Annotated in this window: 28 protein-coding genes; 13 read left to right on the top strand and 15 right to left on the bottom strand. The window is 71.0% G+C overall.

Features of this window, described 5'->3' with window-relative positions; genetic code table 11:
- The first annotated feature begins 82 nt into the window (after positions 1–82).
- The 4 genes from Ade02nite_RS40930 to Ade02nite_RS40945 all read left to right on the top strand — a co-directional run bounded on the left by Ade02nite_RS40930 (position 83) and on the right by Ade02nite_RS40945 (position 9,314).
- Positions 83–1,735, top strand: coding sequence for a cation-translocating P-type ATPase (locus Ade02nite_RS40930; protein WP_239169416.1), 1,653 nt, complete (start codon positions 83–85; stop codon positions 1,733–1,735).
- A 30-nt stretch (positions 1,736–1,765) separates the two neighbouring features.
- Positions 1,766–2,719, top strand: a complete 954-nt coding sequence (locus Ade02nite_RS40935) for an Acg family FMN-binding oxidoreductase (RefSeq protein WP_203775815.1) — start codon at positions 1,766–1,768, stop codon at positions 2,717–2,719.
- Positions 2,720–2,745: 26 nt separating this feature from the next.
- Positions 2,746–3,696, top strand: a complete 951-nt coding sequence (locus Ade02nite_RS40940; protein ID WP_203775817.1) for an Acg family FMN-binding oxidoreductase — start codon at positions 2,746–2,748, stop codon at positions 3,694–3,696.
- A 224-nt stretch (positions 3,697–3,920) separates the two neighbouring features.
- Positions 3,921–9,314: an ATP-binding protein gene (locus Ade02nite_RS40945; protein WP_239169417.1), complete on the top strand. Its 5,394-nt coding sequence runs from the start codon at positions 3,921–3,923 to the stop codon at positions 9,312–9,314.
- 13 nt (positions 9,315–9,327) lie between these two features.
- On the opposite strand, the gene Ade02nite_RS40950 is transcribed toward Ade02nite_RS40945, so the two are convergent.
- Positions 9,328–9,867 (bottom strand): hypothetical protein, encoded by a 540-nt coding sequence (locus tag Ade02nite_RS40950; protein ID WP_203775821.1) that lies wholly within the window; start codon positions 9,865–9,867, stop codon positions 9,328–9,330.
- A 51-nt stretch (positions 9,868–9,918) separates the two neighbouring features.
- Positions 9,919–11,394, bottom strand: coding sequence for a thiamine pyrophosphate-binding protein (locus Ade02nite_RS40955; protein ID WP_203775823.1), 1,476 nt, complete (start codon positions 11,392–11,394; stop codon positions 9,919–9,921).
- A gap of 104 nt (positions 11,395–11,498) precedes the next feature.
- On the opposite strand from Ade02nite_RS40955, the gene Ade02nite_RS40960 reads away from it, so the two are divergent.
- Positions 11,499–12,062 carry a hypothetical protein gene (locus tag Ade02nite_RS40960; protein ID WP_203775825.1) on the top strand — a complete coding sequence of 188 codons (564 nt, stop codon included), beginning with the start codon at positions 11,499–11,501 and terminating at the stop codon, positions 12,060–12,062.
- Between the two features lie 113 nt (positions 12,063–12,175).
- Here the strand turns inward: Ade02nite_RS40960 and Ade02nite_RS40965 are convergent, their stop codons facing one another.
- From Ade02nite_RS40965 to Ade02nite_RS40990, 6 genes are all read right to left on the bottom strand, one after another.
- A complete protein-coding gene (locus Ade02nite_RS40965) occupies positions 12,176–13,588 on the bottom strand; it encodes an Nramp family divalent metal transporter (RefSeq protein WP_203775828.1) in 1,413 nt (470 codons plus the stop codon).
- A gap of 75 nt (positions 13,589–13,663) precedes the next feature.
- Positions 13,664–14,377 carry a thymidine kinase gene (locus Ade02nite_RS40970; protein WP_239169418.1) on the bottom strand — a complete coding sequence of 238 codons (714 nt, stop codon included), beginning with the start codon at positions 14,375–14,377 and terminating at the stop codon, positions 13,664–13,666.
- A gap of 138 nt (positions 14,378–14,515) precedes the next feature.
- Positions 14,516–14,965 carry a DUF4259 domain-containing protein gene (locus Ade02nite_RS40975; RefSeq protein ID WP_203775830.1) on the bottom strand — a complete coding sequence of 150 codons (450 nt, stop codon included), beginning with the start codon at positions 14,963–14,965 and terminating at the stop codon, positions 14,516–14,518.
- Positions 14,966–15,011: 46 nt separating this feature from the next.
- Positions 15,012–21,818, bottom strand: a complete 6,807-nt coding sequence (locus Ade02nite_RS40980) for a polymorphic toxin-type HINT domain-containing protein (RefSeq protein WP_203775832.1) — start codon at positions 21,816–21,818, stop codon at positions 15,012–15,014.
- A 14-nt stretch (positions 21,819–21,832) separates the two neighbouring features.
- Positions 21,833–25,417: a LamG-like jellyroll fold domain-containing protein gene (locus tag Ade02nite_RS40985; protein ID WP_203775834.1), complete on the bottom strand. Its 3,585-nt coding sequence runs from the start codon at positions 25,415–25,417 to the stop codon at positions 21,833–21,835.
- 53 nt (positions 25,418–25,470) lie between these two features.
- Positions 25,471–28,092, bottom strand: a complete 2,622-nt coding sequence (locus tag Ade02nite_RS40990; RefSeq protein ID WP_203775836.1) for a DNRLRE domain-containing protein — start codon at positions 28,090–28,092, stop codon at positions 25,471–25,473.
- Positions 28,093–28,396: 304 nt separating this feature from the next.
- On the opposite strand from Ade02nite_RS40990, the gene Ade02nite_RS40995 reads away from it, so the two are divergent.
- From Ade02nite_RS40995 to Ade02nite_RS41020, 6 genes are all read left to right on the top strand, one after another.
- Positions 28,397–29,746, top strand: a complete 1,350-nt coding sequence (locus Ade02nite_RS40995; RefSeq protein ID WP_203775843.1) for an extracellular solute-binding protein — start codon at positions 28,397–28,399, stop codon at positions 29,744–29,746.
- The gene (locus Ade02nite_RS41000; protein ID WP_203775845.1) at positions 29,743–30,612 is read left to right on the top strand and encodes a carbohydrate ABC transporter permease; all 870 of its coding nucleotides are present in this window, start codon (positions 29,743–29,745) and stop codon (positions 30,610–30,612) included. The genes Ade02nite_RS40995 and Ade02nite_RS41000 overlap by 4 nt, the downstream gene beginning before the upstream one ends.
- Positions 30,609–31,520, top strand: a complete 912-nt coding sequence (locus Ade02nite_RS41005; protein ID WP_203775847.1) for a carbohydrate ABC transporter permease — start codon at positions 30,609–30,611, stop codon at positions 31,518–31,520. The genes Ade02nite_RS41000 and Ade02nite_RS41005 overlap by 4 nt, the downstream gene beginning before the upstream one ends.
- A gap of 480 nt (positions 31,521–32,000) precedes the next feature.
- Positions 32,001–32,321, top strand: coding sequence for a hypothetical protein (locus Ade02nite_RS41010; RefSeq protein ID WP_203775849.1), 321 nt, complete (start codon positions 32,001–32,003; stop codon positions 32,319–32,321).
- Positions 32,322–32,328: 7 nt separating this feature from the next.
- Entirely contained in the window at positions 32,329–32,466 is a 138-nt protein-coding gene (locus Ade02nite_RS41015; protein ID WP_203775851.1) for a hypothetical protein, read from the top strand.
- A gap of 66 nt (positions 32,467–32,532) precedes the next feature.
- Positions 32,533–33,051 (top strand): P-loop nucleotide/nucleoside kinase family protein, encoded by a 519-nt coding sequence (locus Ade02nite_RS41020; RefSeq protein WP_203775853.1) that lies wholly within the window; start codon positions 32,533–32,535, stop codon positions 33,049–33,051.
- A gap of 18 nt (positions 33,052–33,069) precedes the next feature.
- On the opposite strand, the gene Ade02nite_RS41025 is transcribed toward Ade02nite_RS41020, so the two are convergent.
- Genes Ade02nite_RS41025 through Ade02nite_RS41055 form a run of 7 tightly spaced genes read right to left on the bottom strand, consistent with a single transcriptional unit; the run spans position 33,070 to position 41,825 of the window.
- Positions 33,070–33,555 (bottom strand): hypothetical protein, encoded by a 486-nt coding sequence (locus Ade02nite_RS41025; RefSeq protein WP_203775860.1) that lies wholly within the window; start codon positions 33,553–33,555, stop codon positions 33,070–33,072.
- 36 nt (positions 33,556–33,591) lie between these two features.
- Positions 33,592–34,038, bottom strand: a complete 447-nt coding sequence (yiaA, locus tag Ade02nite_RS41030; RefSeq protein WP_203775862.1) for an inner membrane protein YiaA — start codon at positions 34,036–34,038, stop codon at positions 33,592–33,594.
- Between the two features lie 47 nt (positions 34,039–34,085).
- Positions 34,086–34,793, bottom strand: a complete 708-nt coding sequence (narI, locus tag Ade02nite_RS41035; RefSeq protein WP_203775864.1) for a respiratory nitrate reductase subunit gamma — start codon at positions 34,791–34,793, stop codon at positions 34,086–34,088.
- Positions 34,790–35,356, bottom strand: coding sequence for a nitrate reductase molybdenum cofactor assembly chaperone (gene narJ, locus Ade02nite_RS41040; RefSeq protein ID WP_203775866.1), 567 nt, complete (start codon positions 35,354–35,356; stop codon positions 34,790–34,792). Before narJ ends, narI begins: the two co-directional genes overlap by 4 nt.
- Positions 35,353–37,008 carry a nitrate reductase subunit beta gene (gene narH, locus Ade02nite_RS41045; RefSeq protein WP_203775868.1) on the bottom strand — a complete coding sequence of 552 codons (1,656 nt, stop codon included), beginning with the start codon at positions 37,006–37,008 and terminating at the stop codon, positions 35,353–35,355. Before narH ends, narJ begins: the two co-directional genes overlap by 4 nt.
- A 1-nt stretch (position 37,009) precedes the next feature.
- Entirely contained in the window at positions 37,010–40,627 is a 3,618-nt protein-coding gene (locus Ade02nite_RS41050) for a nitrate reductase subunit alpha (protein WP_203775870.1), read from the bottom strand.
- Positions 40,620–41,825: an MFS transporter gene (locus tag Ade02nite_RS41055; protein WP_203775872.1), complete on the bottom strand. Its 1,206-nt coding sequence runs from the start codon at positions 41,823–41,825 to the stop codon at positions 40,620–40,622. The genes Ade02nite_RS41050 and Ade02nite_RS41055 overlap by 8 nt, the downstream gene beginning before the upstream one ends.
- Positions 41,826–41,928: 103 nt before the next feature.
- Here Ade02nite_RS41055 and Ade02nite_RS41060 point away from each other — a divergent pair, with 103 nt between their 5' ends.
- Complete coding sequence (locus Ade02nite_RS41060) at positions 41,929–42,498, top strand: helix-turn-helix transcriptional regulator (protein ID WP_203775874.1); 570 nt, start codon at positions 41,929–41,931, stop codon at positions 42,496–42,498.
- Positions 42,499–42,532: 34 nt separating this feature from the next.
- Complete coding sequence (locus Ade02nite_RS41065; RefSeq protein WP_203775876.1) at positions 42,533–43,267, top strand: copper homeostasis protein CutC; 735 nt, start codon at positions 42,533–42,535, stop codon at positions 43,265–43,267.
- The last annotated feature ends 92 nt before the right edge of the window (positions 43,268–43,359 follow it).

Genomic DNA, 43,359 nt, shown 5'->3' on the forward strand with positions numbered 1-43,359 from the left:
GACGAAGCCGCCTTCAGCCGACCCGAGCACGAGCGCCGCCTCACCGCCCCCAACCTCCTCCATAAGTCCCGATATTTCGGACATGCTCACGGAATTGGCGCTGGCGGGGCTGCTCTGCAACGACGCCGAACTCATCGCCCCCACCGCCGACCGTCCGGAATGGGCTGCCGCCGGCGACCCCATGGAGGCCGCGCTGATCGCCTTCGCGGAGCGATGCGGGCTTTCCGCCGAGACGGAACGGGCCCGGCATCCGCGCGTGGCCGAGCAGCCCTTCGAACAGGCCAAACGCCGCATGGTCACGATCCACCGCCGACCGGGCGGCGGCTACCTGACGGTCTGCAAGGGCGCTCCGGAAGGCGTGCTGACAGCGGTCGCCGGCCCGGGCAGACGCGAGACGGCCGACCCGGGCGGCGCGACAGCCAACCCCAGCGGCACGACAGCCAACCCCAGCGGCGCGACAGCCAACCCCAGCGGCGCGACAGCCAACCCCAGCGGCCGCGAGACGGCCCACCCGGGCGAGGCGGGCAGCCCTGGCGGAGGTGACGTGGCCGGTCTGACGCGGGCGGCGGGCGAGCTGGCCGCCCAAGGGCTCCGGGTGCTGGCGGTCGCCACGGCGGTCACCGCCGACCTGCCCGATCCGGCCGACCCGCCGCCGCTGCGGGTGGTGGGGCTCGTCGGCATCGGCGACCCGCTGCGCGCCGGGGCCCGGGACACCGCGGCGGCGTTCGCGCGCTCCGGCGTACGGCTGCTGCTCATCACCGGGGATCACCCCGCGACCGCCGCCGCCATCGGGAGCCGGCTCGGCATTCTCGACGAGGGTGATCGGGTCGCCACCGGCCCTACTGACGACGTGGATCGGGTGCGGGTCTACGCGCGGGTGCAGCCCGAGGAGAAGCTCGACATCGTCGCCGCCCTGCAACGGCGGGGCGAGGTGGTGGCGATGACCGGCGACGGGGTCAACGACGCGCCGGCGCTGCGCCGCGCCGACATCGGGGTGGCGATGGGCGGGGGCACCGAGGTGGCGCGGCAGGCCGCCGAGCTGGTGCTGGTCGACGACAACCTGGGCACGGTGGCCGCGGCGATCGGCGAGGGCCGGCGCATCTACGACAACATCCGGCGGTTCCTGCGCTACGCGCTGTCCGGCGGCATCGCCGAGCTGCTGGTCATGCTCGCCGGGCCGCTGCTGGGCATGCCGCTGGCGCTGCTGCCCGGTCAGCTGCTCTGGATCAATCTGCTCACCCACGGCATCCCGGGGGTGGCGCTCGGCGCCGAGCCGGCCGACGCCGGGGTGACCGAGCGCCGGCCCCGGTCGCCGCAGGAGTCCGTGCTCGGCGCGGGGCTGCTGACCAGCGTGCTGCTCGGCGGGCTCTGCCTGGGCTCGGTGACGCTCGCGGCCGGGGTGCTGGCCCAGCTGTTCGACCGGCCGTGGCAGTCGGTGATGTTCGTGGTGCTCGGGCTCGCGCAGCTCGGCGTCGCCCTCGCCGTCCGCGCCCGGCCGGCGCCCGGGGTGGCCGGCAACCGCTGGCTGCTGCTCTCCGTGGCGCTCTGCGCGGCCCTCCAGGTCGCCGGCGTGCTGCTTCCGCCGCTGCGCGCGCTGCTGGGCACCGAGGCGCTCACCGTCCGCGAGCTGCTGGCCTGCGCGCTCTTCGCGACCATCCCCGCGCTCCTGCTGCGGCTGACCACCTGGTGGACCGGGACTTTGGTCCCGCGCGGACGGGCGCAACGCCTCCGGTGAGCACACCCCCCGGCGAGGAGAGTGATTGTCATGACAACGCCGCTCGAGAAGGCCGCCCAGGCCGCACAGCACGCCCCGTCCGTCTTCAACACCCAGCCCTGGTCGTGGCGCCTCACCGGCGACACCCTGGAGCTGCTCGCCGACCAGGACCGCAAGCTCGCCACGGTCGACCGCGACGGACGGCTCCTGCTGCTCAGCTGCGGCGCCGCGCTGCACCACGCCCGGGTCACGCTCGCCGCCGCCGGCTGGTCGGCCACCGTCGAGCGCTTCCCCGGCGGTGACGTCCTGGCCCGCCTCCGGCTGGGCGCCGCGGTTCCCGCCGACCCCGAGGCGCAGCGCATGGCCGCCGCGATCCCCCGCCGGCGCACCGACCGCCGCTCGTTCGGCGAGCGGACGATCACCGAGGCCGAGCTGACCAAGCTGCGCCGGTTCGTCGAGGCCGAGGGCGCCTACCTGCACCTGGTGCGCCCCGACCAGATCGCCCAGCTGGCCATCTCGGCCGAGCTGGCCGGCGACGCCGAGCTCGGCGACCCGGCCTACCGGGCCGAGCTCGACAAGTGGACGACCCGCCCCGAGTTCGCCGGCGACGGCGTGCCGGCCGAGACCGCGGTCGAGCCGGCTCTGCGCCGGGTGCCGGTGCGTGACTTCGCCCCCGGCGGCGCCCCGGGGCTGCGCTCCGGCGCGGCGCACGACCAGGGCGCGGCCTACGTCGTGCTCTTCGGCGAGGACATCCGGCCGGTCGACCTGCTGCGCGGCGGCGAGGCGCTCTCCGCCCTGCTGCTGCTCGCCACCGCCGACGGCCTCGCCACCGCGCCGATCAGCGACGCGATCGAGGTCGAGTGGCCCCGCCGGCTCGTCGCCGAGCTGCTGGCCGGCGTCGGCGAGCCCTACCTGGTGGTCCGGCTCGGCTACCCGGCCGAGAGCGAGCCGCTGCCCCCGCGCCCGCGCCGCGACCTTCGCGACGTCATCACCATCGTCGAATAGCCGACCAGCCGAAGAGGAGACCAGCGGTGAGCACCTACGACGAGGCGGATCTGCGCCGGGCCGCGGAGGCAGGTGTGCGGGCGCCTTCCATCGGCAACAGCCAGCCGTGGCTGTTCCGCCTCGACGACGGCGCCATCGAGGTGCGCTCCGATCCCTCGCGCCGCCTCTATCACCTCGACCGCGACGGCTGGGCGGTCCGCCTGGCCTGCGGCGCCGCCACCTTCAACGCCCGCCTCGCGCTCGCGGTCGCCGGCCGCCCCGCCGAGGTGAGCCTGCGCCCGGATCCCCATGACGCCGGCCTGATCGCCCGGCTCACGCCCGGCCCGGCGCGGCCGCCGACCTACGCCGAGGAGGAGCTGCACGCCGCGGTCCCCCGCCGCTACAGCAACCGGGGACCGTTCTGGCCCGATCCCGTGCCGCCCGACGTGCGGGCCCGGCTGATCGCCGCCGCCCGCGACGAGTCCGGCTGGCTCGACCTGCTCGTCGGCATGACCGCCCTCACCGCCTTCGCCGAGATCGCCCGCTCGGCCGACCGGGTCCTCCGCCGCGACGCCGCCTACCAGGCCGAACAGGCCACCTGGACGCATGTCGCGTCGGCACCGGACGGCATCCCGGTCACCGCCGGCGCGCCGCTCGCCGAGCCGCAGGACCTGCTGCCGCAACGGTTCTTCAACGACCGGCGGCGCGGCGCGGGCCGCGACTACGAGCCGGAGCCGCTGGTCGGCATCCTCGGCGTGGCCGGCGACCGCCCGGCCGACCAGGTCCTCGCCGGGCAGGCGCTGCAGCGCGTCCTGCTCACCGCGACCGCCGCCGGCCTGGACACCTCCATGATCAGCCAGCCGATCGAGGTGCCCGCCGCGCGCGAGCAGCTGCGCCGCTCGCTGGGCCGCTACGGCTGGCCGCAGATCGTCATCCGCTTCGGCTACGGCACGCCGGGCCACCCGACCCCCCGCAGAGACATAGCAGAGGTGATCTAGGACCAACCCGCCGCCGTCTACGGCTTCTTTTGTGGGATCCTCACAAAGCATCTCGTCTGCCATGCACGATGCGGGCATAGGTTACCCGCGAGTAATCGGACAGGGTAGAGACAGGTGCAGGCGACGCTCCGGGACCCGGACGTCGCCTTCTGCGCGTAGGTGGTTCCTGGGAGGCTCAGCCGGTGTTCAATCGTGTCGCAATCGTCAACCGCGGAGAGGCCGCCATGCGCCTCATCCACGCAGTCCGGGATCTGTCCGCCGAGACCGGCACCCGCATCGAGACGGTCGCGCTCTACACCGACGCCGACCGCACCGCGACCTTCGTGCGTGAGGCCGACGTCGCGTACAACCTGGGCCCCGCCTCCGCGCGGCCCTATCTGGACCTCGCCGTCCTCGAGCGCGCCCTGCTCGCCACCAAGGCCGACGCCGCCTGGGTGGGCTGGGGCTTCGTCGCCGAGGACCCGGCGTTCGCCGAGCTGTGCGACAAGATCGGGGTCACCTTCGTCGGCCCGAGCGCCGAGGCCATGCGCAAGCTCGGCGACAAGATCGGCGCGAAGCTGATCGCCGAGGAGGTCGGCGTCCCGGTCGCCCCGTGGAGCCGCGGCGAGGTGGCCACGCTCGACGAGGCGCTGCGCGCCGGCGACGAGATCGGCTACCCGCTCATGCTCAAGGCCACCGCGGGCGGCGGCGGGCGGGGCATCCGCATGGTCGCCTCCGGCGCCGACCTGGCCGACGCGTACGAGCGGACCAGCCAGGAGGCGCTGCGCGCGTTCGGCTCCGGCGTGGTCTTCCTGGAGCGCCTGGTCACCGGCGCCCGCCACGTCGAGGTGCAGGTCATCGCCGACGGGCAGGGCACCGCGTGGGCGCTGGGCGTGCGCGACTGCTCGGTCCAGCGTCGCAACCAGAAGATCATCGAGGAGTCGGCGAGCCCGGTTCTCGGCCCCGAGCAGACCGCCGAGCTCAAGGCATCCGCCGAGCGCCTGGCCGTGGCCGTCGGCTACCGCGGCGCCTGCACCGTCGAGTTCCTCTACCACCCCGGCGAGAAGCTGTTCGCCTTCCTCGAGGTCAACACCCGCCTCCAGGTCGAGCACCCGATCACCGAGATCACCACCGGCACCGACCTGGTGCGGCTGCAGCTGCACGTCGCGGGCGGCGGCCGGCTCGAGGGCCCGCAGCCCGCCGAGGCCGGCCACGCCATCGAGGCGCGGCTCAACGCCGAGGACCCGGACCGCGACTTCGCCCCGGCGCCCGGCCGCATCGCCCGGCTCGTGCTGCCCGCCGGCCCCGGCATCCGGGTCGACACCGGCGTCAGCGAGGGCGACACCATCCCCGCCGACTTCGACTCGATGATTGCCAAGATCATCGCGTACGGGAAGGACCGCGACCAGGCGCTCGGCCGCCTGCGCCGCGCCATGGCCGAGACCACCGTCATCATCGAGGGCGGCGCCACCAACAAGAGCTTCGTGCTCGACCTTCTCGACCAGCCCGAGGTGATCGACGCGTCCGCCGACACCGGCTGGATCGACCGCGTCCGCGCCCAGGGCCGCCTGGTCAGCCACCGCCACTCCGCGATCGCGCTCGCCGCGGCCGCGATCGAGGCGTACGAGGACGAGGAGGAGGTCAGCCGGCAGCGGCTGCTCGCCACCGCGCACGGCGGCCGGCCCCAGGTGCAGCACGACACCAGCCGCCCGCTCGACCTCAAGCTGCGCGGCACGTCGTACCGCGTGCATGTGGCCCGGGTCGGCCAGCGCCGCTTCCGCGTCGGGGTCTCCGCCGGCGGCGACGTGCACTCCGCCGACGTCGTGCTCGAGCGCTTCGACGAGCACAGCGGCCAGGCGCTGGTCAACGGCCACCGCTTCCGCCTGGTCACCGCCACGCACGGCCCGATCCACCTGGTCGAGGTCGACGGCGTCACCCACCGCGTCAGCCGCGACGAGGGCGGCGTGGTCCGCTCCCCCGCCCCCGCGCTGGTCGTCGCCACCCCGCTCGCCGTCGGCGACGAGGTCGAGGCGGGCGCGCCCATCCTCGTACTCGAGAGCATGAAGATGGAGACGGTGCTGCGCGCGCCGTTCCCCGCCCGGGTACGCGAGTGTCCCGTGTCGGTCGGCAGCCAGGTCGAGACCGGCGCGCCGCTCATGCGCCTGGAGCCGATCGGCGACGGCGCCGAGGCCGGGCCGTCCGGCGGCGCGGACGTCAAGATCGATCTGCCGGGCGAGCGCCGGGACGTGCCCGCCGCCGATCGGGCGCTGGAGCACCTCCAGGACCTGCGCAGCATGCTGCTCGGCTTCGACGTCGACCCGCAGAGCCGCAAGCGGGTCCTCGGCGGCTATCTCGCCGCCCGCGCCGAGCTGGGCGACCGGCCGCTGCCCGGCGAGGTCGACCTGCTCACCGTCTTCGCCGACCTGCTGGAGCTCAGCCGCAACAAGGGCGACGCCGACGTCGAGCCGGGCAACCCGGTGCACAGCCCGCGCGAGTACTTCCACAGCTACCTGCAGAGCCTCGACGCCGAGCGTGCCGGGCTCACCGACGGCTTCAAGGCCAAGCTCGAGGCGGTTCTCGCCCACTACGGCGTCAACGGCCTCGATCGGACGCCGGAGCTGGAGGCGGCGGTCTTCCGCGTCTTCCTGGCCCAGCAGCGCATGTCCGCCGAGGCGGCCGTGGTCTCCGAGCTGCTGCGCCAGTGGCTGAGCGGCGGCCGGCCCGCCGAGCCGCTCGCCGAGCAGGCCGGCCTGGCCCTCGAGCACGTCGTCTCGGCCACCCAGGTGCGCTTCCCCGCCGTGTCCGACCTGGCCCGCGGTGTGGTGTTCCGCTGGTTCGCCCAGCCGCTGCTGCGCCGCAACCGGGCCCGGGTCTACGCGCAGGTCCGCGACGACCTGCGCCACCTCGACGCCAACCCCGGCGCGCCCGACCGCGCCGAGCGGATCCAGTCGATGGTGGCCAGCTCCGAGCCCCTGGTCCGGCTCATCGGCCAGCGCATCGGCCGGCCCGGCCGCGACCACGCCCCGCTGTTGGAGGTGCTGACCCGCCGCTACTACGGCAACCGGGCGCTGTCCGCTTTCACCGCTCAGGAGGTCGACGGCGTCCGGTTCGTCACCGCCGAGCACACCGGCCCGCGCGGCCTGACCCGCGTGGTCGCCGCCGCCGTCGACATCACCGCGCTGCCCGGCGCCGTCGCCGCGATCGCCACCCAAGAGCCGCAGGTCGCCGACATCTACGTCAAGTGGGACGAGCAGCCCGAGGGCGACGCCATCGCCCAGCGGCTGGAAGAGCTCCTCTCGGCCGGAGACATCGGCGCGGCGCGGCGGGTCACGATCACCGTGGCCGGCAGCAGCGGCGTGATGCACCACCACTTCACGTTCCGCCCCGACGAGACCGGCACGCTGGTCGAGGACCGCCTGATCCGTGGCCTGCACCCGCAGATCGCCCAGCGCCTCCAGTTGCAGCGCCTGCGCGAGTTCCACCTGACCCGGCTGCCCTCGGCCGACGAGGAGATCTACCTGTTCAAGGCGGTCGCGCGCAGCAACCCGGCCGACGAGCGGCTCATCGCGATGGGCCAGGTCCGCGACCTGACCCCGCTGCGCGAGGCGGACGGCCGCCTGGTCGCGCTGCCCGCCGTCGAGGACGCGATCACCGCGGGCCTCGACGCGATCCGCAACATCCAGGCGCAGCGCCCGCAGAACAAGAGGTTCGACACCAACCGGATCTTCTTCTACATCTGGCCGACCACCGAGATCTCGGCCGACGAGCTCAACGCTCTCGTCCAGCGCATCCTGCCGACCACGGTCGGGGCCGGCCTCGAGGAGGTCGAGTTCCTGGCCCGGCAGCGCACGTCGAGCGGCGAGCTCACCGAGGTCTCCGTGCGCATCACCCTGGAGGCCGGCGGGGCCAAGCTGCACGTCGGCGAGCCCACCGCCGACATCGTGCAGCCGCTCGACGACTACCGCCAAAAGGTGCTGCGCGCGGCGCGCCGCGGCAACGTCTACCCGTACGAGCTGACCGGCATGCTCGGCGACTTCGTCGAGTACGACCTCGTCGACGGCGAGCTCCGGCCCGTCGACCGGCCGAAGGGGCGCAACACCGCGGGCCTGGTGGCCGGCGTGGTCACCACGCCGACCGAGCGCTACCCCGAGGGCGTCAAGCGGGTCCTGCTGCTCGGCGACCCGACCAAGTCGCTCGGCTCGCTCGCCGAGCCCGAGTCGGCCCGGGTGATCGCCGCGCTCGACCTGGCCGAGCGGATGCGGGTGCCGCTGGAGTGGTTCGCGCTCTCCGCGGGTGCCAAGATCTCGATGAGCTCCGGCACCGAGAACATGGACTGGGTCGCGGCCGCGCTCAAGCGGATCGTGGAGTTCACCCAGGCCGGCGGCGAGATCAACATCGTGATCGCGGGCATCACGGTCGGCGCGCAGCCGTACTGGAACGCCGAGGCGACGATGCTCATGCACACCAAGGGCATCCTGGTGATGACGCCGGACTCGGCGATGGTGCTCACCGGCAAGCAGTCGCTCGACTTCTCCGGCGGCGTGTCGGCCGAGGACAACTTCGGCATCGGCGGCTACGACCGGGTGATGGGCCCCAACGGCCAGGCGCAGTACTGGGCGCCCGACCTCGCGGGGGCGCGCGACGTGCTCATGGCGCACTACGACCACACGTACGTGCTGCCGGGCGAGACCGGTCCGCGCCGCGCCGTCACCTCCGACCCGGCGGGCCGGGACGTGTCCTCGTTCCCGCACACGTTCGCGGGCAGCGATTTCACCACCGTCGGCCAGATCTTCTCGGCCGAGCACAACCCCGACCGCAAGAAGCCCTTCGACATCCGTACGGTGATGCGCGCCCTCTCCGACCAGGACCACCCGGTGCTGGAGCGGTGGGCCGGCATGGCCGACGCGGACACGTCAGTGGTGCAGGACGTCCACATCGGCGGGTGGCCGGTCTGCCTCATCGGCATCGAGTCGCGCTCGGTACCGCGCCGGGGCTTCCCGCCCACCGACGGCCCGGACACGTACACGGCGGGCACGCTCTTCCCGCGCTCGTCGAAGAAGACCGCCCGCGCGATCAACGCCGCCTCCGGCAACCGCCCGCTGGTGGTCCTGGCCAACCTCTCCGGTTTCGACGGCTCCCCCGAGTCGATGCGCAAGCTCCAGCTCGAGTACGGGGCGGAGATCGGCCGGGCGATCGTCAACTTCGACGGCCCGATCGTCTTCTGCGTGATCTCCCGCTACCACGGCGGCGCGTTCGTGGTCTTCTCCAAGGCGCTCAACCCGAACATGACGGTGCTGGCGCTGGAGGGCTCGTTCGCCTCGGTGCTCGGCGGCGCCCCGGCGGCCGCTGTCGTCTTCTCCGGCGAGGTCAACAACCGGACCGCGACCGACCCGCGCGTGGTCGACCTCCAGGCGCGGGTGTCCGGCGCGAGCGGCGCGGAACGCGCGGCCCTCAACTCCCAGCTGGCGGAGCTTCAGGCCGCGGTCCGCGCCGAGAAGGTGGGCGAGGTGGCGGCCGAGTTCGACCGCGTGCACAGCATCGAGCGCGCGGTGGAGGTGGGCTCGGTGGACGCCATCATCAGCACCGCCGAGCTGCGGCCGCGCATCATCGAGGCCATCGAGCACGGCCTCAAGCGCTGAGCGGCGCGCCCGCTCAGGCGTCTTCGGTTTCCCGGCGCGGCGGCCAGACACGTCCGGCCGCCGCACGGGACACCCGTCGCTGCGTACGCCAAGGGAAGTAAGCGACGACGAGGCCGAGCAGGATCAGGACGGCGCCGGCGACGACGACCCGCGTGGAGTTGAAGAAGTTGGCCGACCGGTCGGTGATGCCGTCGTCGGTGACGAACTGCTCCGGGTGCGCCGGGTCGTACTTGATCTGCAGCGCCGGGTGGGTGGCCGGGTCGCAGTCCTTCGCGTCGGAGCAGGCGATGCGCGACTCGTGCTGCTGGTCGCCGATCCAGTAGCGCAGCAGCGCCTGGGCCGAGCCGACGAGCGAGGCGTCCTGGTAGTCGAGCAGGACGGCGTTGGTCGCCGTGCCCTCGCGCTGGAGGCGGTCGGCGTGCGCGGCGTCCCGGCGCGTCACGACGAGGCCGCCGATCAGCAGCGCGAGGCCGGCCACGACGAGAACGCCCGCGGTCGCATAGAGGGTCACCTTGCCGCGCGAGGCCGGGTGCGAGGGGTCACCGCTGGACATCCGTCTTTCCTCCTGTTTCACCATGGGATGAGCGGCATGACTGTATCGGCCTCAGCTATGAGGCTTCAGCCGCAGCCGCCGGTGCACCACCGAGGGGTCGGTGCGCACCTCGACGACCGCGATGCCGGGCCGCAGCGCCTCCCGCGCGACCGGCCCGGCGGACTCGCCGTCGACGATGCGAGCGCCGGCGCCCGCCACGGTGGACGCGCCGTCGTTCAGCACGAAGACGGTCAGGTCGGCGCCGGCGCGGCGGGCCGTGCCGAGTTCGTGGGCATGGCTCGCGAAGTCGCCGTCACCCTCGAAGACCACCACCTTGCGCCGGGGCGACGCGAGCGCCGTCCCGACCGCCGTGGGCAGGCCGAGCCGCCCGGCGGCGAGGAAACGGCCGTCGCGGGGGCGGGCGACGAGGGCACACGCGAAGTCCGCGCCGCGGCCGCCGCCGACCACGACCACGGCGTCCGGCGGGATCAGCGGCCCGATGCCGGCGAGGGCCAGCCTCGGGTCGACCGTGCCGGCGGCGATCGGCGGGGCGAAGTCGCGCAGGTCCGCTCGCCAGCAGTCGCTCGCCGGCCCCACCGGCTCGAACCAGGGCGGCCGGCGGGTGGCGGTGCCCCGCAGCCGGGTGAGGACCTCCGCCGCGTTGCCGATCAGCGTCTCGAACTCCCCGCCGGCCGTCTCGCCGCCGGCGCTGTCCTGGTCGACCACGCGCACGACGCGCGCGGCGGCGCACTGCCGGCCCAGCCGGCCGAGGGTCGCGCCGAATCCCAGCACCACGTCGGCCGCGCGCAGCACCCGGTCGGCCGCCGGGTGGGCCAGGCCGCCGGCGAGGCCCAGATCGAGCGTGTGGCCGTCGAACAGGCCCTTGGCCGGAAGGGTCGTCGCGAGCGCCGCCCCGGTGTGCTCGGCCAGCTCCCGGACCAGATCGGCGCAGCCCGCGGCGAGCACGCCCCGGCCGGCGACGAGGACCGGGCGCCTGCCCCGGGACAGCACGGCGGTCAGGCGGCGGGCGGCCGCCTCGTCGTCGCCCACCTCCACCCCGGTGCGCGGCCGGGGCGCGGGCAGCCGCACCGTGCCCACCCGCACCGGCGAGGTCAGCAGCTCCGCGTCGACGCCGAGCACCACCGGCCGCAGCCGGTCCGCGGCGAGGCTCAGCGCGTCGGCGAGCGCGGCAGCCGGCTCCTCGCCCGGCCACATCCTGCGGTACGCGGCGACGCCCTGATCCGTGGCCGCCGCGATCAGCACGACCGCGGACCTGTTGCGCGAGGCCACCCGCAACGACGCCGCCATCTCGCTGAGGCCGAGGCCGTGCGGCACCGAGCAGACGCTGGGCCGGCCGGTCTCCGACGCGTAGCCCTCGGCCATCGCCATCGCCGCGCTCTCGTGGCGCGCCTGCACGACCTCGACGCCACGCTCGCGAAAGGCGTGCACCAGGGCGGCGTTGTCGTCGCCCGTCAGCGCGAAGACATGGCTGCGCCCACTGTGGAGCACCGCCTCGGCTAAGGCGCGCGCGTGGGTGGGACCGGCCATCGCTCTGCCTTATCAGTTACCCGAGCCCACCGTCCAGGTCTGCGCGTGCGGCGATCATGTATCGTCCGCGCGGGGACGAGCGGCACGGGCTGATGGTGAGTGGGATGGGCGACGCTCTCGAACGACTGATCACCGCGGGATCACCGGGCCTCGCGCCGCCGTCGCGGGACGCCGGGGTGCTGGAGCCGCTGCTCGGACGGCGCAACGGCTTCTACGTCTTCGACTCGGCCCTGCTGGTACGCCCGCAGGGCGACGCCCCCGTGCTGGACGTGGCCGCCTGGAACGCGCCCGAGCTCTGGGGCGCCGTCTACGGCGACGCGCTCGACGGCGTGACCTTCTTCGCCGAGGACGTCTTCGGCGGCCAGTTCGGCCTGCGCGGCGACGAGGTCGTCTCGTTCGACCCGGAGACCGGCGAGGTGGAGCACCTGGCCGGCTCGCTCGAGGGCTGGGCCGCCGAGATCATCGAGGACCCCGAGGTGATGACCGGCCACCCGATCGTCCGCGAGTGGCAGGCCACGCACGGCCCGCTCAAGCCCGGCGAGCGGCTGGTGCCCGTGGTCCCGTTCGCGCTCGGGGGCGAGTTCGCCGCGGGCAACCTGCGGGCGCTCCGCGACGTCGAGGCGATGCGCTTCTACGGCAACCTCTACTCCATCACCACGCGCGCCTGACACGCCGGACCACCCACCCCGCCGGAAGCCCGGTGGGGTGAGGGACCACGACGGCGCGGCCCGCTGCGGCGGGTGCCGTGCGAAAAGACGTACGTCCTATGACCAGAAACGGCCTAGAGACGCTGCAGTTGGGTGACCACCATGGCGACCGCGAAGAAGCCGTAGAAGCCGATCGCCACGAGCATGCCGCCGAGCCGCCAGCCGCGCACGCGCACCGCGGCCGGCAGGTCGCGCACGTTGAGGCGGACGAGCAGGATCGAGTAGAGCAGGGTGACGACCGAGGCCGCGCAGGTCGACACGATGAGGAGCCCCAGCGGCTGGGTGAAGCCGGCCAGCAGGATGATCGAGCCGAGCACGATCTCGGCCCAGACGACGGTGAGATAGATCCGCGGCTCGGTCCAGCGGGTGGAGTCCATCAGGTAGTTGCGGCGCAGGAAGTCCGACGCGACGCGGCCGATGATGTCGAGCAGGCCCATGGCGGCGGCCCACAGCGAGACGGCGGCGACGGCCAGGAACAGCAGTTTCAGCCAGGCGCCCACCTGATCTGAGAGGATGTCGGCCTCGATGCGCAGGAACGACGCGTCGTTCTTGAGGTCGTCGCGGCCGAAGAGCGTCTCGTAGGCGAGCAGGCTCATGATGCTGATCGTGACGAAGCAGACGGCGACGAACGTGACGAGGTGCTCGGCGTTGGCCCGCTTCCACCAGACGCGCCAGCGGCCCAGGTTGGCCTCGTCGGTCCCGAGCAGGTAGCGGTCCGTGCCGGCGGCCTCCTCACGGCCGGTGATCGGCGAGACGAGCCGGGGAACGTGCGCGCCCATGCCGTACCGCTTGTCGCGGATCCAGTTGGAAAGCACCAGATTGTGCACACCGCCGGCGCCCGCCGCGCCGATCGCGCTCAGGATCAGGGTGAACGTGATGCCGGCCGGGATCTGGCCGAATTCGGTCACGGTCGCCGTGGCGGCGTCGCCCCACGTGGACAGCGAGATGACGAAGACGACCACGACGGCGAGGAAGAACAGGGTGAGCGCCACCTTGAGCGTCTCGACGCGCTCGACGGTGGTGTAGACGACCTTGGAGAGGGTCAGCAGGACGCCGACGGCCACCAGGCTGACCACGGTGATCCAGACCGGGTCGCCCCAGCCGACCAGGTAGGTGAAGACGGTGGAGCCGCTGGTCGCCCAGCCCGGCCACACGTATTGGAAGGCGCCGGCGAGGCAGATGAGGATGCCCCACCCCTTCCACCAGCGGGAGAAGCCGGCCACGACGGTCTGGCCGGTGGCGAGCGTGTAGCGCTCGATCTCCATGTTGATGACGAACTGCACGGCGAGCGTGCAGAAGGCCAGCCAGAGCAGGCCGAGACCGCCGATGGCGGTCAGGTAGGGCCACAGGATGATCTCGCCGGCGGCCATGCCGATGCCGACGGCGACGACGCCGGGGCCGATCATCCGGCGGAGCGGAAGGGGTGCGGGAAGGTCGCGGGAGACGGCCTGTATCGCCGGGTCGGAGGTGGCGCGCGAGCGAGGCATGTCGAGCTCCGAGGGGTCGACGCGGGTGGATGTACGAACCGGTACGTTAGTTATCCGGTGTGACGCCCACCACTGTCAAGCAGACGCGGCCTCCCAGACGCCGAGCGGATTGAGCGCGTACGGCTCTCCCGCCCGATGATGCCGCCGACAAAGCACGACATACCCGACTTCGGCGTCCTCGTCGGTGTTGCCCACGACGACCGTGTCCCCGTCGCGCACCATGACCCCGCCCACGACCCGGGCGTTCATCCGCGCCGGCTGCCCGCACCAGCACATCGGATAGACCTGGAGCGCCTCGACCACGTCGGCCAGCACCACGAGCCGCGCCGACCCCGGAAACTGCTCCCCTCGGAAATCCGACAACAGCCCGAACGTGAACACGTCGATGTCATGCTCGTCCACCAGCAGCGCCAGCTGATCGACCTGTTCCGGCGACAGGAACTGCGCCTCGTCCACGATCACGTGATCGACCCGGGCCCCACTCTGCGACAGCACCCGATGCACCAGATCGGTGTCCGCCTCGAACTCGATGGCATCCGCCGCCAGCCCGATCCGCGACGACACGATGCCGGCCCCCGCCCGATCGAGCCGGGTCAACAGCAGCCCTGTCCGCCCACACGCGGCGTAGGTGTGCCGATACTGCAGCACCATCGTGCTCTTGCCACTGTTCATCGCCGCATACCGGTAGTGCAGCTGGGCCACCCGCGGTGCCGCCTCTCCCCTCACAGCCGCACCAAGGCCCAGCGCGGCAAACCGGAGAAGAATACCCGCCGCCGAAGAGTTGACCATCAGAGCACCAGGTCATGCGCCAGATAAGCCCCGTTTTGGGCCGCGCCGCGCGCCGCCACAGATCCGACAGCGGCCTGCTGGGCGGGTTCGCGTCACCTCACCGAACCCGCCCAGCAGCACACCACGCCGAGCGGACCGTCAGGAAGCGGAAGACGACCGGAGCAGCCTGGCAGCGACGGCCGCGCGACCAAGCGCGACGTCCCGTTCATCTTCACGAATCCAGGACGAGTACCACTCACCATCCGGCCGGATGATCTCGTTCATGGCCCGCAGAGCAAGACCAGCCAGTTCCCCACTCGGCCGGCGGAGCAGTGCCGACGACAGCTCCTCATCGTCATCCTCGTCGGGGTCGTAGTCATTTCCCTCATCCCCGATCACGGCCGCTCCCCCGGGAAGGGCCAGGGCAACCAGCGCCGCGCCTGCGATGACCTCTTTCGGCCACACCCTCTCGCTGGGTGAGGCTTCGAGGGCATCCGCGAAGAGCCCACGCAGGTGCTGCTCCTTCTCATCGTCATCCAGTTCGGAAAGCTCGGTCAGCAAATCCAACGCCTGATCATTTTCAAACGGCCCGGAAGCCCACGTGCCCATATTGAAGATCCTCAGTTCGGCAGCATCGCAATACGAGAAGGATACTTTACTTCCGACTCCAGTTCGGCAGTTGTGATCTGACTCGATCGAGCCATGCGCCGGTATGACGGTCGCCAGGGACTTCCGGATAGTCTCGGTTGATGAGAGTCTTGCCCTGGGAAAGGAATACGTCCATGACGTCCGTTTCCAGTTCGCGAACCTCCGTGCGGCCCGCATATCTCCCTCCCCGGTAACTTCCGGGAACTTCGACCCAGGTGACGTTCACGACGTTCTCCCTGCTGTACCCAGCATCTTCCAGCGCGTGTGCACGTTTACCCGGCTTGGCTTTGTTACCCGCCGCAGTTACGCGGCCACGCATGTTCGAGCTCGCCGATCCGATGTAGAAATTGCCGTCGTCCAGCTCAATGGCATAGACACCTGGCTTGTTCGGAACATTGTATTCCGGACCGAGTCCACAGTTGTGGACGAGGATGGGATCTCCGCCTACGACTACGTAATAGGTGTGGTCGTCGTCGACGGTGAGGTCATGCATCTTCCGGTGGCCAGTGAAGTTGCTGACCAGCGAAACACGAACAGTGCCACCCGCCGTTGTGGCAAGCAAGTCACCGACCCGGAGATCGCCGGCGTCCACCCAGCGCTCTTCGGTGACACTCCAGAACGGGTGATGCTGCGTGGTGCTGAGGGCGGAGACCTCGCCCGTCTCGCTGACAACCTCGAGATCGGTGAGGTCTGAATCCTGGTTGACGAAGGTGGCAACAACCTTGTTGGCGGAGGTCACGCCTTCATCTGGATCCGTGGTGACGACTTCGTCGCCGACTTGGACCTCGTCGATCTCTTTGGTCGTTCCATCCGAGAGGAGCACCAAGGTGCCCGGTGCGAAACTGTGCGGGCAGGACCCGCCACTGACGAAGTTGTCTACTTTGTCAGTGACGGCCGCGAAAGCGTTCTTCGCCGCCTGGAGCTTTTTGGAGGACTCGAAGAAGTCTCCCACCAAGTTCTTGAGCTTACCGCCCAGATCCCAGAGCGAATTGATGACCTTGGCAGCCCGTTTCCAATGGAGGGCATATCTGGCAAAGAGCTTGCCAGCAGCACCACCGATGGCACTGAACGCCACGTTGATAGCCGTATTGATACAGCCGCCGAGGTCGCCCCTCGTGAAGCAGTCCAAGGCGTCCGTGATCCCGAGCTCGTCCATGACGATCTTGCCCAGGGCCTTGGCCACCGTGACAAGTTGCTCCTTGACCTTTTTGTGCTCTTCCTTGGCGTAGATGACATCGGGGTCTTCATCCACGGTCTTCGGCTGATAGGCCGGCTTGCTGCCGTAGTTGGGGTCCCGGTCCTCCGGACCGCACGTCTCGAAGCACGGGATCATGCCGGTCGGATCCGGATTCGAGATCGGGTTGTTCCAGCCGTACGAATAGGCGTTGAGCTGGGACGGGTTGGTGACGTCGACGATCGGGTCCACGGATATGAAGCGGCCGGCCACCGGATCGTACTCGCGCGCCCCCAAATGGGTCAGGCCCGTCGACGAATCCTTCGTCCCGCCGACGAAGCCCTTCTCCCCCGACCACGACCCGGCCGGCGGCACGACACCGCGGTCCGTGCCGAACGGGGTCGAACGGCGCATCACCAGGTTGCCGCTGGCCGAGTCGATGCCCGCTTGACCTGTCCCGTTCGGGTCCGCCACCTGGAACTGGACGCCCTGGATCGTCTTGACCGCCGTCGCACCCGCTGCCAGGCCGATGAACCTGGTGTCGTCGACCTTGCCCGTTGCCGTGTCCAGGCGGATCTCCATGCCGGGCAGGTAGAGCGTCGTCGCCGTCGGCTCTCGCCGCAGGACCCTGGAGCCGTCGGCGCCGTACACGAAGCTGGTCTTCTTGCCGTCGGCGTTCGTCACCGACGCCAGGTGGCCCTCCGAGTCCCATTCGAGGGTCTGGTCCTCGCCCGCCTCGGTGCGCTTCGTCGTGTTGCCGGCGCTGTCGTACGTGTACTCGTACAGCTTGGTGTTGCCCGCCGGGTCCCTCTCCGTGATGGACTGGACCGCGTGCGGGTGGGCCGCCGTGCCCGCCGGGTAGGTGTAGGTGCGCTCCACCCCGTCGGTGGTCTCGCTCTTGCGGTTGCCCGCCGCGTCGTAGGTGTACGTCGACTTGTACGGGGCCAGGCCGCCCACCGTCTTGTCCGCGCACGTCTCGCCGCCCGTGGCGTACGCCTCCGTGAGGCGGCGCATGTAGTCGTACGTGAAGCACTGCGTGTCCTGGCCGCCCGAACCGGGATTGTCGGCGATGGACAGCACGTTGCCGGCGTCGTCGTAGGTGTAGGTCTGGTTGATGTCGCTGGACGGGCGGTCCGGCGTCGGGTTCTGCGGGGTCGTGTAGCTCTCCCGCTTCAGCATCAGCTTCTGCAGGCGCTGGGTGGTGTCCTCGTACCCGTAGGTGATCCACGACCGGCGGCCGCCGGTGCCGATCTCGGCCTGGGTGATGCGGCCGTCGTCGGTGTAGAGCACGTCCGTCACGTAGCTGCTGAACGTGCCCGTGACACCCTTGAGCCGCTTCAGGTCGTCGTAGGTGTAGACGACCGCCTCGGCCGGCAGGCCGCCCTTGCCCGCGGGGAACGTCTGCCCCTGCACCGTGCCGTCGGTGTTGTAGCTGGTGGTGAAGACGTAGAGGCCCTTGAGCGCCTCACCGGCGTCGGCCGGGATCGAGTATCTGACCTCGGTCGGCCGGTAGAGCGAGTCCTGGTTGGTGGTGGCCATGACGTACTGCTGGCCGTTGACGTAGCGGATCTGCGCGTACTGCTGACCCTTGAACCGACGGTCCCACTGCGTCTCGGTCTGCTTGACCCGGCCGGCCGCCGTGACCTCGTAGGTGGCGGTGACGCGGCCCAGGTCGTCGTAGTCCGTCTCGAACGTCTTGCTGCGCTCGTTGACGGTCTTCACGACCCGGTCGACCTCGTCGTAGAAGAACTGGGTCGTGCCCGCGTCCGGGTCGACCGCGGTCTTCTTGCGGCCGAGCTGGTCGTACGTGTAGCTCCACTCGGTGCCGGCCTGGTTGGTGACCAGGGCGAGCTGCCCGGCCGGCGTGTACTTGTACGTGGTGGTGTCGTGCTCGCCGGTCGGCTGCCCGCCCTTGTGGTACCAGATCTGGGTGACCTGCCCGCGGGCGTCGGTGATCGAGGTCGTCGCCGTGCCGCCCGCCGGCGGGACGACCGACGTGCGGTCGCCGCCGTAGATGGTGCGGGTGCGGTACTGCTCGTGGCCGGCGGAGAACGCGATCACGTCGGTGACCCGGTCGGCGCCGTCGTAGACGTAGCCGGTCTGCAGGTCGGTGTCGACGTCCTCGGTGGGCAGCAGGTTGCCGGACGGCGCTCCGAAGGCGAAGTACGGCTCGCTGACCCGGTCGACGTTGCCGGTCGAGTTGTACCAGGTGTCGGTGACGAGGCGGCCGCCGTTCGGTCCCCGCGCCTGCACCTGCCGGGGCCGCAGGAAGCCGTCGAAGATCTGGTACTCGTACTGGGTCTTCGACGCGTCGGCGTCCGGCTTCTCGGTGACCACGACGGTCGGCTTGCCGGCGGCCAGGACGTAGCTGTACCTGGTCGTGGGCAGCGAGCCGCCGTCCCGGTCGGGGGTCCACAGTTCGGTGAGCCGGCCCAGCTTGTCGTACTTCATCTGGGTCCGCTTGCCGTTCCAGTCCGTCTCGACGGTGGGCAGGCCCCAGGCGGGGGTGAGGTCGGTGGTCGCCTTGAACTCGGCGGCGGTCGCCCCGTTGATCGAGATCTTCGGCGAGTATTCGTCGCGCCGGGTGGTGAGGCCGTTGGTCTCCGTGTAGGCGAGCCGGGAGACGACACCCTTGCCGTCCGTGGTGGTCAGCGGCCGGGCGTACGCGTCGTAGGTGTTCTCGCTGACCTTCTGGTACGTGCCGGTCGTGCCGTTGTGGCCGGTCAGCCGCTCGGTCTTGGTGATGAGGCCCCGGGTCGGGGCCGAGCCCAGCGTGGTGCTGCCGTCGTAGTAGGTGCGCGAGTCGGAGAGCACCTGGGTGGCCCGGTCCGGCGTGGTGGAGCAGTTCACCAGGACGGTCTCGGTGCGGTAGACCATCGACAGGATGTTCTTGTCGGTGTTGTCCGCGTAGTACGACCGCGTGCACCGGTCGTCGGCCGGTGTGGAGACGTCGCCGAGCTCGTCGACCGCGGTCACCCGGCCGTTGGTCTGGTCGTACGCGGTGACCGTCTTGGTCTCGCGCCAGCCACCGGATTGCAGGCCGGTGAAGCTGCGCAGGATGCTCGGCCGCACGATGTGCGCCTCGGCGGTGCCGAAGGTGCGGGTCTGCGCGGCCGTGCGGTACTTGACCGGTGTCGTCCCCGACTTGCTGATGACCCGGTCGTTGGTGCCGTCGAGGACCTCGGTCTCGATCTCGAAGCCGACGAAGTCCTTGTCGTCGAGATAGGTGGCGCCGGTCGAGTCGGTCACCGTCTCGCTGCGGGTGCCGCCGTCGATCTTCTTGTCGCCGTGCAGGCCCTGCATGTACGTGTGCCGGCTGCGCGTGCGGATCGTCTGGTCGTCGCCCTTGCTCACCACCACGGTGCGGTAGCCGCGCCACTCCGACCAGGTCTTGTACTTGTCCTCGGTCATGCCGTCGGGTTCGGGGTACCGCCAGCCCGCCTCGCCCTGGTAGTCGTAGAACGTCACCATGTCCGGGGTCGGCTGGGCGCCCGGGTCGATCTTCGTGGTGTCGGTCTCGCGGACGGCCACGACGACGTACTTGTTGAACCAGTCGAGGTACGGCTCCTCGCTGCCGCCGCCGTGCCAGCGCACCGAGTAGCAGCGCTTGGTGCTCTTGCCCTCGGCGGGCAGGGTGGTGCCGGTGCACTCGGGCTTGGAGTACTCGATGTCCAGCTGGCCGCCGGTGTCGTTGTAGACGACGCCGAGGCGGGGCCGGACGAACCGGCCGAGCATGTCGCCCGCCTGCACGATCCGGTTCTCCAGCTGCTTGACGTCGAGCCGCACGGCCGGCGAGGCGAGCGCGTCGCCGCCGCCGTACAGGCCCTCCTGCTTGATGGTGTGCAGCCACAGGCCCGAGCTGCCGTCACCGTTGTCGGGGTAGAGCTGCCCGAGGGTGTACCGGTCGACGTCGGCGAAGGTGCTGGTGCCGTTGCGGATCTGCGTGGTCACCGTGGAGAGCCGCTTGCGGGTGAAGAACGTCGGCGAGACCTGGTCGGTCTTGCACTTGGTGTTCACCGCGCAGATGCGGTCGAACGGGACGTCCGGCCACGCGGCCTTGGTGGCGTCGGTGAGGGTGTTGTTGGCGCAGGCGGTCGCGTTGACCGTGGTGTCGCAGCGCTCCTCCTCCTTGAAGACCACCCGGGCGCCCGGGGCCGTGGTGAACACCGCGCCGGCGCGCTGGCCGTAGTCGATGCGCTTGAGCCAGCCGCCCCGGTCGTACGGCGTGCCGTTGACGTCGGTCTTGCGGCCCAGCGCGTAGGCGTTGGTCTCCTTGCCGTAGTAATACGCGATGACGTTGTTGTTGCGGTCGAGCGCGTAGTCGAGGTTCCACCGCCACGCCTGCTGGCACCAGGCGTTCGCGAAGGTGGCGTTGTAGCAGGGCTCGGCCGCGTTGTCGTCCGCGTTGGACGCGTCGTCGCCGAAGACCGGCACGGTCCACGTCGAGTTGGTCTCGTCCTTGCCCGTCGTCCAGCCGGGCAGCCGGTTGAGGCCGAAGAAGTACTGCGTGCCGTCGGTGGTGGTGAGCTTCCAGTGCTCACCGGTCACCTTGCCGTCGTTGACGTCGCCGTTGACCGCCCCGGTGAGCCGCTCGATCTTCGAGCCGTCGTCGTTGGCGAGCTTCCACGTGCTGCCCGAGCGGACCAGCTCGCTGGAGGAGCCGTTCAAGGACAGGGTCAGGTTGTCGTACGCCCAGCAGAGGTCGCCGACGTCTTTGTGCCCGTCGTCCTGGCACGGCTTGTACCGGCGCTCGACGTAGCCCGGCTCGTAGGTGAAGCCGGAGCCGATCCACGAGCCCTGGTTGTTGGTGTCGGCGGTCTGCCCGTCGACCGCCTGCGAGTTGTAGCCGAACGAGACGCCGGGGCCGAAGCCGCCGGGCACCGGGGGCAGCCGCAGCGGGTACGACCAGGAGAAGGAGCCGGACGACGGTGACACGCTCCAGCTGGACGACGGGGAGAGCGGGGTGGCGCCGTACGTTCCCTTGGCGCCGCCCTCGCTCGTCCGCATCGCCACGAGCGTGCCGGTGGTGGCGACGCTGACGTCCGTGGTCAGTGTCTTGGCGTTGACGTCGTTGACCGTCTTGAGCGGCCGCGGCGCGCAGGCCGCGGCGTCGGGTGTGGTGAGCGCGCACTCGGGCAGCGCGACGAGCGTGAGCCGGCCGCCCAGGTCACCGCTCGCCCCGCCGGCGAAGGTGCCGTAGTCGAAGCTCATCCGGGCGGCGCCCGCCTTCGCTCCGGTGCCGGGGCTGACCCGCATGACGGGACCGCTGGACTTCGCCCGGTCGGCGACGTCCTTGGCGTAGGTCTGCACCTTGACCCGGGTCGACGCGGCCTTGATCTTCAGGCCGCCGGCCTTCGCGCCGGTCCCGCCGGCCGCCACCTCGGTGGTGGCGGCCGCGGGCCAGGTGAGCTCGGCCTTCGGCTTCTTGGTCAGCTCGAGGGCCTTGTCCGGCAGGTTCGTCAGGCCCTTCGGTGCCGGCTTGGCCGGCGCCGGCTTGCCGTCGGCGGGCGCGGCGGGGCGGTCGTCGCCGGGCGTGGCGACCGCCGGCAGCGGATCGGCGTGCAGCAGTGTCGCCGCGACCGCGGCGACCAGTGCCGCCGCGAGAGCGCGCCGGCCCCGCGAGCGTTCGGTGAATCGCATGGATCTCTCCGCTCTCAGAGTTGGGGCTGCTCTTCGCTCTGGGCGAGCAGCTGCACGGTGGTGTCGTCGAGCACTCCGCCGTAGACGCGCACGTCGTCGACGACGCCGGCGAAGTACTCGCCGTACTGCCCGTTGATCAGCGCGCGGCCGACCTGGAGGCCGCCGCTCGCGGTGAACAAGGCGTCGGGCGCGACGGTCTCGCTGGCCACCGGCTCGCCGGCGACGTAGAGCTTCAGCTCCCGGGTGTGTGCGTCGTAGACGATCGCGATGTGCTGCCCGCCGATCTCGGAGGTGGGCGCGCTGCCGGGGCCCTCGTCATCCCCGCGCGGGGTGACGGTGAGCGACGCCGTGGGGGCCGCGTCGGCGTTCGGCACGACCACCTCCCACGTGTCGTTCGGGGTGCATCGGATGCGGAAGGCGCTGTTCCTGGTGCCGGCCTGCGACAGCACGGTCTGGCCGCCGGCACACTCCGGGCCGGCCAGCCGCACGTAGGCGCTCACCGAGAAGCTGCTCGCGGTCGGCACCACCGGTCCCGCGGTGCGGGCCCGGTCGTCGGCACCGTCCAGGATCATCTCGCCCGCGCCGATCAGCGGGAGCTCCACGTCCCAGGGAGCGGTCTGCAGGTCGACGTAGCGCAGCGAGGCGCCACCCTCCAGCAGCAGCTCCCGGCCGGCGTTCTTGTCGTACTCGCCGCTCTTGCCGTCGGTCTGCGTGGTCAGCTGCCAGTAGGCCAGCCGCGCCGGCCGCCTCTTGATCATCGCGGCGAGCTCGACCCCGCTCAGCATGCGGTCGTAGAGCTCGACCTCGGCGATGCTGCCCGTCCAGTAGTTGGCGTACTCGCCCCAGTTGAGGCTGCGGCCGATCTGCACGGCGCCCCAGGACGTGAACGCCGACCGGCGCGCGTTCGCGCTGGTGCCCTGCGGGACCCCGTTCACGTACAGCTGGACGACGCCCTTGTAGGCGTCGTAGACGCCGGCGAGGTGGGTCCACTCGTCCTTGACCGCGGTGACGGAGCTGACCACGCCGAAGGCGCCGATGTTGCGCACGTCGGTCACCGGCAGCAGGAACGTCCACTTCTTGCTGCCGGCGTTGTAGCCGAGCGTGAAGCCGAACGGCCCGGTGCCGTCCTGGCTGACGGCCACCGCGTTCTTCGTGTCGTCGGTGAGCTTCACCCACGCCGAGGCGGCGAAGGACTGCTCGGTGTCGACGAGCGCGGAGCTGTTCGTGGCCAGGTAGCTGTCGGGCCGGCCGGTGAAGCTCGCGGCGCGGTCCCGCTCGCAGGGGCTGACGTGGAGACAGCCGGGGCCGGGCACGGCCAGCGTGACTCCCGGGTTCACGGTCATCGGGTTCTGTTCACGCGCGTCGGCGACGGTCGCCGATCCCGCGTCCTCGCTGAGGTTCCACTCGCCGGCGGCGCGCCGGTTGGGAACGCCGAAGTAGCACTCCGCGACCGCGCTCGGGTTGTTCGCGGCGTCGTAGGCACGCACCTTGACGAAGTGCAGGCCGGCGTCCTCGGGGGTCCAGCCCTTGACGGTCACCGGCCCGCCCGCCGACGCCGGCGTCAGCGGGTACTTCGGGTCCTCGTCGATGCCGTAGGTGTAGCGAACGGCGTCGGTGCCGGGGACGTCGAAGGTGAACGTCGTGTATTTGCCCACGTGGCCGCGGTCCAGGTTGTCTTCCACGCAGGCGCCGGCGTCCGCGGAGTTGTTGTCGGCCGCGTCCAGCGGGAGGTATTCCGGCGAGTCGATGTCCGGCTCGGGTGGCGCCGTCCGGTCGATCTTGAAGCGGCACAACGGGAGGCTGTAGTTGCTCCAGCTGCCGTTCTCGTCGCCGCCCTGCGCCTGCCACGCGATGGTGGTGTTCTGCGGCACGTCTCCCGGGCTCACCGTGACCCGGAACGGCGTCTTCCCGTCGCCGGCCTTCCATCCGGTCGTGTAGGTCTTGGACCCCGTGGTGCCGGTGCTGGTCGTCCAGGTCAGCCAGATCCGCGCGCGGACGTTCTCGACGTGCGTCGACGCGTGGTCGACGTCGCGGACGTAGACGGTGAGGACCGGGAACGCGGAGATGACCGGCACGGTGGTGGTGGCGCAGACCCCGCCGGGCGCCGAGCTCATCGTGCTGGTGGAGGGCACGCTCGGCTGGTGGTTGTACTTCACCTCGAGCTGGCCGTTGCCGCAGAAGCGCTTCCACCCGACGTGATCGGACTCGGTCGACGCCCGCAGGCCGAACGTGACGCTCTTCAGGCTGTTGGCGCGGATGTCGTCGACCACGCCCATGGCGTTGAACCGCACGTTCTGGTTGCCCGTGCTGCACGAGCTCTGCTTGTTGACCGGCGATACGGCCGCGAGCAGCTCGGGCGTGGCGGGCTGGTTGCTCCAGTTCGTGGCCGTCGAGATGCCGGCGCTCGCCCGATAGAGCGAGACGCCGCGTTCCTCGTCGTTGTAGGTGTGCACCATCGTGATCGCGAACTTCGCGTCGAGGATGGTCGACCCGAGGTAGGCAGAGGTGGGCACGGTGAAGAAGAGCCGCTTGACGCCGGCGCCGTTGCACGTGCCCGACGAGACCGGGCACTCGCCGAGGCCCTCGTCGGCCTTGCCGTCGAACGACCAGTACTCCTCGCTCGGATAACCGCTGGCCACCATGGTGTACGCCGTGCGCTTGGCCGTCGAGTAGACCGGGTCGAGGTAGACCGGGAACGTCGTCGCCGGGTCGGCCAGCATCTCCGGGTCGGGCACCAGCGTCACGCTGTCCTTGTCGACCTCGACGTCGATCGGCGTCTCGGTCGAGGTGTCGGCGGGCGTCTCGGCGGTCGCCTGCGGGACGGCCGATCGGGCCGCGGCGGCCGGCTCGGCCGAGTCCCACATGGTCGGTTGCGGCGCCTCGAAGATCGGGCCGCCGGTTCCGGCGTCCGCGACCGTCAGGTCGCCGCCGGCGTTCTCCCGCACGGTGACGCCGGTCGTCTTCAGCCCGAACTCGATCTCGTCCAGCCTGGGATCGGCGGCCGCCTCGGCCGTCTTGATGACCAGCACGTGCGAGAAGCTCTCCGGGGTCACGGTGACCACCAGGTCGACACCCGGCAGAACCTCCGCGTACGTGGCGTGGTCGCCCTCGACCGCCGGGGCCGGCAGGGCACCGGGCCAGCTCAGCGCCATCGATCGGCCGGCACGCTCGGCCGTGAGCAGCGGCCCGTCGCCGCCGCCGGAGAGCCGCAGGCCGAAGGTGACCGCCTTCGGGGTGATCGCTCCGTCCGCCGTGGGCGCGAGGGTCGCGTCGACCGGTTGCCAGGCGCCCTCGTGCTTCACGCGCACGGTCTGGGTGTGCTCGATCGACGTGAAGGTGCCGTCCGGGTCCGCGTACACGGTCCGGCGCTCACCGCGCAGCGAGCCGACCTCGACCCGCTGCCCGATCTGCTTCGCGTAGGCGGCGGCCTCGCTCTCGGTCGGCCGCAGCGGCGACTCCTCGGCGACCGGCGTCATCGCCGGCGCCGGTGCCGGTGCGGTGGCGTTCCCCGGGATCACCGCGTATCCCGCGAGCAGCGCCGCGAGCCCGGCGACGAGGCCGATCCCGCGGGCGCGCCGGCGCCTCTCCCCCGTTGCCATGCCGCGGCCCTTCCCTGAGTTCGTGCTGATCTGGTGACGAGGACGAAGGTTCATCAGCGGACCGCCGATCCGAAGGAGGCGGAGCCCTGCCAGGTGCCGGACACGGCCGGCGCGCCCGCGCCGATCGAGGACCACGAATAGGCGGTGACCTCGGCTGCGATGAACCGGGTCAGGTAGAGGCTCGCCCGGGACGAGTGCAGGTAGGCGCCGTCGAGCGCCATGGCGCTGTCCCCGGTCCGGATCGGGACGGCGGCGCCCGTTCCCGCGGCCGGGAAGCCGATCACCGAGCCGGCGTCGCGGTGGTCGCCGTCGTCGTGACCCGGCGCGCCGACCACGAGCGTCTGGTCCGGACCCGGGGACAGGGTGACCTTCTCGCCGAAGTGATCGCCCGGCTTCGCGTCCGGCTTGCGGACGCCGGTCACGACGGTGAAGCCCGTCGAGGTGAGGATGTAGGTGGAGGCCGCACCGCTGTCCCGGACCCCGTCCCCGTCGCCGCCGGGCGAGCCGATCGCCAGCAGCGAGTTCGTGGTGCCGGCGATCGGCACCATGTCGATCGACTTGCCGGTGGTGCCGTTCGGCGTGCCGCCCGCGACCTGGGCGAGCGACTTGACCGAGGTGCCGCTGATCGCGTGGGTGTACATGAACACCGCCCCGGACCACGTCCGGCCCGCGCCGTCCGTCCGTCCCGGCAGGCCGATCGCCAGGTGGTGCGGGGTGGCCGCGAGCGAGTAGCCGGCCCGGTCGTCCGTCCCCGTGCCGCCGACGGTCGCGTTGGACGACCCGAGCCGGTAGTGGACGATGCCCGAGTCGGTGCCGGTCAGGTCCTCGCCGGGCGCGCCCATGGCGAGGAACGGCTCACCGGACGGCGTGTTGCCCGCGGCGACGGCGTAGCCGAGCCAGTCGCCGTTGCCGGGATCGTCGGCGAGGTCAGCGGACCCCTGGTCGTACCAGACTCCCCTGGCCAGCCCGGCCGGACCGCCGAACAGCACGGCGACGCCGCCGGAGTTGGGCACCGTGCCCGCGTCCTCGTAGGGCGCGCCGGCCACGAGGTCGGCGCAGCCGTCCTGGTTGGCGTCGTAGCTGGCGAGCGAGAAGCCGAACTGGTCGCCGGCCTCGGCCACGTCCGGCACCCCGGCCGTGCCCTGGGACAGCGTCTGCGTCTGGCCGGAGCCGGCGTACTGGACGGTCACCTGGCCCGCCTCGGCGAGGCCGTTCACCGCGGCGAAGGGAGCGCCGATCGCCACGTCGGCCGCGCCGTCGCCGTTGTAGTCGCTGTCCACGGCGATCCCACCCGGGCAACCCGCGACCGGGGCGTAGTGCAGGTAGTTGATCACAAGGGTGGGGTTGTTGCTGAAGGTCTTGTAGTACGAGTTGTCGGTCTCGTTGGGCGAGCGCAGCGCGACCGTCACGTTTCCCCAGCTGCCGGCGGCCGCCGACCGGACGATGGCGGTGGCGTCGAACTTGAGGGCCGCGGCCGGGCAGGCCGTCGAGAAGCCCCCGGCGACCGTCTGGGACGACAGGATCGCGCCCCACGCCGGCTGGGCGTTCCAGGTGGTCGTCGCGCCCGCGTAGCCGGTGTTCCAGAGGTCGACCTGGCGCGGGGTGCACGAGGCCGAGTGCGTCTCGGTGATCGCCAGGTAGGCCGAGGAGATGTACTTGCCGGCGATCGGGGTGACGCTGACGTCCAGGTCGAAGAAGGACCGGTACTTGTTGGTCCCGCCGTTGTTGGTGCCGACCGGGGCGTTGCCCGAGGCGTTGAGGTAGTTGACCGTGGGGTTGCCGGAGTCGACCTTGACCCAGTTGGACCGGGCAGCCGTCACGCCGGGGTCGATGTAGACCGGGTACCGCGTCGCGGCCGCGTCGAGCATCGCCCGGTCCGGCATCACCACGAGCGACGCCTTGGCCAGCGAGGTCCGCATGGCGCGCACGCGCGCGGCGCCGGCGTCCCACATCAGGGGCGCGTTGCCCGCGAGCACGACCTTGCCCTTCGCGTCGGCGGCCCGCAGGTTGCCGGCGGAGTCCGCCGCCACTGTCAGGCCGTCGGCGGCGACGGAGAAGGCGAGGCGGTCGAGCTTCGGGTTGGCCGCGGCCTCCCGGCTCTTCACCACCAGCACCTGCGAATACCCGTCCACGTCGGCCTTGAGCTGGAGGTCGACGCCGGGTAGCACCTCGGGATAGGTGGCGGTGTCGCCGTCGAGGGCCGGCCGGGGAAGCGGTCCGACCGGTGAGCCGAGCCGCAGCGTGCCGGCGCCCTCGGCGACCGCGACCATCGGCCCGTCGCCGCCGCCGGAGAACACCAGCCCGGTGGCGGTGGCGCCGGGGCGCACCGACCCGTCGGCGGCGAACGCCAGCTTCGTGTCGACGGGCGTCCACCGGCCGTCGCGCTTGACGCGCACCGGGCGGTAGCGGTGCTCGTACCGGACGGAACCGTCCGGCATCGCCCATGCCTGGTCGTACTCGCTGGTCAGCTCGGCGATGCCGACCTTGGCCCGGCAGTGCCGGGCCGCGTCGCGGGCGACCGCCTCGGCCACGTCGCCGGTGGGGCAGGCGACGGGAGCCGCGGCGGCCACCGGGGTGGCACCGGCCGCTACGGCAGGGGCGCCGGCCGCTCCCACGGCCGGCCGGCCGGCGCCCGGAAGCCCGGACGGAGCGGCGAGATAGACGATGAGGAGCATCGATGCCAGCGCACCGACGCGTGTGTCCAATTTGGACACAAAACGACGCACAGGGCGTCCCTGAACAGACGACATCACACATCCCTATGACGAGATCTCAGTGACCGACTGCGACGCCCCACGCACAGCCAGATAGATGATCAAGACAATGCAGGACCGTCGATCGTTTGTCCAGACCGCGTTCAAAGAATTCTCACAGGTTCCGGCAGGAAACCTTCCCGTAACCAGATGTTGACATTGAGTCATATCGATCAGAGGCTGGGCATGCGCCACTCGACCGCTCCCACCAGCTGAGGAGTCCGATGTGAAGGCTGTGAAACGCTTCAGCGCCGCTCTGCTCGTGCTCTGCCTCGCCGCCTGCACCGGCGACTCGGCCGGCGACGACGGTGGCTCCGCCGCACCGCCGGCCGCTCAGGCCGACATCGACAAGGCTCTGCAGACCCCCACCAAGCTCGTCTTCTGGACCTGGGTCCCGGACATCCAGAAGGAGGTCACCCTCTTCGAGCAGAAGTACCCGGCGATCGACGTCGAGGTCGTCAACGCCGGCCAGGGCGAGCCGCAGTACACCAAGCTGCGCACCGCCCTCAAGGCCGGCTCCGGCGCCCCCGACGTCGCGCAGATCGAGTTCCAGTACATCCCGACGTTCTCGCTCACCAAGAGCCTGGTGGACCTCCGGCCGTACGGAGCGGAGGCGCTCAAGGACACGTTCGTCGACTGGACGTGGAACCAGGTCACCGGTGCGAACGGCGAGATCTGGGGCTATCCGCAGGACACCGGCCCGATGGGCATGCTGTACCGCAAGGACATCTTCGACAAGCACGGCATCGCCGTCCCCAAGACGTGGGACGAGTTCGCCGCCGCGGCCCGCAAGCTGCACGCCGCCGACCCGAACGTCTACCTGACCAACCTGGCGTCCAACCAGAACGGCGCCTGGATGGGCCTGCTCTGGCAGGCCGGCGCGAAGCCGTTCACCAACACCGGCCCGGAGTCGGTCACCGTGAGCCTGAACGACGACGTCTCCAAGAAGGTCGGCTCCTACTGGGGCGGGCTGATCGCCGAGGGCGTGGTCTCGGCGGACGCCGACTTCACCGACGCCTGGTACCAGGCCCTCAACCGGGGCAAGTACGCGACGTGGCTGACCGCCGCCTGGGGGCCGGTCTTCCTCACCGGCAGCGCGAAATCGACGACCGGCAAATGGCGTGCCGCGCCGTTGCCGCAATGGCAGTCCGGCGGCCAGGAGGTCTCCGGAAACTGGGGCGGCTCCACCAGCGCGGTCATCACCGGCACGAAGAACCCGATCGCCGCGGCGAAGTTCGCGGAGTTCCTCAACACCGATCCGGAATCCACCAAGAAGCTCGCGCTGGAGCAGTTCCTGTTCCCGGCGACCAAGGCGGTTCTCGCCGATCCCGCGTTCACCGGCCAGAAGCCCGAGTTCTACGGCGGGCAGGCGGTCAACCAGGAGTTCGCGCGGATCAGCGACACGGTCGACAAGCAGTTCCAGTGGCCGCCCTTCCTCGACCAGGCCGTCAACGACTGGGACGAGACGGTCGGCAAGTCGTTCGCCGACAAGTCCGACACGAGCGCCGCGCTCGACGAATGGCAGAAACGCGTCACCGACTACGCCAAGAACCAGGGTTTCAAGGTCAACGAATGAACACGCACGCGAAAAGCGGCTACCTTTTCGTGGCGCCGTTCCTGCTCGTCTTCGCCGCGATGCTCGTCGCGCCGCTGGCGTACGCGGCCTATCTGAGCCTCTTCCGCGAGCAGCTGATCGGCGGCACGGTGTTCGCCGGTTTCGAGAATTACACGCGCGCCCTGCAGGACGACCGTCTCATGGACGGCGTCCTGCGGGTCGCCCGCTTCTTCGTCATCCAGGTGCCGCTGATGCTGGCGCTCTCGCTCGCCTCCGCCCTGGCCATCGACAGCGGCCTGCTCCGATTCGCCAAGGTCTTCCGGCTCGGCATTTTCATTCCGTACGCCGTTCCGGCGGTCGTCGCGACGCTCATGTGGGGCTATCTCTACGGGCCCGACTTCGGCCCGTTCGCGCAACTGGCCGGCAAACTCGGGCTGCCGGCGCCCCCGTTCCTCAGCGACGACTGGATGCTCGGCTCGATGGCGAACATCGTCACCTGGGAGTTCGTCGGCTACAACATGATCATCCTGTATGCCGCGCTGCGCGCCGTCCCGCACGATCTGTACGAGGCGGCGGCCGTCGACGGCGCGGGAGCCTGGCGCATCGCGTGGAGCATCAAGATACCCGCGCTGCGCCCGGCGCTGCTGTTGTGCCTCATCTTCTCGGTGATCGGCAGCTTCCAGCTCTTCGCCGAGCCGCAATTGCTGCAACGTCTCGCGCCGAGCGTCATCGACAGCGGTTACACCCCCAATCTGTACGCCTATACGCTCGCGTTCACGGGCCAGGAAGTGAACTACGCGGCGGCGGTCTCCTTCCTGCTCGGCGCCGTGATCGTGGTGGCCTCGTACACGGTCCTGTTCGTCAGCGGCCGAAGGAGCCGGTCATGACCGGCACCCTGGAAAGGACCGGGACCGCCGCGCCGGCCCGGCACCGCAAATCGCTCGCCAGCCGACGCAGCAACGTGCTGACCCTCGGCATGCTGGCCCTGCTCGTCTATTTCCTGCTGCCGCTGTTCTGGCTGGGGGTCGCGTCGACGAAGAGCACCGAGGACCTGTTCTCCACGTTCGGGCTCTGGTTCGCCGGTGACCTCAACCTGTTCACCAACATCAAGGAGACGTTCACGTACGGCGACGGCGTCTACCTGCGGTGGATGCTGAACACACTGTTCTACTCGCTCGTCAGCGCGGGCGGGGCGGCGTTCCTCGCGGCGCTCGGCGGATACGGCTTCGCGAAATACCGGTTCCGGGGCAACAACGCGCTGTTCGGTCTCGTGCTCGGCTCCATCATGGTGCCGACGACAGCGCTCGCGATTCCCACCTATCTGCTGTTCAGCAAGGTCGGCATGGTGAACACGCCGCTCGCGATCATCCTGCCGTCGCTGGTCAGCCCGTTCGGGCTCTACCTGATGCGGATCTACGCGCAGGACGCCGTGCCGGACAGCCTGATCGAGGCCGGCCGCATCGACGGCGCCGGCGAGATGAGCATCTTCTTCCGGCTCGCGCTGCGCTCGCTCGCCCCGGGGATCATCACGGTGCTGCTGTTCACGCTGGTGGCGACGTGGAACAACTACTTCCTGCCGCTGATCATGCTGAACGATCCGGACCTCTACCCGATCACGGTCGGGCTGGCGGCGTGGTCCTCGCAGTCGGCCGGCGGGGGCAGCGGGTCGACCGGCGAGCTGCTGGCGCTGGTGGTCACCGGGTCGATGCTGTCCATCATTCCGCTGATCGCCGCGTTCCTGCTGTTGCAGCGCTATTGGCAATCGGGGCTGTCGGCCGGAGGGGTGAAGGGGTGACAGTTCTTTTCGGGGCCGCCTATCACCACGAATATCAGCCGTACGAGCGCCTGGCGGAAGACCTCGACCTCCCCCGCACCGACCCGATGCCCGCCCGCCTGGCCGAGGCCGCCGGCGTCACCCACGACGAGTTCACCACCATCGACACCCCCGTCCCGGTACGCCGCGCAAGCCCGCCGGCCCTCGCGCCCGGCCGGCCCCACACCCACCAGCCGGCCCGGTCAACCCAGCGCCGGCCTCGCATCCGCCGACCGACCCCGTCAGCCCCGCGCCGGCCTCGCATCCGCCGACGAACCCCGTCAGCCCCGCGCCGGCCTTGCACCCGCCGACCAACCCCGTCAGCCCCGCGCCAAGGGCGGCCGTCCGCCCGCTGTTCTGCCCGCCGGGCGCCGCCGCGACCCGCTGGATCGACGGCCTGCGGGCCACCGGTGCGCGAACGCTCGCCAACTACGAACACCGCACTGCGGCCGCTGGCCCGCCGTGACCAGCACCTCCTACAGCCGCGGCCACATCACCTACGGGGGAACACTGCCTAACATCGGCTTCGCCGCCGCCCTGCTGCGCTGGCTGGTCCCCCAGCCGTCCACCCCGTGGCACCCGGCCACCCCGAGCGTCACCGCGACGTCCGCCACCGCCACCGACGGCCGCCGCGTCCACTTCCCGCACAACTGGTCGTGGGAGCCCGCCGTCGCCCAGCCCATCGTCCCGCTGGCCGACCTCCTCACCGGCACGTCGTTTCCCGCGGGCGCCCGCGTCCAGCTCGGCGCCGGGGCCGTCCGGGTCTTCGTGGAGATCCACTAACCGTTCGGTGAGATCCGATGTGCTGCGCCGTGCGGTCCGCGGCGGCGGTGGGTGCGGCGCACCGCCTGGAGCACCCTGGGGCCTGCTGGTCATGACGTTCCTGCTCGGCCTCACCAGCGGCGAGGGCACGTCGCAGAGCCGCTGATCAGCCGGCTCGCCGCTGACGCTCGGGGCGCGCCACGGGTGACTCGCGGGGCTACCATCGGTCCTCGTGATCGTTTGGATCAACGGCACCCACGGCGCCGGCAAGACGACGACCAGTGCGCTGGTGCAGCCGCTGATCCCGGATTCGCGGGTGTTCGACGCCGAGAAGGTCGGCACGACCCTCATGGACATCACGCCCGGCCTGCCCGAGACGGACAACTTCCAGCACTGGCCGCCGTGGCGCCCGCTCGTCGTCGAGACCGCCCGCCGCGTGCTCGACTACACCGGCGGCACCCTCGTGATGCCCATGACCGTCCTGGTCGAGCCCTACTGGCGCGAGATCAGCGCCGGCCTCGCCGAGCATGCCATCCCGGTGCGCCACTTCGTCCTCCACGCCGACCGGGAGACCCTCCTGCGGCGCATCGAGGGCGAGCACCCCGTCCCGTCCCCGTTCCGCCTCAAATACCTCGAACCGTACGCCGAGGCGGCCCGCACCTGGCTGCACCGCGAGGCGGAGGTCGTCGACACCACGAACCTCACCCCCGCCCAGGCAGCCCAGCAGATCGCCGGCGCCGTCAGGACCTGAGGCACCGGCCCGCGCGCCTCACCGGCTGTCCTTGCGGGCCTGGCGGCGCGCTCCCGCCGCCCGGGTGGAGGCGTGGCGTTTGCGCCGGTCCGGGGTGTCGGGGCGGTTGTCGATGCGCTGCGGGCGCAACTTCTTCACGCGCGCGGGCCGCGGCGGTTTCGCGGCGGCGGCCGCCTCGGCTTCGCGTTCGGCCCGCAGGACCTCGGCCGCCTCGTGGGCCAGCGTGGCCAGGCGGGCGCTCACCTGCGACAGCAGTTCCTCGAAGACCTCCGCCTTGGCGCGCCGCCGGGCGTTGCGGGCGTAGGCCTTGCCCCGGCCCCCGGTCTCCGCCACCCGGTCGGCGGCCCGGCGGCGGTAGTTCTTCACCTGTTTGTTGCGGGCCCGGCGGACCCGCCCGTGGAGCTCGATGAGGGCGTCCTCGTCGAGCTTCTTCAGGCGTTTCGGGTCCGCCTCGCGGACGAGGGCCAGTTCCGCCTCGGTCAGGGTGCCCAGGATCGCGTCCATGACGTCACACGCTGCTCCTGCGGGCGTCCCGCGTCTTCATGCGCCGCGGGTGAGATGATCCGGCGGCACGTGGTTCGGGTGGTACCGCAGAGCGTCGCGCACGTTCTTCTGCACGGCGACCGAGGCGAAGAGCGCCATGGCGAACGCCAGCCCGTAGAACCCTTTCTCGCTGAGCGCCATGCCGCTGTTCACCAGCCCGACGGCGAGCATCAGGATCGACAGCCCCACCACGGCCCAGCAGAGCCCGAGGTAGAGCGCGGTGACGGGCAGCCCCTCGGCCCGGTCCCGCACCGACTTCTGCAGCGAGATGGCCGCGAAGAGCCCGAGCGCGAGAACGGCCGCGTAGAAGCCCTTCTCGCTGAGCGTCATGCTCGCGTTCCACAGCCCGACGGCGTAGGCGATGACGCCGAGGAAGAGGGCCGCCCAGGAGGCCCCGACGAAGGCGGCGGTGGGTTTGGCCGGTGCGGCGGTTGAGAAAGCCATGGGTGCAGCCTTCCGGAGCGACACCCCCGGGTCTTGAGTACGAGTACCTACCGCACCCGCTCCCAGCCGGGTCGGGTGGGGCGGTCGTCGCGGCTGCGATAGACGATGTACGGGCGTGTCAGGTAGCCGAGCGGCGCCGAGAAGACGTGCACCAGGCGGCTGAACGGCCAGAACGCGAACAGGGCGAACGCGGCCAGCGCGTGCAGGCGGAAGCCGATCGGCGCCTGGGCCATCAGGCTGCTGTCCGGCTGGAAGTAGAAGATCGAGCGGAACCACGGCGACACCGTCAAGCGGTAGTCGTGCGGGTGGTCGGTGAGGTTGCCGAGCACGGTCGTGCCCAGGCCGAGGCAGAGGGTGCCGATCAGCAGGACGTACATCACCTTGTCGTTGACTGTCGTCGCCGAGAAGACCGGGCCGGTGGTGCGGCGGCGGTAGATGAGGATGGCCGCCCCGAGGAGGGTGCAGACGCCGGCGACCGTGCCGAGTGCCACGGCGACGAAGTGGTAGGCGTCCTCGCTGATGCCGGCGGCATCGGTCCACGACTCGGGGATGAGCAGGCCACCCACGTGGCCGAGCACGACCAGCAGGATGCCGAAGTGGAACAGCGGGCTGCCGATCCGCAGCAGGCGGCGTTCGTAGAGCTGCGACGAGCGTGTGGTCCAGCCGAACTTGTCGTACCGGTAGCGCCAGATGTGCCCGGCCACGAAGACGGTCAGCGCGATGTACGGGACGACGACGTACAGGAACGTGTTCATCGGTAGGTGCCGACCCTCTCTTCCGGCGGGCCCTGGGCGGCGAGCTTGGCGACCTCGGCCGGCGAGCGCAGCGGCGGCAGCGTCGCCGACACCGACTCGAGCACGTCCGCCCATGGGGATCGCATGTCTCGCAGGGCCAGGCGCAGCAGCTCGATCCCGGCCCGGTGCTCCAGCAGCAGCGCGCGGCCCTTCGCCGGCACCGCGGCGGCGTATTCGAGGACGACCGACAGGTGGTCGGACAGCTCCTCGTCGCCGAGCAGGAGACCGTCGGCCGCGTACGCCTGCTTGAGCCGCAGCAGCGCCATGCCCCGCTTGCGTGTGTCGCCGTAGGCGTAATACGTGAGGTACAGGCAGCAACGCTTGCGCTGGTCGAACGTCGCGACGTAATCCTCCGCCAGCCGGATCGGCTCAGCGGCCCGCGCGTGCTGAAGAAAACGATGCAGCGGCGCGCCCACCGCCGCATCCAGCGTCGACGCCACCTCGGAGAGCAGACTCACGTTGTTCAACAGTGTGGCGTCGGGATAGCCGAGCAACAGCGACTGAGCCTGCCAGGCGCGGTTCATGACGCACCGTCCGATCCGGGCGGCTCCTCCGAGCGGCGCGGCGGGAACAGCCCCTCCGGTTTTCCGCGCCCGTCCCAGTTGAGCAGGTTGACGCGCCCGCTGAGCGAGTCGGCGGTCTGCCTGTCGCGCAGCATCTGGAAGTTCTCCACGGCGATCGGCTGCGGCCCGCCCGACGACTCGCCGAACGGTCCCGAGCCGCCCATCCCCGGCCCGCCCTCGTAGTCGAGGCTGCACGAGGTCGCCAGCTCCTCCAGCGAGTGCGCCTGCTCCGCGTGCGCGGGCGGGATCACGTACCGCTCGTCGTACTTCGCCAGGGCCAGCAGCCGGTACATGTCGTGGATCTGTTCCCCCGTCATGCCCACCGCCGCCGGGATGCTGTCGTCGGGATCTCGTCCCATGGTGAGATCCCGCATGTACGAACGCATCGCCGCGAGCTTGCGCAACACCGCGTCGACCGGCGCCGGGTCGCCGGCCGTGAACAGCTGCGCCAGATAGTCGACCGGGATGCGCAGGGCCTCGATCGCCGCGAACAGGTTGCTGCGGTCCTCGGCGTCGTAGCCGGTGTCGCGCACCACGTCGACGACCGGCGAGAGCGGCGGGATGTACCAGACCATCGGCATGGTGCGGTATTCCGGATGCAGCGGCAGCGCCACCCTGTACTTGGTGATGAGCGCGTGGACCGGCGACCGTTGCGCCGCCTCGATCCAGTCGCGCGGGATGCCCGCGCGCTCGGCGGCCGTGACGACCTCCGGCGCGGACGGGTCGAGGAACACACCGCGCTGCGCCTCGTACAGGTCCTGGGACGACGGGACGGACGCCGCCTCGAGTACCGCGTCCGCGTCGTACAGCATCAGGCCGATGTAGCGAAGCCGTCCCACGCACGTCTCCGAGCACACGGTCGGGATGCCCACCTCGACGCGGGGGAAGCAGAACGTGCACTTCTCCGCCTTGCCCGTGCGGTGGTTGAAGTAGACCTTCTTGTACGGGCAGCCGGACACGCACATCCGCCAGCCCCGGCAGCGGTCCTGGTCGACCAGGACGATGCCGTCCTCGGTCCGCTTGTAGATGGCGCCGGACGGGCACGAGGCCGCGCACGACGGGTTGAGGCAGTGCTCGCAGATCCGCGGCAGGTAGAACATGAAAGTGCGCTCGAACTCGAACTTCACCTTGTCCGCGATGCCGGCGAGCAGCACGTCGCGGTCCGGCGGCCCGCCGAGGTCGTCGTCCCAGTTGGCCGACCACGAGACCTTCATGTCCTCGCCGGTGAGCAGCGACTTGGGGCGCGCCACGGGCGTGTGCTCCTGGAGGGGCGCGTTCGTGAGCGTCTCGTAGTCGTACGTCCAGGGCTCGTAGTAGTCCTGGATCGCCGGCAGTTTGGGATTGGCGAAGATGGTGAGCAGCTTCCTCAGGCGGCCGCCGCCCTTGAGCTTGAGCCTGCCGCGACGGTTGAGGGCCCAGCCGCCGCGCCACGTCTCCTGGTCCTCGTAACGGCGCGGGTATCCCTGGCCGGGCCGGGTCTCGACGTTGTTGAACCAGACGTACTCGACGCCGCTCCGGTTGGTCCACGCCTGCTTGCAGGTGACCGAGCAGGTGTGGCAGCCGATGCACTTGTCGAGGTTCATCACCATCGCCATCTGGGCCATCACGCGCATCTCAGTACTCCACTTCCTGGGAGCGGCGGCGGATGACGGTCACCTCGTCGCGCTGGTTACCGGTCGGGCCGAGATAGTTGAACGCGAACGAGAGCTGCGCGTAGCCGCCGATGAGGTGGGTCGGCTTGATGAGCAGCCGGGTCAGCGAGTTGTGGATGCCGCCGCGCCGCCCGTTCGTCTCGGTGCGCGGCACGTCGATGAGCCGGTCCTGCGCGTGATGCATGTAGACGGTGCCCTCGGGCATGCGGTGCGAGACGATCGCGCGGGCCGCCACGACGCCGTTGCGGTTCACGGCTTCGATCCAGTCGTTGTCGCGTACGCCTATCTTGGCGGCGTCCTCCGTGGACATCCAGATGCTCTGGCCGCCGCGCGACAGCGACAGCATGAACAGGTTGTCCTGATATTCGGAATGGATGGACCACTTGTTGTGCGGGGTCAGATATCGCACGGTGATGCCCAGCTCGCCCTGCTCGCCCACGCGCGGCTCGCCGAAGAGGGCGTGCATGTCGAGCGGCGGCCGGTAGGTGGGCAGCCACTCCCCCAGTTCGGCGATCCAATCGTGGTCGAGGAAGAAGGTCTGCCGCCCGGTGAGCGTGTGCCACGGCTTGAGCCGTTCCACGTTGATGACGAAGGGCGAGTAGCGCCGGCCGCCGGCCTCGGAGCCCGACCACTCCGGCGAGGTGATGACCGGGGTGGGCCGCGACTGGGTGTCCGCGAAGGTGATCTGCTTGCCCTCGTGCTCGGCCGCGAGGTCGGCCAGCCGTACGCCCGTGCGCCTCTCCAGCTGGCGGAACCCCTGGGTCGCGAGGTGGCCGTTGGTGGTGCCGGACAGCGCGAGGATCGCCTCGCAGGCATCGACGTCCCGGGCGATCGACGGCCGGCCGTTCGGCGCGACCCCGTTCTTGTGCCGCAGGTACTCCAGCTCACGGCCGACCTCGAACGTGACGCCCTTGGTGGTGGCGCCGAGCGAGTCGAGCAGCGGCCCGAGCGAGGCCATCTTGTCGGCGACCGCCGCGTAGTCACGCTCGACCGGCACGAGCTTCGGCATCGTCCGTCCGGGGATCGGCTCGCATTCGCCGGCCTTCCAGTCCATCACCCTGCCGTACGGGTTGGCCATCTCGTCGGGGGTGTCGTGCAGCAGGGGCGCGGCCACCACGTCGGTACGGGTGCCGAGATGCTCGGCGGCCAGCGCGCTGAAGACCCGCGCGATCGTCATGAAGGCGTCCCAGTCGGTGCGGGTCTGCCAGGGCGGGGCGATCGCCGGGTTGAACGAGTGCACGAACGGGTGCATGTCGGTGGTGTTGAGATCGTGCTTCTCGTACCAGGTGGCGGCCGGCAGCACGACGTCGGAGTAGACGGTCGTCGACGTCATCCGGAAGTCGAGCGTCAGCAACAGATCGAGCTTGCCGGTGGGTGCCTCGTCGTGCCACGTCACGTCGCGCGGGCGCGCTTGCGGCGGGGCCTGTTTCGCTCGGACGCCGTGGTCGGTGCCGAGCAGGTGCCGCAGGAAGTACTCGTTGCCCTTGGCCGACGAGCCCAGCAGATTGGCCCGCCAGATCGTGAGCACCCTCGGGAAGTTCTCCGGCGCGTCCGGGTCCTCGCAGGCGAACCGGAGGTCGCCGTCGCGCAGGCGCCGGACGACGTGGTCGGCGACCGGCTCCCCGGCCGCGGCCGCCTCGTCGGCCAGGTCGAGCGGGTTGCGGTTGAAGTGCGGCACCGACGGCATCCAGCCCATCCGGGCGGACGCGGCGATCAGGTCGGCCGTGGACCGGCCGGCGAACCCGTCGGCCACCGACAGCGTCGCCGCCGAGAACGGGTCGTACCGGTACTGGTCCGTGTGCAGATACCAGTACGCGGTCTGAATCATCTGCCGGCCCGGGCGCGTCCAGTCCGACGCCGTCCCCAGCACCGAATAGCCGGTGATGGGCCGCACCTTCTCCTGCCCGACGTAGTGCGCCCAGCCGCCGCCGTTCACGCCCTGGCAGCCGGTCAGCGTCGTCAGCGTCAGGAACGACCGGTAGATGGTGTCCGAGTGGAACCAGTGGTTCGCGCCCGCCCCCATGATGATCATCGAACGTCCGCGGGACTCCTCCGCGTTGGCGGCGAACTCCCGCGCGATCCGCGCCGCCGTCGGCCCGGGCACGCCCGTCACGGTCTCCTGCCAGGCCGGGGTGTACGGCGAGTCCGCGTCGTCGTAGCCGCTCGGCCACTCGCCGGGCAGTCCGGGCCGCGCCACCCCGTACTGCGCCAGCAGCAGGTCGAAAACGGTGGTGACGGTGCGGCCGGCCACCTGCCGCACCGGCACCCCGCGCCGGATCGTGCCCACCGAGCCGCCGGGGGCGTCGAAGCGCGGCAGCTCCACCTCGGCGACGTCGCCGCCGGCCGCGCTCAGCAACGGCGACAGGTCGCCCAGGTCAAGGTTCCACCGGCCCTCGCCGGTCTCGCCGTAGCGGAAACCGAGCGACCCGTTCGGCACGACCGGCGTGCCGCCGGCGTCGAGCACCACGGTCTTGAAGGCCGCGTTCTCCACGTCCTGCCCCAGATCGGCGGCGGTGAGCATCTTCCCGGGCCGCCCGTCGTCGAGGGTCACCAGGAACGGCAGATCCGTGTAGCGGCGCACGTAGTCGAGGAAGTACGCGACATGGCGTTCGACGAAGAACTCTTTGAGCACGACATGCCCCATCGCCATCGCCAGCGCCCCGTCCGTCCCGGGCGCCGGCGCCAGCCACTCGTCGGCGAACTTCACGTTGTCCGCGTAGTCGGGCGCGACCGCGACCACCTTCTGGCCGCGGTAGCGCGCCTCGGCCATCCAGTGCGCGTCCGGGGTGCGGGTCACCGGCAGGTTGGAGCCCCACATGACGAGGTAGCCGGCGTCCCACCAATCGCCGGACTCGGGAACGTCGGTCTGGTCGCCGAACACCTGCGGCGAGGCGACGGGCAGGTCCGCGTACCAGTCGTAGAACGACAGCATCGCGCCGCCGAGCAGGTTGTAGAAGCGGGCACCGGCCGCATGGGACACCATCGACATCGCCGGGATCGGCGAGAAACCGGCGAGCCGGTCCGGGCCGTACGTCTTGATGGTGTGCACGTGCGCCGCGGCGATCATCTCGGTCGCCTCGTCCCACGTGGCCCGCACCAGGCCGCCCTTGCCCCGCACGGACTTGTAGGCGCGCGCCTTGACCGGATCGCCGACGATCTCGGCCCACGCGGCCACCGGGTCCCCGAGCCGCTGCCGCGCCTCGCGATACATCTCCAGCAGGACCCCGCGCACGTACGGGTAGCGCACGCGCGTCGGGGAGTACGTGTACCAGGAAAACGCCGCGCCGCGCGGACAGCCCCGCGGCTCGTACTCCGGGCGGTCCGGCCCCACGCTCGGATAGTCGGTCTGCTGCGCCTCCCAGGTGATGATGCCGTCCTTGACGTACACCTTCCACGAGCAGGAGCCGGTGCAGTTGACGCCGTGCGTGGAGCGCACCACCTTGTCGTGCGACCAGCGGTCGCGATAGAACGTGTCGGCCTGACGGCCGCCGATCTGGAAGAGGGCGCGGTGGTCGGCGGACACCTCGCCGCGCGTGAAGAAGCGGCGCGTGCCGACCAGGGCGTCGTCCAGCTCAGGCATTTCTGACCCTCCCTCGGGTGCGTGCCGTGCTCGCCAGGGCCGTCACGGTCAGCGTCATCGCGCCCAGCGCCACGAGGGCGAGCAGGGCCAGGCCGATGGCGTACGACTCGTACGCCTCGTAGAGCGCGCCCATGACCAGCGGCGGCACGAACCCGCCGAGCCCGCCCGCCGCGCCGACCACGCCGGTGACCGAGCCGACCTGGTTGGCCGGTGCCATCACCGCGACCAGCGCGAAGGTGGCGCCGCTGCCCGCACCGAGCGCCGCGGCCATGGCGAGGAACGCGACGGTGCCGAGCGGCATCAGCGGCGGCGTGAACGCCTGCACGAAGGCGCCCACCGCGACGACGGCGAACGCGCCGGAGAGCACACGGACCCCGCCGAAGCGGTCGGAGAGCCACCCGCCGGTGGGCCGCATGACGACGGCGAGCAGCACGAAGCCCGCCATCCGGTTCGCCGCGTCCGCCTGGGTGAGGCCGTAGGCGGTCTTCAGGTACGCGGGCAGGTAGACGGAGAAGGCGACGTAGCCGCCGAACGCGACCGCGTACACCGCGGCGGCCTGCCACGTGACCGGCAGGCGCACCGTCGCGGCGAGGCGCGCGGCGAACTTCTGCGTCGGGACGGGGCGGTCCGGGGCGTCGCGGAGCACCAGGACGGACGTGACGGCGTAGAGGACGAGAACGCCCGCCGTGATGAGGAACGGCGTGCGCATGCTTCCGGCGTCGACGAGCCGCACCGTGGTGAGCGCGCTGATCGCCGTACCGCCCATGCCCGCCCCGAAGATGCCGAGGGCGAAGCCGCGCCGCTCCGGCGGGAACCAGGCGTTGACGAAGGGCACGCCGACGGCGAAGACCGAGCCGCCGATACCGAGGAAGAAGCCGCCGACCAGCAGACCGGTGAGGGACGCGTAGCCGGACAGCCCCAGATAGAGGACGGGGACGACGGTCGCCAGCGAGATGATGGGGAACATGACCCGGCCGCCGAACCGGTCGGTGAGCGCGCCCACGGGGATGCGGCCGAGCGAGCCGACCACCACCGGCACGGCCACGACGAGGGCCTGCTGGGTGGCGGTCAGGTCGAGCGCGGCCTGGAACCGGGGCGCGAGAGGGCTCAGCAGAGCCCACGCCCAGAAGTTCACGGCGAAACCGACGGTCGCGACCGTCAGCAGCAGCCAGCGAGGCGGTGTTCGGAAGGCCTGCATGCCTCATATCAGAACAGCAGTGGTCGTCGTACAACCCCCCGAATTTAGGGACCAAAGTCCCGAAGGTTTGCCCGTGTGGATCGAGGGCATACGGTCGACTGTCATGGATTCCGATCCCGTCCTGCGCGTCGTCGAGGAGGCCACGGCCGGCCTGACGACGGCGCAGGTCGCCGCCCGCGTCGGACTCCCACCATCCACCGTGCGCAGTCAGCTCGACGCCCTCGTCGCCCGTGGGCTGCTCGTGAAGGCCCGGGCCAGCGGCCGCGTGCCGCACCGCCCGGCGTGGCGCTACCGGGCGCTCGCGCCCTCGCAGGAGAACCTCTACTCGGCGCTGCTCCGTTCGATCCTCGAACAGGTCGCCGGCGACCGCGCCGCGACGGTCGGGGTGGGCCGCCGGTGGGGCCGCGCCATGGCCGCGCGGGGCGGCCTGCTCCCGGTGCTCGACACGCTCGGCTTCTCCCCCGCGCTGCGGGGCCGCGACGTCCATCTGCGCACCTGCCCGTACCTCGACCTGGTGCATCGCTTCCCCGACGGCATGTGCGGGCTGCACGCCGGCATCATCCAGGGCGTGCTCGGCGCGCTCGGCGCGCTCGCCGACGAGGAGGGCGTGGTGCTCGAGCCCTTCGCCGCGCCGGGAGCGTGCGTGGCACACACGGCCGGCGTCGTGAAATAATCAGCTTTGTTTCCCATTTCTCTTCGAGGAGGCCGTGCTGAGCCCCGTCGCCTTCGAGCTCGCGGTCCAGGACACTCACGGCCTCGAGGTGGCGGCCCGCCTCGGCGTGGACCGCATCGAGCTCTGCTCCGCCCTGGCCCTCGGCGGCGTGACCCCGTCGCTCGCCTTCGTCGAGGCCGCCGTCGCCACTCCCGGCATCCCGCCGGTCCACGTGCTGATCCGCCCCCGCCCCGGCGGCTTCACCTACGAACCGCCCGAGACAGCCATGATCGTCCAGGATGTCCGCCACGCCCTCCTGGCCGGCGCCACGGGTGTGGTCATCGGCGGCATCCGCACCGGCGAGGTCGACACCGACCTGGTCAAACGCGTCCTCGACGCGGCCGGCCCCGCACCCGTCACCTTCCACCGAGCCTTCGACACGCTCCGCGACCCCCTCACGGCGGCCGAGACTCTCGCTGCCTTGGGCGTACGCCGGATCCTGACCTCCGCGGGCGCGACCTCCGTGGCCGACGCCCTCCCGGCCCTGACCACCCTGGTCAGAGCCGCCGAGGGCCGCATCGAAATCATGGCCGGCGGCGGCGTCGACGCGGCCCTGATCCCCGCGTTGCTGCGCACGGGCGTCCCGGCCGTCCACGCCTCGGCCAAGCGCATCGTCCCCGAGGAACTGACCGTCGGCCTGGGCACCTCTTCCCCGGCGGGCGCCGGCGGCCGCGAGACCACCGACTTCGACGTCGCCGCCCGCATCCTCGCGGCGGTCCGCGCGGGTTAGCCACGACCTCTCGCCCCCACACCACCCCAGGCCGGCGGGACCCACCCCGGCCCGGCGAGACGCACCCCCGGCCCGGCGGGACCCACCCTCGG

The organism is Paractinoplanes deccanensis (assembly GCF_016862115.1).
Classification (GTDB): Bacteria; Actinomycetota; Actinomycetes; order Mycobacteriales; family Micromonosporaceae; genus Actinoplanes; species Actinoplanes deccanensis.

Bases quoted from the DNA above. Each gene is read 5' to 3' on its own strand.
- Ade02nite_RS40980 (WP_203775832.1), bottom strand. From the start codon at position 21,818: ATGCGATTCACCGAACGCTCGCGGGGCCGGCGCGCTCTCGCGGCGGCA.
- Ade02nite_RS40960 (WP_203775825.1), top strand. From the start codon at position 11,499: ATGGGCGACGCTCTCGAACGACTGATCACCGCGGGATCACCGGGCCTC.
- Ade02nite_RS40945 (WP_239169417.1), top strand. From the start codon at position 3,921: ATGCGCCTCATCCACGCAGTCCGGGATCTGTCCGCCGAGACCGGCACC.
- narJ (WP_203775866.1), bottom strand. From the start codon at position 35,356: ATGAACCGCGCCTGGCAGGCTCAGTCGCTGTTGCTCGGCTATCCCGAC.
- Ade02nite_RS40985 (WP_203775834.1), bottom strand. From the start codon at position 25,417: ATGGCAACGGGGGAGAGGCGCCGGCGCGCCCGCGGGATCGGCCTCGTC.
- yiaA (WP_203775862.1), bottom strand. From the start codon at position 34,038: ATGGCTTTCTCAACCGCCGCACCGGCCAAACCCACCGCCGCCTTCGTC.
- Ade02nite_RS40990 (WP_203775836.1), bottom strand. From the start codon at position 28,092: ATGCTCCTCATCGTCTATCTCGCCGCTCCGTCCGGGCTTCCGGGCGCC.
- Ade02nite_RS41055 (WP_203775872.1), bottom strand. From the start codon at position 41,825: ATGCAGGCCTTCCGAACACCGCCTCGCTGGCTGCTGCTGACGGTCGCG.
- Ade02nite_RS40930 (WP_239169416.1), top strand. From the start codon at position 83: ATGCTCACGGAATTGGCGCTGGCGGGGCTGCTCTGCAACGACGCCGAA.
- Ade02nite_RS40975 (WP_203775830.1), bottom strand. From the start codon at position 14,965: ATGGGCACGTGGGCTTCCGGGCCGTTTGAAAATGATCAGGCGTTGGAT.
- Ade02nite_RS40970 (WP_239169418.1), bottom strand. From the start codon at position 14,377: ATGGTCAACTCTTCGGCGGCGGGTATTCTTCTCCGGTTTGCCGCGCTG.
- Ade02nite_RS41005 (WP_203775847.1), top strand. From the start codon at position 30,609: ATGACCGGCACCCTGGAAAGGACCGGGACCGCCGCGCCGGCCCGGCAC.
- Ade02nite_RS40965 (WP_203775828.1), bottom strand. From the start codon at position 13,588: ATGCCTCGCTCGCGCGCCACCTCCGACCCGGCGATACAGGCCGTCTCC.
- Ade02nite_RS41000 (WP_203775845.1), top strand. From the start codon at position 29,743: ATGAACACGCACGCGAAAAGCGGCTACCTTTTCGTGGCGCCGTTCCTG.
- Ade02nite_RS40950 (WP_203775821.1), bottom strand. From the start codon at position 9,867: ATGTCCAGCGGTGACCCCTCGCACCCGGCCTCGCGCGGCAAGGTGACC.
- Ade02nite_RS41060 (WP_203775874.1), top strand. From the start codon at position 41,929: ATGGATTCCGATCCCGTCCTGCGCGTCGTCGAGGAGGCCACGGCCGGC.
- narI (WP_203775864.1), bottom strand. From the start codon at position 34,793: ATGAACACGTTCCTGTACGTCGTCGTCCCGTACATCGCGCTGACCGTC.
- Ade02nite_RS40935 (WP_203775815.1), top strand. From the start codon at position 1,766: ATGACAACGCCGCTCGAGAAGGCCGCCCAGGCCGCACAGCACGCCCCG.
- Ade02nite_RS41025 (WP_203775860.1), bottom strand. From the start codon at position 33,555: ATGGACGCGATCCTGGGCACCCTGACCGAGGCGGAACTGGCCCTCGTC.
- narH (WP_203775868.1), bottom strand. From the start codon at position 37,008: ATGCGCGTGATGGCCCAGATGGCGATGGTGATGAACCTCGACAAGTGC.
- Ade02nite_RS41050 (WP_203775870.1), bottom strand. From the start codon at position 40,627: ATGCCTGAGCTGGACGACGCCCTGGTCGGCACGCGCCGCTTCTTCACG.
- Ade02nite_RS40955 (WP_203775823.1), bottom strand. From the start codon at position 11,394: ATGGCCGGTCCCACCCACGCGCGCGCCTTAGCCGAGGCGGTGCTCCAC.